The sequence below is a fragment of the Thermotoga sp. Cell2 genome, from assembly GCF_000789375.1.
Taxonomy (GTDB): domain Bacteria; phylum Thermotogota; class Thermotogae; order Thermotogales; family Thermotogaceae; genus Thermotoga; species Thermotoga petrophila.
In genome coordinates this window covers 1,489,699-1,547,369 of record NZ_CP003409.1, presented here as the reverse complement: position 1 = coordinate 1,547,369, position 57,671 = coordinate 1,489,699, and the positions used below count along the sequence as shown (strand labels likewise).

The following is a 57,671-nucleotide window of genomic DNA, read 5'->3' as shown; positions in this document are numbered from 1 at the left end:
CAGTATAGAGGTGTTCACCTGGCTGGCTGAAAAAGTTAATCTGTCCTTTTTGAAAAGGATGGGAAGGTATTCTTTCCTTCTCTTCATGATTCACATGCCGTTTCAGTGGATGTTCTACGTGTTTCTCGACACTTTTGTTGATCTTCCCGAATGGTGCTGGGTGATCATCATGGTGGTGTTTTCCTTGATGATCATGGAAATTCTACTGAAACTGGCACGGATCCTTCCAAAACCGGTAAGAAAAATAGTCATCGGTGCTTGATATCAACCTTTTTTCAATTTTTTCATTCATTTTACCATCAAGTCCACTTGAAATTCAGGAAGGTATGTAGTACAATTATCCGTGGAGGTTCCGGCGTAGCTCAACCGGTAGAGCGCCTGGCTGTTAACCAGGTGGTTGCAGGTTCGAGTCCTGCCGCCGGAGCCATTTTTTTATTTTAACGTCCCCTTCTTAACATCCTTCATTCTGTACATCGATTCATCGACTTCCCTAAGTGTCCTTTCGAGGCTTTCTTTGAAGGGAACCACACCGTAGGAAAACTCTGGCTGGAGAGGATGGCTGTTTTTGAATTCAAGCAGTATCTTCTGGAAGATTTCCTCCGCTTTCTCTGGTTTGCATCCTCTCAATATCACAAGAAATTCATCTCCTCCCATTCTCACCACGATATCGGACTGTCTCACATTCTTTTTTATTGTTTGAACGAGGGCCTTCAAAATCTCATCACCGCTTTCGTGTCCGTAGGTATCGTTGATCTTTTTGAAATTGTCCAGATCCACGTGAACTACCCCACCTTACAGAAGATGTGGTTTCCCGCTTCAACCCGTGATAGCTCGTAGACCCCTTTCGGGTTCCGCCGCCAGAGCACTGTCCACAGGCATGAACTCGGACGGTTCCCGCCCTATTGAAAGCATCAAGCCGTACCTGACCAAATTCTTCGCAGCGTTCACGTCTCTATCGTGATGCGCTCCACATACAGGACACGTCCATTCTCTAACGCTCAGGTCTTTGACTTCTTTGTTTATGTACCCGCATTCACTGCACATCTGACTTGAGGGATAGTATCTGTTCGCTTTTATCACTTCGATCCCACAGCGCTTTGCCTTGTACTCGAGAAGTTCTAAGAATCTCCTCCACGACTGCATGTGGATGTGCCTGGCAAGTCTGTGGTTTTGAACCATACCTTTGATGTTGAGGTCTTCCACCACGATCTTTCCAGCTTGGCTTTCGCTGACAAGATCATGTGTGATCTTGTGAAGCCAGTCGTTTTTTATGTTGACTATTTTCTCGTACAGCTTTGCAAGACGCAAACGTGCTTTCTCCCAGTTCTTTGAACCTCTCTGTTTCCTGGATAATCGTCTGTGAAGTCTTTTGATCTGTCTCTCGTATTTTGAAAGGTCTGGCATTTTATATTTCTTGCCATCGCTCAATGTGATTGTGTCTTTGATTCCAAGGTCTATACCTAGAATGTCGGTGGAAGTATTTTGTACTTCAGCATCTTGGACTTCAAAGACTATCGCAGCGTAATATTTGTTCGTTGGTGTTTTGATGAACGTTGCTTGTTTTATCTTTCCGTCTTTCGGAAGCTTTCTGTGAAGCCGCACTTTTATCCCTTCTTTGAACTTGGGAACGAATATACAGCCGTATTTTGGATTGTCTTCTTTGATATACAGCTGAATGTGCTGTGGAATACGAAAGATTTGGCGGGAGAATTTCTTTTTCTTGAACTTTGGATAGCTGGCTTGCTTTTTGAAGAAATTCTTGAATGCACGTTCTAAATCTTTCAGCGACTGCTGGAGCGCTTGAGAGTTCACTTCGTTGAGCCATGAATATTTGTTTGTCTTTTTGAGTTTTACCAAAACAGATGCCCATTCGTTGTAGTATGTAGGACGTTCCATTACTCTGTAGATGATGTTGGCGTAGTTCAGAAAGAAGTTGTACACGAATCTGGTGTGACCGAAATGTTTGGCCAGTTTTTCTTCTTGTTCTCTCGTAGGGTAGATTCTGAACTTGTAGGTTCGAAGCATTTTTGTCACGTCCTTGAGATTTGATGTATTCTTTTAACACTTCCAAAGGTGATCCGCCTACTGTCAAAAGACAATCTTCTTCATTTCTCTATGATATATTAACATTTTGGCACATATTAAATTGCAAATTCATCCCCACCTTATAGAAAATGGTGTCTTCTTTGCACTTTGTTCGATAAACAAAGATCGCAGATCCCCCCGAATCTGGAAATACCAACTTCATTTTAACAAAAAAGGGAGCTCGCGCTCCCTTCAGATCTTTTGAACACCGTCTGCACTCTCTATCTCGTGGAAGGTGAGTTCTATTTTGAAACGATCCCTGTAAGCGTTTTTCAGTTTTTCTTTGATCTTCTCAAAAGCACCCTTTTTCGATAAAACGATCACACCTCCACCGAATCCACCACCGACCATTCTCGCACCCAGAATGCCCTCTCTTCCCTTCAGAAAATCCACGATGAAATCCGTCTCTTCGCAGGACACCTCGTAAAGATCTCTCAGGCTTTCATGGGAAGAGAAAAGAAGCCTTCCAAGCGTTTCGAAATCTCCCTCTTTCAACGCCTGAACGCTTTTCAGCACTCTTTCGTTTTCCTCCAGAACGTGCTGGGCACGCTTTTTCAAAACGTCCGGAAGTTTCTTCAGGTCTTCCTTTGTCACTTCACGAAAGCTTCTTTTTCCAAGAACTCTCAGAACCTCTTCACACTCCTGCCTTCTTTTGTTGTACTCGGAGGAGGAAAGTTCGTGCTTTACGTTGGAATCGACGAGGTTTATCTCGTAGCCTTCCAGTTTCAGGGGAACATACTCGTACTCGAGGGTCATCGTGTCCAGAAAGATCGCGTGGTCTTTTTTTCCGAAAGCGGAGGTGAACTGGTCCATGATGCCACACCTGACACCGACGAACTCCACTTCCGCTTCACGTGCGATCTTCACAAGTTCCAGTTTAGGCAGATGGAAACCGAAGTGCTCCGAGATCGCATAGGCGGTTGCCATCTCAAGTGCTGCAGAACTTGAAAGCCCCGCACCCATGGGAAGGTTTGACGAAACCGAGATCTTCACAGGGGAAACCTTGTAGCCTCTTTTCTCGAAGGCTTTGATAACACCGGAGATGTAGTCCGTCCACCTGTTCAGTTTTTCTATTTTTTCCATTTCCACCGTCTCGTTCATGTTCTCCGAGTGGAAGACGAACTTTCCTGAATCTTCTATCGTGAGAAAGACGAACCTGTTCACGGCGAAAGGAAGGACGTACCCGTCGTTGTAGTCGGTGTGTTCTCCGATGATGTTTATTCTTCCCGGTGCCTTCACCCTCATATCTCCACCTCCGTCTCCCTGAGCTGTCTTGCTGCCTCCTCCGGAACAACGGGATTTATGAAAGCCCATGTACCCGTCTCAACGCTTGCCATCCACTTTAACTTGTCCCTGTCTCTTTTTGGTGGATTGAACTCCACATGGAAGTGGAAAAAGTGAGAAACGTCCTCGCCGTTGAATGGTGCCTGAAAGAACATCATCATGTACGGAAACTCCTGATCGAAGAGTTTGTCGTACTTGGCGGTCACCACTTTCAATACTTTTGCGAATTCTTTCTTCTCTTCCTTAGAAAACTCAAGGAGCGTGCTCACGTGCCTTTTTGGATATATGTGCACCTCGTACGGAAAGCGCGCGTAGAAGGGAACAACCGCTACGAAGTTTTCTGTTTCGTACACCTTCCTTTCCTCTTCTTCGTTCTCGAGGATCTCGCAGATGGGACATCTTCTTTTTTCCTCGTACCACTTTCTCATCGCATCTATCTTCACCTCTATTCTTTTTGGAAGGAAAGGAAAGGCGTAGATCTGACCGTGTGGATGGGGAAGAGAGGCACCAACTTCTTTTCCACGGTTTTCGAAGATGAAGACGTACTTCACAAAATCGTGCCGAGAAAGGTCCCTGGTTCGGTCCACCCACATCTCAACGAGTTTTTCTATCTGTTTCAGAGGCATACCGGGGAGTGCGGTGTTGTGGTCGGAGGTGTAGACCACCACCTCGCATACACCGCGAGACTCTTCTTTTCTGAAAGGTCCCTTCTCCTTCCAGTCCACAGGGGGAGGGTCCTTTTTGAGAGAAGGATATCTGTTTTCGAAGGTGACCAGATCGTACTCTTCGGGAAGTTCCAGTCCTCCCACACATATGGGACACTCCGTTTTCGAAGGCTGAACCGGTCTTTTCTGTGTTGCAGCGGAGATGATCACCCATTCGTCTGTGAGCGGGTTGTACCTGAGTTCCATCATTCTCTCTCACCCTCTTCGTAGAAGTAGAAGTTTCTTCCGTCTTCTCTTTTGACAACCTTCTTTCTCAGAGAGGACTTTCCCTCTTTTTCCAGATGGTACTCTCTGTTTTTGAGATCGACAACGAGCCTGGTGTTTCCAGAGATCGTGCCAGACGAGACGATCTCGTACTTCAGATCCTCTGTCATGATGTTCAGAACACGGGGCTTTCCCCCGAGAAGATCGAGTGTCTCTCTCAGAACCTTCCTTCCGTGCTCTTTCACAAGTGACAGGTCGTCACTTTCTATGATCATGTTGTCGAGGACTCCACAGGTGTACGAGTAGAGTTCTCTCTCTTGTGGGGTCAGTTCTGTTTTTTCCTCTCTCAGGATGAGACAGTCCGGATCGTTCAGCCAGAGTCTGTCGTGCATGAAGTAGCGTGTGATGGCATTTCTCAGAGCCCATCTTGCAGCGGGTGCTCCGTTGTCTTCTATGTGATCTCCCCAGAAGGGTGTGGTGTCTGGCCCTATCCTCATGCCGTCAACGTACCCAACAGCAGGAAGAAGAGGAGAGCCACATCCGAGTATGAAAGAGTCGTCTCCAACCGCCTTTCTGATCACCTCCAGCCCCCTTCTGAACGCCTGAACGGGTGTGATGTTTTCTTTCCTCTCACCCGGAATCGCTCCTGCAAAGAGAAAGTCGATCTTGAAGTATCTGTAGCCCATCTTCCTGAGAGAGCTGAAAAGATCGAAGAGCCATCCCAGTACCTTTTCGTTTGAAAGATCAAGAGCGTAAATCTTTCTGTTCCAGTTTCTGTAAGCCATTTTGGGTCTTCCGTTTTCCTTCACAACCCAGTCCGGGTTGGTGTTGAACACGTCCGACGTCTCCGAAACGCTGAACGGTGCGGTCCATATACCAGGAACAAAGCCTTTTTCCTGTATCGCTTTTGCCATCTCGTCCACAGATGGGAAGTCTTTCTTCGTGACGAGCCAGTCTCCGATGTCCTTTTCGTACGCATCGTCTATCTGAAAGACCTCGAAGGGAAACTCCCTTGCAAGTTCCAGATTCTTCAAAGTCTCCTCCCAGGTGAGATCAAGGAAATAGTGGTACCAGCTGCACCATCCAACCGGTGTGTGTTCTGGTATCCTTGCACCGTTTTCCTTTCCAACGAGTTCAGCGTACTTTTCCAGAAGGAGAGAGGTGTTCGGATCTTCAAGAACGACGAAAGGTTCTATCGGAACGAAGTCATCGAACTTCACATCGAAGTACTCAAGATACGCAACAAGTTCTCCGTTTTCCACCGCAAAGAAAGGATGTGCGATCTTCGAACTCAAAAAGCCGTACACTCTTCCCTCCTCTGCCACGAAATAGTCGCTCTGAAGGTGGCTTTTTATCACATCCGGTACCACAGAGGCCGTGTACTGCCAGTTTGGGTCTATCTCGGGTGGTGTGAAGGATGAAAGATCCACCACCCTGCATGGTCCCCAGGACTGCCAGTTGTTCACAAGAAGTTTCTCTGGAGCACTCTCCCGAAAGATCTCGAGCCTTCCAGGGTTTCCCTTAACCCTTCCTGAGACCTTCCAGCCAAGGTGGATCTTTTCCACACTGAACTCAACGGTGTAGTCTTTTCCCTCCAGAGTGAATTTTCCTTCTCTGAACGGTCTTTTGAAGATCTCCACACAGATCACCTCACATAGATGGTTTTTCCCGTGTTCAGACTGGTGGATACGAGGTGCTCTCCCCTCTTCAGTCCGTTCACTTCGAAGACCAGCGTTTCTTCTTTGAAGGGTGGTATAACCACCTTCTTTGCCGAATGTTCTTTTCCGTCCACAAAGAGTATGATCTGCTCTTTTCTGCTCAGTGGAGAATCGTTCAGAAGAGAAAGTTTCACTTTCAGGGTGTCTCCTTCGCGTATCATGTCGTCCGAGGACACCTCAGCGTGGAGTGTTTCAGAGATCGCCGGAAGGGTCCTCCAGGATGGGATCTCCTCACTCACCCTCATTCTGAAAGAAAAGCTATACGGCTCTGGTAGAAGCCTGTACTCCAGATGAGGCAGTGCGCCCCAGCTGTCGTCTCCTCCAAGTCCCATCTGTCTGTAGTCCACGTTCACGGTGACAAAGTCCCTTTCTGGAAGTTCGTTCACGTGCTCTGCCTTCTCCAGGTCTTCCATGGAGAACGGCCAGACACTGAAGTCCACCGCCGGCATGCCCGACACGAAAAGGTTCACCCTTCCATCGGAGAGTGCGAACCATCTCACGTCCGATCTGTTTCCTGTCTCCTGTGGCCTGACGTACCTGTGTATCATATCTTGAACAGTCCTTCTGTATCGAGCAAAAAGTCCGCTTTCTTTTCTGTCCCAGTAGGTCTCGTGCGGACCCCTTCCGTACCACTCAACGAACCTGAAATCTCCAGGAACGGCAAACTGAAGACCGATCCTTGGAATCTCCGGTACACCTTCTGCGGGAATCAGGGAAAGATCCACGAGGATATCACCGTTTCCAAAGATAGTGTAGGTGAGGTACACCCAGCTGTTTCCGGGTACCTGATAGACACTCTGAACGGATACGCTGTTTTCTTCTTTCTTCCAGAAGAACATCTTGAAGAGTTTTCTTTCTTTTGATGCCCTCTTCCAGATGGATAGCCTCTCTGGCATTTTGTTTCCGACGTCGTTGTCCGTTGGAACCCTCCAGAAATTTGGAACGATCGATCCTGTCAGGATATTTCTTCCCCTGTACACGATGCGCTTCAGAAGGCCGGTGAATTTAGAGAACACAAGTTCTGTGTCCTTTGACCTCACAAAAAGATGTCTTCCATCTTCTGAGAGATCCACACTTTCTCGAACAACAGTCTTCTCAAAGGAAGGAGGTTTTATGAGGAACTGTTCCCACGCCACAACGTGTCCTTTCTTCGCCCAGAGGGTATCTTCAGAAAGGGAAAAACAGATCTCAAGGAAATGCTCGGAGTCTTCCATCTCTGGAAGTGGTATCTTAAGAATTTTCTTTTCTCCTGGCCTGGCTGAGAGTTTGAACCTTTCTTCTCTCACCACTTCACCGTCTTTTCTGATCCTCCAGGTTCCATCGAACATCTCAAGATCTGTGAAGAGATACCCGTTCTCCACTTCGTAGGTGTCTTTTGCGATCTGGCGCACTTTGATGTTCTGATAGAATTTCTTCACCTCGTAAAGCTCTGGCTCGGGTGTTCTGTCGGGAAGGACCACTCCGTTGCAGCAGAAATTCTTGTCGTTTGGTTCATCGCCGAAATCTCCGCCGTACGCCCAGAATTCCTTTCCGTTTTCATCCTTTTTCCTGATTCCCTGGTCCACCCAGTCCCAGATGCACCCTCCGTGAAGATACGGATACTTTTCTATCACATCCCAGTAGTCCTTCAGGTTCCCCACACTGTTTCCCATCGCGTGGGCATACTCACACATGATGAAGGGCTTTTCCCTCTTTCTTGAGGCGTACTCAAGAAGAACATCTATCTTCGGGTACATGAGAGAGAAGACATCCACGTAGTACGATTCTCCTCTTCTTGTTGTTCCCTCGTAGTGGACGAGTCTTGTGTTGTCCCTCTCTTTTATCCAGAGGGCGGCCTTCTCAAAGTTCACTCCGTCTCCTGCTTCGTTTCCAAGCGACCAGAAGATGATGCTGGGATGGTTCTTGTCACGCTCCACCATCCTTTTGATCCTGTCAAGGTGGGCCTTCTCCCACTCCGGTCTGTTCGCAAGTGTCACATCGAGATCCCAGCCGATACCATGTGATTCGATGTTTGCTTCGTCTATGACGTAGAGCCCATAGTAGTCACACAGGTCGTACCATTTCGTCTGGTTCGGATAGTGTGAGGTTCGAACGGTGTTTATGTTGTGCTGTTTCATGAGCTTTATGTCCTCTATCATCCTCTCCACGGTCACCGCATGGCCCCTGTCCGGATCGAACTCGTGTCTGTTCACTCCCTTTATGTAGAGAGGTTTCCCGTTGAAAAGAAGCCTTCCATCCTTTACCTCCACCTTCTTGAACCCGAAGTTGACTTTTTTCTCGTCTTCTCCAAGTTTCACCTTCAAAACGTAAAGATGAGGAGTCTCTGCTGACCATTTCTTCGGGTCTTTCACTTCGAAGACAAAAGACAGCGTTTCACTCTTTGGTCCTACCCTCTCTTCCACCAGAGTCATTTCTTTTCCCTGTGGATCTGTGAGTGTGATAATGAGATCTTTTTCTTTCTCTTCTCCAAGGTTTCTCAGTTCCACGTCCAGAAAGATCTTCCCGTCCCTGTAATCCTCATCGAGGTCTGTTCTCACGAATATGTCTCTCACATGGAACTTCGAAAGTGCGTAGAGATAGACATCCCTGTAGATTCCTGCAAACCACCACATGTCCTGATCTTCCAGGTAACTCCCATCACTCCACTTCAGAACCTCCACACAGATCAGGTTCTTTCCCGGTTTCAAAACGTCTGTGACCCTGAACTCAGCGGGTGTGCAGCTATCTTTGCTGAATCCCACTCTTTCCCCGTTCACCCAAAGATAGAAGAAGGAACGAACTCCTTCGAAGTGAAGGAAAATCTCCTTTCCAAACCACTCCTCTGGAACTTCCACCCATCTTCTGTACACCCCGGTTGGATTATCGTCCTTTGGAACAAACGGGGGATTTGGCTCAAAGGGATAGACCACGTTCGTGTAGATGGGTTTCCCGTAGCCTTTCATCTCCCAGTTGCTTGGAACTTCTATTTCGTCCCAGTTTGTGTCATCGAAACCTTCCAGGAAAAAGTTCTCCGGAACCTCGAAGGGATTTTTTGCAAAGAAGAACTTCCAGTTCCCATTGAGCAGGATGAAGTCATCGGGATACTCCCACTCTCCTGTGAACGGATTGAGGTAGGGTATGAAAGAGGCATGAGGCTTTTCTGTTCCCTCACTCACAAGCTGAGGGTTTTCCCATTCGTAGACCATCTTCTCATCCTCCCAGCAGAAAACAGGCTGCTCTGTGTCCTGGGTTTACTTCCAGAAAAACCGGCTCTTCTTCCTCACACCTTTGTGTTGCGTGTGGGCATCTTGGATGAAACCTGCAACCTGAAGGAGGTGAAACAAGAGATGGAGGAGAACCAGGGATTCCCTCTCTCAACTGCTTGTCCCCCACTCTGGGAAGTGATTGTATGAGATATCTCGTGTAGGGATGGAGAGGTTCTTTAAAGATCTCAAGCGTTGGACCCTCTTCCACGATCTTTCCCGCGTACATGATTGCCATTCTTGTTGTGACCTGAGCATGGATACCCATATCGTGCGTCACCAGAACAATGGTGTTCTTCAGCTCTTTTTGAATTTTCTTTATAAGCTGTATGACCGCACGCTGTGCTACCACGTCCAGGGCAGTTGTTGGTTCGTCAGCGAGAATGATACGAGGTTTCAAGAGAGTGGCAAGTGCTATGGTAACGCGCTGCCTCATTCCACCAGAAAGCTGATGGGGAAACATGTCCAGTACCCTGGAAGGAAGGCCCAGGGCTTTTAAGTGTTCAATGGCCATTTCGAGAAACGTTTCTTTTTGCCTTCTCACGTGGCTTTTCAGGATTTCCATGAACGTGTCCCTTATACGCTTCACTGGGTTCAAAACGTGCATTGAGCCTTGAGGAATGTAGGAGATGAAACGCCATTTCAGGCGTCTTCTTTCTTCTTCTTTCAGTGACACAACGTTTACAGGTTTGCTGTCGAGCCAATAATTCAGTTCACCGCCAAACAATCTCAGAGGAGGCTCGAGGTTCGCAAGAAGAGTCTTCAAGAGTGTAGATTTTCCACAACCGGATTCACCTGCAATACCATAGATCTCGCCTGAAAAGATCTTCAAACTCACGTTGTCCACGGCTCTTATCGTTCTTTTTTTGCCCCAGAATTCCAGAACATAGTAGGCTTTCAGATTTTTACCCTCTACCAGCGTCTCCATCCACTCGCCTCCTCATACTTCTTCCCAGACAACCAGACTGTAAGGTTCTACTTTTCGATCGCCCAGAACGATCCGGGCATCATCCGGTATCTCCACTTCTGTTTCATGAGGTGAAAAGTTGAAAGCAAACGTGTACTTTCCTCTCTTTTGAATGCGCACACCCTCTGGAAGTCTTCTCACCGTGTACCCTATCTCCTTCATCAGTTTTTCGAAGAAATCCAGAAGAAATTCTCTGTCCGGCCAGAAGGCAAGATAGTACACGTTTTCTTTACGAAAGATCGCTCCGGGACCGTCTTCAAATCTTGCCACCACTTCCGCGATGGTGGGATCCACATCCTCTCTCCAGATCGTCACAGGGTACTTTTTCCCATCCCACAGAAGAACTTCAACGTTTCCTGTTCCAAGACTTTCAACCCTTTTTACCTCCACAGGTATGATCTCCTTCAGAAGACCGGGAGGCATCTCTTCTGGAATCTGGAAGGTTTCTGTTTTGCTACCGCTTCTTGGACCAATCACAAGAACACCGCTGTATTTTTTGAAGTTCTCCAGGGCCTCTTCCCTCACGATTGCAAGGCTTGGAACAACCACCATTCTGTAACCATCTAGAGGAGAATCAGCCGACACGATATCCACATTGAGGCCAAGCCCTCTGAGGGCACTGTAGAACCTGAGGACAAGATCAAGGTAATTAACACCTTCGCCGTGTGGCTGGATGGAAAACACCCACGCCGTCTCGTAATCGAAAACGAGGGCAACTTCACTCTTTACCGGTTCGCTCAGATCAACACCTTTCAGTTCTTCAAAGACCTGCTTTACCTCCTGATATCCCTGAGATGGAGATGAGTCCGGAGCAAGAAGGCCAGAGTGCATCTGCTCCTGTGCAAAGGGTGCCTGCCTCCACCTGAAGTAAGAAACCACTTCTGCTCCGTGTGCAAAAGCCTGCCAGGTCCAGAGCCTCACCGCACCCTCTGCCGGCCAGAGATTGTAGGGAGCCCAGTTCACAGGCCCTGCCTGCTGTTCCATCACCCAGAACCTTCCCCTACCCACACCACGATAAAGATCGTGTGAGAAGGAGATTATGTCGGGGTGCCCCACCCTGTCGAACGGGTTTTTGCTTTCTCCCTTTGCTCTCAGAAAGACGAGGGTGTGACCGAGCGGATAGTTGTCCCAGCTGGCAAAATCCAGTTTTTTTTGAGAGTTTGTAGTGATCAAAGTCTGTAAAGCCAGCCATGAAGTTGTGCGTGATGAACCTTCCCGGAGAAAGTTCTCTTATGATCTCCACCTGGAGCCTGTTGAACTCTACCACCTGGTCTGAGGCGAATCTGTAGTAATCGAGAAGATGCGAAGGATTTGGACCTGCAGGTGTGAGGTTGGGAAGTTCTATCTCCTCGAAGGACCTGTATTCCTGACTCCAGAACACCGTTCCCCAGGCCCTGTTCAGTTTATCTATGTCTCCTTCGTATCTTCTCTCAAGCCATTTCTGGAAGGCTTTCTTACACCTTGGACAGTAACACCTCACCGTGTCGTGACAGCCGTACTCGTTGTCGGTCTGCCAGCCCACAACAGCCGGATGCTTTCCGTACCTTCCTGCAACAATGGAGACGATTCTCTTTGCTTCTTCCCGATACACAGGGCTGGAGAAACAGTAATGTCTTCTGGAGCCAAAGTTCTTCACTCTTCCTTCTCTGTCGACAGGAAGGATCTCTGAATGCTCGTCCACAAGCCACTTTGGAGGTGTGGCTGTGGGTGTTCCCAGGATGATCTTCAAACCCATCCTCTCGGCCGCTTCCAGCGTTCTGTCCAGCCATTCCCAGTTGAATTTTCCTCGCTCCGGCTCTATTCTGCTCCAAGCAAACTCTCCGATTCTCACGTACTCTATCCCGAGTTCTTTCATCCTTCTGAAGTCTTCTTCTACCTTTTCAACACCCCAGTGTTCTGGGTAATAACAAACTCCAAGCATGACAGATCCTCCCCATATAGTTTTTAACCCTTCACACTTCCAAGCGTCAGCCCTTCTATGAAATACCTCTGGAAGATCAGAAAAACAACTATTGGTACTAACGCAGCAAGGTTTGCTCCAGCAGCTATCACATTCCAGCTCGTGACCCACTGTCCTTGGAGAGTTGTCAAACCAAGGGTTACTGGTTTTAAACTATCACTCTGTATGAGAACCAGCGACCAGAGATAATCGTTCCATATCCAGGTGAACTCAAGGATACCAAGAGCGGCCAGGGCCGGCAGTATCAATGGCATCATGATCTTTCTGTAGATCAAGAAGTCACCGGCTCCATCGATTTTCGCTGCTTCAAAAAGACTTCTTGGTATGGTAACCATGAAATTTCTCAGGAAAAAAGTACAAAAACCAGTCTGAAATGCAATATGAAAGAGTATTACCCCCCAGTAAGTATCGCAAAGTCCTGTCCTAACTGAAAATCTGTAAACGGGTATCATCAACATTTGGAAAGGTATCAGCATTCCAGAAACGAACATTATCAAAAGAGGTTTTTTCAACTTGAAGTTATACCAGGATAACGCAAAAGCACTTAAACTGGATACAAACAATGCTCCTAACACGGACAAACTCGTTATTATAAATGTATTGATGAAGTACCTCTTCATATTGGCTTCTCTCCAGGCTATAACATAATTTTCAAAAGTTGGTTTCTTCGGAGGTTCCCACCATCTTATTCCCAATATAACCTCATCCATTGTTTTAAGCGATGTGAATATCGATATAATGAAGGGAAGCATCCACATAATTACCAGAACAACAGACAGGGAATAAAAAATAATGGCTTTCAACACTTTCTTTCTGTTCATATGGATTCTTCCTCCCTTTTTAGCGTATAGAAAAGGTACACAATGATGAAACCAAGCGTTATAAGGAACTGTATCACAGCAATGGCAGATCCATAACCCATTCGATAGTTATGGAATGATTGGATGTACATGTAGTTTGCCAGAACACTGGATGAATAGAAAGGTCCTCCGCGAGTCATAACGTAGACAATGTCAAATGCTCTCAGAGAATCTATAATATTCACCGTTATGGCTATTACCATAGCTGGTCTAAGAGCGGGTAGAATCACATACCAGAATCTCTGCCATGCATTGGCACCATCGACGTACGCTGCTTCGACTAATTCAGTAGAAACATTCTTCAAACCGGCAAGGAAAAGTACCATAGCGTAGGCGATCTGCCTCCACAGTGCAGCCATTATAAGGGCATATGTTACAATTTTCGGGTCACTCAACCAGGGTTTCGCGAGACTACCAAGACCTATGGCTCTTAAAAACTCATTCAAAACACCACTTCTAGGTTCAAGAATCCATGACCATATTTGTCCTATGACGACAAAAGACAAAGTCATTGGAAGATATATGAGGGTTTTAAAAATTTTGTTTCCAGGAAATTTTTGGTCCAAGAGCATCGCCATTCCCAATCCTGCAGGAATGGCGACAATAACAAAAAACACAAGCCATTTTATGTTGTTTTTAAGGGAAAGCCAGAAGTAAGGATCAGAGAAAAGTCTGGTGTAGTTCTTCCACCCTATAAAATCAAATTTTGTGCTGACTCCATCCCAATTTGTGAAACTCAAAATTATTGTCTGCGCTATGGGAGAAATCACCCAGATAAAATAAAGCGTCAATGGAACAGCCAAGAAGACATACGGGACCCACCATCTCTTTGTCAACACAGGGATATTCCTCCTTTGTGGACACATTTTGTCGGGAGAAGAAGAGGGAGGCGGACCGCCTCCCCGGAATTATTTCCCAAAAATCCTCTGTCTTTCTCTTTCAAGATTTTCGAGAATTTGATCGAGTCTTTCAGGATAAATCATGAATTCAACAAAGCCGTTCATACCAGCTGTTGCCATTTCTGGATTTGTATCTCTGTCGTAGAACTGGGCGACGCCATCAGATTCGAGTATCATCTTCAATCCCTTTGCTGCATGTTCGTCTGCTGGTTCTACATTCTTGTTTGCTGCAAGTCTCCCGAGTTTTTTAGCAAAGTATTCCTGAACTTCCTTTTCAGCAATGAACTTGAGGAACACTTTGGCACCTTCCTTGTTCTTAGCTCTTGCTGGTATCATGAATCCATCTATTGGTGTTTCTTCGTAAAGGCCTATCTCCGGCTTTATTATGGGGAATCTGAAGAAGTCCAGATCATCTTTTACAGATTCAGGAGCAACATCTTTTATGAACTGTCCTATAAGATACATTCCTGCTTCTCCTCTGAAGAGGAATGCGGCTGCTTCCTGCCAGGTATAGGAGGAATGGTTCTCAAGGAAGAAACCTTTTTCGACCAATTCCTTCCAGTATTGGAAAACTTCTTTGACTCTTGGATCAGTATATGGAATTTCCCCAGCGGTAAGCTTCATATGGAAGTCCAGCCCATTTACCCTGAGATCGAGATAGTCAAACCATCCCGCTGCTGGCCAGAGGTATTTGGTTCCGATGGTTATTGGAGTTATTCCATTTTCCTTCAGGGTCTCACAAACCTTTATGAACTCTTCCCAAGTTTTTGGAGGAGTTATACCGTACTTTTCGAAGACAGACTTCCTATAATAAACACCCCACCAGTACCAACTCTGAGGAACAAAATAGATCCTTCCATCATACTCACAGGCACTTCTGAAAGAAGTCGGGAAATAATCTTCAAAATTTTTGGGAGCAAAGATATCATCCACAGGTTCGAGAAGTCCTTTGCTAGCAAAATACCTCATTCTTTCACCAGTGAACCACGTAACGACATCGGGAGCCTCATCAGAATTCAACCAGGTTCTGAGAAGAGTTTTGAAATCTTCGTGTGGGAACGTGTTCACTACTACGTCATATTCCGGGTATTTTTCCTCAAACATCTTCACTAACTCCGCAAAAACGATCCTTGGTGCTGGATCAGAAATGTAGGAGTTCACGACAATCTTTTCTTTGGCAACAGCGAAAACGCTCAGGATAACAAGTACCAGAACCATCCAAAATCGGAATTTCATAGTACCACCCTCCCCAACAAAAGATTGGTATTACCATGTAAATGATACCGTGAACGTTCACAGAGGATCAAGGAAAGAAAAACCGAGAATTTTGATTCTAAACGCTCATAAATGAATATATTTGTCTCTAACGACCAGAAATCAACAATATCAACTACTCTCTCTCACAACGAGTTCCACGTCGAGTATCACACGCTTTCTCTTCTTTCTTCTTCCCTTCATCCTCTGAAGAAGCATCCTGAACGCCTCAAAGCCCATCTCGAACTTCTTTATCCTTACCGTCGTCAGAGGAGGACACACAAAGGAGGAATAGACGATATCATCGTAGCCAACCACAGCAACGTCTTCTGGAATCCTGTATCCGTGCTCTTTCAGCGCCTTCATAGCACCGAAGGCAAGAAGATCGTTATAGCAGAAAACCGCATCGAAATGAAGCCCCTTTTCGATCGCTTCGTTCATCGCCTGATAACCGCTTTCTATGTCGATGTCCGTTTCAATGATCAGTTCCTCTCTGAATGGTATTCCGTACTCTTTCAAAGCTTTTTTGTATCCTTCAAGTCGCATGTAAGCAGCGGACTTAAAAAGGTATCCACTGATCATCAGTATGTTTCTTCTTCCACGATCGATGAGGTGTTTTGTTGCCAGATATCCTCCTTTCACCTCATCACTGTGGATCTCATCCACTTCCAGCCCTTCAAAGTGCCTTCCTACCACGACGAAGGGAACTTTTCTTTCTATCAAAAACTCTATATCGTCCGATCTGTCCTGAACTGGTGTTATGAGAAGGCCGTCGACTCTTCGCTGAAGGAGAACATCGATCGCTTTTTCTTCGTTTTCGTAGATTCTCTCTGTGTTCATGAGGATGATCTGATAGCCGTACTTTCTCGAAGCGGCTTCTATTCCCTTCAAGACCTCCGCGTAGAACGGGTTGGCACTGTCGGCTATGATGACCCCCACGATGTTCGTTTGCTTGCTCCTCAAAGAGGAAGCGGTGGCATTTTTCACGTATCCCAGTTCTTGTGCAATTTTCAGTATCTTTCTTCTGGTTTCTTCGCTGATGTCGGGCTTGTTGTTGAGTGCCCTTGAAACTGTGTTTATGGAAACACCTGCCCTTTCTGCTATGTCTCTGATTGTCACATACTTTTTTCTCATGACTATAAACCCCCAGAAATCTGAACCATTTCTACGTAAACGTTACCGCGAAAGTTACCGTGATGTCAAGCGACATCCCGAGGAGATTTTCAACGTTATTTCCAAATAATTTCCTGGAATCGACTTTTACAACCAGAAAACGAATATTTCTGTGTTTCGTTTACATAATCTGGACTCTTTTGGTCTAAATTTCCCTCTTCGTTCTCTTCGAAACTGTTTTTTATCTCTACTAATTAGGTTTACATTATTGATTCAGAAGAGTAAAATTACTCTTGTGTTGTGATTGTGAAAACTTTCTCTTTCAATCCCGAGGAGGTGTGATGAGTGAGCGTTTTTCTGACGAGTTTGATATTGTGGCTCGTGATCACCAGGTTTTCCTACTCGGAACTACTCGCAGGAATCGTGGTTTCTCTAGCCGTGTCTTTGATTTTTCGAAAGTACCACGGTATCAGATTCGATGCGAAACTACCACTGAGGATCGTCCGGTACGCGGTGATGTTCCTTCCCATCTTTATCATAGAGATGGTGAAAGCCAACATCGATGTTGCATTGAGGGTCTTGAATCCACGCCTTCCGCTCAAACCGGGCTTCGTTGAATTAAAAACGAATCTGAAAAAAGATGCTTCCCGCCTCTTTCTTGCCAACAGCATAACCCTCACCCCTGGAACGCTCAGTGTAGATGTGAAAGACGACAGGATTTTCGTCCACTGGATCGAAGTGAAATCCACCGAAGAGAAAGAAAGATACATTTCCGGAAAATTCGAAAGACTCATCAAGGGGGTGTTCGAATGAGTTTGCTGTTCTTCGTTCTCGTTGGAGCCGGTGTTCTGCTTTCATTCATCAGGGTAATAATAGGTCCCACCTCCTCTGACAGAGTAGCGGCTCTCGATACGATGAACGTTATGCTGACAGGACTCATAGTCTTCCTCGCCTACGTCTTCGACAGAGCAATTTATCTGGATATCGCCCTTGTTTACGCCCTTCTTTCTTTTCTGGAGACGATCATCGTATCCCGCTATCTGGAGGGGAGAAAATGAACGAGGTTATCGGAGAGGTGCTGATAGCGATAGGAGCGTTTTTCTACTTTCTCGGAGGTCTCGGTGTTTTCAGAATGCCGGACGTTTACAACAGACTCCAGGCGGGTACCAAGGCCACGACTCTTGGAACCTTCTCAACCGTGTTGGGAATCGGCATCGCAAAACCGGAATTTCTTCTGAAAGCCATCGTTATCATTGCGTTCATTGCTCTTACAAATCCTGTTGGAAGTTCTGTGCTGGCTCGAGCTTCTTACCTTTCTGGTGTGAAACCGTGTGAGTGCACGGTCATCGACGAATACAAAGGTGGTGATGAAGGATGAATCTGCTGATATGGCTGACTGGAGGTATGATGCTGATCGCTGCTTTCTTTGCAGTTGAAGCGAGAAAAATTCTGGACAGCGTCATAGCCTTCTCATCGCTCAGTCTCCTTTCGGTGTTTCTTTTCATCATCATGAAAGCTCCCGATGTTGCCATAACGGAAGCATCGGTTGGCGCGGGTCTCACAACGGCTGTTCTTCTCATCACACTCTTCAAAATGGGAAAGGATGATGAAAGATGAGAAGATTCTTCGCCATTCTTATATCGGCCGCGTTCGTCTACGTGATGCTTTCGTTCATCACCACTTTGGAACCATTTGGAAAGATCGATCTCTCCAGAAGAGTCTCCGTTCATTACCTGGCGAAGGATGTAAACACCGTTGATTCCAGAAAATGGATCGAGGGAAACTTGCAAGTACCTTCTGAAAGAAGAATATACGGCGAATCGAATTTAGAAGACGGAAGTGCCAACGTGGTGACATCAATTGTCGTCAACTACAGATCTTTCGACACTCTGGGAGAAGTGACTGTGCTTCTTGCCGCTGCCATCGGTGTGGGAACGATCCTTCGAGGAAGCAGGAGGATGAAATACAGAAGAGAGCCGAATTTCATTCTCAAGGTGAGCACAGGAATCCTTCTGCCTTTGATCCTGATGTTCGGTGTTTACATATTCGTTCACGGCCACCTCTCACCCGGTGGTGGATTTCCCGGAGGTACCGTCATAGCCGCAGCGATTCTGCTTTTATATCTCTCGAACGAAGAATTCACATTGAACGAAGGAAGAGCAAAGCTTCTCGAAGGATCGATGGGTGCTCTCTACGTTCTCGTGGGACTGATCGGTCTGCTCACCGGCGGTGCTTTCCTTTACAACTTTCTGTCTACGGGAAGAGTAGGAGATCTCTTCAGTGCCGGTGTGGTTCCCGTTGTTTACATCATCATCGGTCTCAAAGTCGGATCGGAACTCTCCGGAGTTATATCAGAGATACACCGGAAGGGAGAGTGATTCGAGATGATCTATGTGATATCCATTCTCCTTGCGGGAATAGGAATTTACGGCTTGCTCACGCAGAAAAATCTCTTCAAGCATCTCGTCTCACTCACAATCATCGATACGGCTGTTAACCTGTTCATAATAGCGCTTGGTTACAGAGAAGGAGACGCACCCATATACACAGACAGAGTCATGAACTTCTCGCTGAACTTCGTTGACCCTCTACCACAGGCTCTCGTTCTCACAGCGATCGTCATAGGTGTTGGTGTGCTGGCACTCGGAGCTTCTCTTCTCGTTCGGATCAAAGAAAAACACTCCTCACTTGATCTCGAAGAGATGAAGGGAGTGAAAGAATGATCAGCCTGCTCGTGGCTGTGCCACTCCTCGCGGCTTTCGTTTCGCTTTTCTGGAAAAAGGCGTCAGATGTTCTGTTTTCGCTGGTGGCTCTGTTCAACGTGATCGTAGTTCTCAGCAAGTGGTTTCCGGGCGTCGTGGAGATTCATGCCATGGGAAACTGGAAACCGCCGTTTGGTATAAACCTCGTTCTGGACGATGCCAGTTTTTACGCTGCTTTGATCGTGAATCTCATCTTTTTAATGGTTTCGTTTCTTCCGGTGGAGACAAAGAAAGGATACGAAACCTCTCTCATGCTCCTTCTGGGGGCCACGAACGGATTCGTTCTGACGGGAGATCTCTTCAACTCGTTCGTCTTCATGGAAATAATCACGATAACGGCGGTCACGATAGCCGCGAAGAGAGAAAATTTCTACAACGCTTACAAATACCTGATACTCGGTGGCATTGCTGGATCGTTCTATCTTCTGGCAACGATCTTCGCCTACGGCGCAACGGGAAGTTTGAATATGGCGCACATCGCAATGGTTGGACTTTCTGGAAGCTCTCTACTTGCGGTGACCATGCTTTACACGATCGGTCTTGGAGTTGAGGCGAAACTGTTCCCGTTGAACGGATGGGTCCCCGGAGTTTATGGTGGAAACGAGGTCTCTCCGATCGTTCTCGGAACGGCCGTTTCGTTCGCTGCTCTTTATATGCTCGGAAGACTCTTTGGAACGGTATTCCATGGCAGTGGATTGAACACTCTGTACGTTCTCTCCCTCGTTACGATCCTGACCGGTGAAATGGCGGCTCTCAGAGAGTCCAGACTGTTGAGAACTTTCGCTTATTCGAGTGTTGCACAAGCCGGAGTTGTGGCTGCGATGATATCTAAGGGAACGGAAAATGCCTTGAATCTTGCGTATTTTCATCTCACGAACGATGTTATAGCGAAGTTCGTGATCTTTCTCGTGGCAGGTTTTCTGGTTTACAGTTACAGAGATCTGAATGGAGTTTTCAGAAAACACAAATTGCTTGGAATTTCTTTCAGCATGGCCACGTTTTCTCTGGTAGGGTTTCCAATGTTCGCAGGCTTTCAGAGCAAGATCAGGATGATCATGGAAGCTTTCTCAACGAAAGATTTCCTGTTTCCGGCTGTGCTTCTCATAGCTACAGCCATTGAGGTTGGATACGTGATCAGATGGAACGTGAGACTCTGGTTCGAAGAAGAAACCTTTGAGGAAAGATCGAAAGTACCTCTCACGATCGGGTTTTTCTCTTTTGCCCTCGCGATCCTTCTCGTTGTCGTCTTTCTGCAGCCCGATGTGTTTCTTGAAGGAACACAAAAGATGGCAAAAGCCCTTCTGGACACAGAAAGTTATGTGAACGGTGTCTTTTCTGCGGTGAAGGGAGGGATGTGACGTGGCACTGGGTCTTCTCCCATTAGTTCTCCTCACACTTTCCATTTTCATCTACCTCGTCTCGAAGATGAGCTGGAAAATGGGAGCGCTTCTGAATTTTCTGGCAGGGCTCTTCACTATTCTGTACGTCTTCACATTGAAGGTGGGCACTTTTGAGAAGCTGGACCTGTTCGGTTTAAATATCCAGTTTGAATGGACAAACGTATCTTTCTATTTCTCTTTTGTCAGTCTTCTGGTGATTGTGTCCGTGATGCTCTTTTCCACGAAGTGGCTTGAGACTCAAAAGTATCGAGCAAGCTACAATATGTTCCTGCTCATGGTAACGGCGGGATCACTCGGTGTCTTCATGGCTGCTGATCTCATCACGCTCTACGTTTTCTGGGAGATAGCAGTTCTCTCTTCGCTACTGATCGTTCCCATGGAAAAGAAAGAGGCACGAAAAGCAGTCGTTGTGTACGCGGTCATGAGTGCTGTGGGAACGTACGCTTTCCTCTACGGAACGTTTCTCGCGTATCAGAGATATGGAACGTTGAACATACACGGCATAGCACAGGGTATGCTCAACGACACTTCGATAGGGTTCAAAATGGCTGTGTTTTTGCTCTTGAGCGCGGCCGGTATAGCAAAAAGTGGAATATTTCCATTACACATCTGGCTTAGAGAGACTCATGGTCTTGCACCAAATGCGTTTTCTTCAGTACTTTCCGGACAGTTCATCAAACTCGGAAACTACATCTTTTTACTCGTTCTCTCCGTTATACCTTCCTTGAAAGTCTTCTCAGAAGTCACCGTTTATTCGGGAATCCCTCTTCCAAATTACATCCTCATCGCTCTTGGAAACGTGTCGATCGTGATAGGAACACTCATGGCAATAAAGCAGGACGATATGAAGATGCTCATGGCTTATTCCTCGGTTGCGAACGGTGGTTACATCCTGATAGGAATCGGCACCATGGATCCACTGGGCTTCGAAGGAGGAATGTTCCACATCTTCAACCACGCAGTCGCTTCTGCGGTTATATTCATGGCTTTCGCTGCGGTCATTTACAGAACGAAAACACAGAAGATCAGCGAAATGGGTGGTCTGATCCACAAAATGCCCGTTACTTTCCTGGTTTATCTCTTCTCCATCATCTCTCTTGCCGGAATTCCTCCGATGAGTGGCTTCATCTCGAAGTGGATGATCTACCAGGCACTGGTCAGAAAGGGTATGTTCATAACCGCTTTCTTGGCATTCTTTGGATCGATAGGATCTTTCCTATACGTCTTCAGGCCACTTGCAGGGGTGTTCCTGGGACAGCTTCCCAGAAAGTACAGGGACGTGAAAGAAGCCCCCGCTGTGATGCTGACACCCATGGTTCTTCTTGTTCTCATCAGTTTCTTTCTGGGTGTATGGCCTTTCCCCATTCTCCAGGCGATCGAAAAAATCAGGGTGGATCTGGATGTCGCACCTTCATTCAAAATATCTGATCCGGAGAACTGGCTTGTGAAGGGATTCGCGGGAAGCTGGAATCCCGTGCTCGTCTTCGGTCTATTTCTTGTGGGCTTCATCGTTGCTTACATCCTTTACTCTCTCTTTCCAAGGCCAAAGAAAGTGGACCTTCTGGCACCTCACAGGGAGGAGGGAACGCCCATCAACATCTACACGGGCGGAGAGTTCATATACAATCCAGATCTCTACCACTACAACACGAAATTCTACGCAGGTTTTGAAAGAATGTACGAAAAACATCCATCGTGGGAGAAACTCCTCAAAATGTTCGGGAAGCTGTTCCACGACGCTGGAGAATGGATACACAGCTGGTTCTTCGAACCTTCCTCCTCGGCTTACACTTTCTGGGTTGTTGTGACTCTACTTCTCGTATTCTGGGTGAGGTGGTGAGAGGATGATAAAAGCACTGTTCAACCTCGTTCTTGCCTTCTTTCTCGTTCTATCTCTTGAGGGAATCGCAAGGAAAATAGTCGCGAGGGTCCAGAGGAGAATAGGACCTCCCTGGTACCAGAACTTCATAGATGTCTTCAAGGCGCTGTCGAAACATCCCTTCAGCAACGGTTGGGTCTTCGATTTTGGAGTCCTGATGGCACTCGGAGGATCCGTCGCAACGGCCATGCTCATGCCTCTCGGCTCCTTGAAATGGACTCCGTTCCCAAACACAGATAACTTCTTCGTGATCACGTACCTGTTCACCGTTGGTGCCCTCGGCATGGCGATGGGAATGGTGGGAAGCGGAAACCCCTGGGCTTCCATAAGTATAAGCAGGGCGCTCACACAGATGCTCGGCTACGAACTACCGTTCCTGGTTGTTATGGCATCCGTCATATTCAACTATAAAACCGCGTCGATACACCAGTTGATAACCTTTCAAGGAGAGAAATGGAACCTGTTCAGTATGCCTCTTGGTGCAATTGTGGCGTTCATCTCACTCATCGGAATGATGGGAAAGAAACCCTTCGACATCGCTATCGCTCCCGCTGAAATAGCCTCCGGTCCCATGGTGGAACTGTCTGGAAAGTATCTCGGTCTTCTTCAGATCATGCATGACTTCTCACTGTTCGTGGAAATCTCCCTCTTTGTGAACGTGTTTCTCGGTGGTGGGAGCCTCGGCTGGTTCCTCGTGAAATTCGTGACCGTCTGGGTCGTAGCAGTTCTCATCTCTTCTGTTCTTCCGAGGTTCAGAATAGAACAGATGCTGAAGTTCTACTGGAGTGTTCCTCTTGGACTTGCCTTTTTGAACGCGCTCTTTGTGGTGCTCGGTTTGACACTCTGAGGAGGTGATCCGATGAAAGAAAGAAGCATCTGGGAAAGAATAGCAGACAATCTAAGATCGCGTTCCATATGGATGCTCCATTACTGTACCGGATGTGGTGCCGTCGAGCTACCACCTTCCATGACCTCGAGATTCGACATGGAAAGGTTCGGCATAGCTCCCATGGCAACGCCGAGGCAGGCCGATATCCTTCTCATCACAGGATACCTGAACACGAAGACCCTCAGGAGAGTGATATACACGTACGAACAGATGCCCGATCCAAAGTACGTCGTGGGCTTTGGAAGCTGCACCATAAACGGTGGTATATACTTCGACTCCTACGCAACGGTGAACAGGCTCGATTACTACATACCCGTCGATGTGTATATAGCCGGCTGCATGCCAAGGCCAGAAGCAATTCTTGAGGCCTTCAACTACCTGATGGAAAAGATCAGAAAAGGTGAAGCGGACGGCTGGAAAAGGTACAGGGAGAACTACGAGTGGTACAAACAGAATCAGATCCGCTCCCTCGGGGAGGTGTATGTGCATGACGAATTCCATGAGTGATGCGTTGAAAACTCTGGAAGTTTTCCGGCCAGAGGTCGAAGAAATAGACGAAAGGGAAGTGAAGCTGTCCGTCGCACCGGATAGAGTTATTGCCGTGCTGGAAACGTTGAAATCTCTTGGATACTCTCACCTTTCGTTGATGACCTGCATAGACTGGATCGAGGACAGTCAGTTCGAGCTGGTGTACATCCTCTTCTCGTGGAAAGACGGCGGGAAATTCATCGTTACAACGAGGATAGACAGAAACAATCCGCAGTTCGTAACAGTAAAGGAAATATGGCCTGTTGCGAGGTTCTACGAGAGAGAAATCCACGAGTTCTTCGGCGTGAAGTTCTCTGGAAACGAGGATATGAAACCGCTTTTCCTGGAACTCTGGGACGACAAACCACCCCTCAGAAAGGACTTCGATCCTCTCGAGTACTCCAGAAGAAAATTCCCCGGAAGGGAGTACCAGAAAGACGTGATAGACGAGGCGAAAAAGATATTCAGAGGTGAGATCAATGGGTGAAACGAAACTCTTTTTCGGGCCGAATCACCCGGGAATGCACGGAAATTTCTCCGTTCACATGTACGTGGAGGGAGACATCGTAAAGAAGGCAAGACCTGTACCTGGTTTTCTTCACAGAGGATTTGAAAAACTCATGGAAAGGCGTTACTGGTATTCCAACATCTCACTCATACCGAGAATCTGTGTTCCCGAGCCGGACATCAACGAAATATGCTACGCTATGGCAATCGAGAAGATAGCAAAGGTCGAAGTTCCAGAAAGGGCCCAGTGGATACGGATGATCGTTCTGGAACTTGCAAGGATAGCGAATCACATCTGGACCGTTGGAGGAATAGGAGGTCCCCTCGGACTGTACACGGCGTCTCACTGGGGAGTAGCTGATAGAGACAGAATTCTCGATATATTCGAGGCACTGAGCGGTGCGAGAGTGTACCATATGTACATCATTCCCGGCGGTGTGAGAAAGAACATGACACCAAAAATTGAAGAAATGATCTGGAAGACACTCGACTACATAGAGTCAAGACTGCCCGATTATGAAAACCTGATCTTCAAAAACAGGATCGTCCATTCGAGGCTCAGGGGAAGACTCATTCTCACAAGAGAACAGGCTGTGGAGATGGGGGTCACCGGCGTTGGTTTGAGAGCCACTGGCGTGGAGTACGACATAAGGAAGGTGGATCCTTACCTGTTCTACGACAGGGTGGAGTTTGAGGTTCCAACGGCAACAGACGGAGACGCTTTCAGCAGGGTCTATCTGAAGTTCAAAGAGATACCTCAGAGTATAAAAATCATCAGACAGGCTCTGGAGAAGATGCCACAGGCTGACAGAGTTAACGTTCCTATCGGTCGTGGGAACGGTCTCAGAAGAATCGTTCCAAAGGGTATGGCTTACGCGCATGTGGAATCGACGAGAGGCGAATACGGATTCTTCGTCGTCTCCGATGGAAAAAACAAACCCTACAGAGTGGCGGTGAGGGGAGCTTCTTATCCTCAGGGACTCTACGGAATAGAAAAGTACCTTCCAGGAACGAGAATAGAAGACGTCCCCATCTGGCTCGCTACGATGGACGTCTGCGCACCTGAAATAGACAGGTGAGGGGTGAGAAAAATGGCAGTCCAGAAGCTACCAGAAAAGGATTTCTTTGCTCCTCTGAAGGCATGGAAATTTCTTGTCAGAAAACCGGTTACAATAGAGGTTCCAAACAAAATCAGGAGAGAAGCTTCGGAAAGATACAGAGGATTCCACGTGAACGACTGGGGAAAGTGCATAGGGTGCGGTACATGCGCAAAGATCTGCCCAACCGATGCCATAACCATGGTGGAGGTCCCGGATCTCACTCAAGAAGATGGAAAACTTCCGCAAAGACCCGTCATAGATTACGGCAGGTGTTCTTTCTGTGCGCTCTGCGTTGACATCTGCACAACGGGTTCACTCAAGATGACGAGGGAATACATCCACATCTCGGAAGATCCGGAAGACTTCATCTTCATGCCAACGGATAAGGGATTGAACGCGAAAAAAGGTCTCTACGAATTTGGAAAGGCACCCCTCGGCTGGGTGAGGGATGAGAACTCTGAGCTGCTCGATCTCGAAAGAATAGAAATGCCCGTGGAACCACCGGAAGTCAGGATCAAATCTTTCATAGAAATCGTGAAAGGGTACAGTAGAGAACAGGCCATGCAGGAGGCCGCCAGGTGTGTGGAGTGCGGTGTGTGTACCTACACCTGTCCCGAACACATGGACATACCCCAGTACATAAAATCCGTGTACGAGGACAATCTGGAAGAAGGACTGAGATGGCTCTACAGAACGAATCCTCTCTCAATGGTCTGTGGAAGGGTCTGTACTCACAGGTGTGAAACCGCCTGTTCTGTGGGAGTCAGAGGAGAACCCGTTGCGATTCAGTGGTTGAAAAGGTACATAGTGGACAGCATTCCTCTCGAGAGATACGGAGAGATCCTGGACATAAAACCGGAGAGAAAAGGAAAGAGTGTGGGAATCATAGGATCGGGTCCCGCTGGGCTCGCCGCAGCCTACTTTCTTGCCACCATGGGATACGATGTTACCATATACGAATCGGAATCAAAACCTGGTGGTGTGATGAGGTACGGTATTCCAAAATACCGACTTCCCGATGAAGCGCTGGACAAGGATATCGCATTCATCGAGGCGCTCGGGGTGAAAATTCTACTCAACACGAGAGTCGTCCAGGATGTGTCTTTCGAAGATGTCAGAAAGAGACACGATGTTGTCTTTCTTGCAACAGGCTTCGGTCTTGGAAGGTCAACGGGTGTTCCGGGGACCGATCACCCAGATGTGAAACAGGCACTCCCCTTGCTCAAGATGATAAGGGACTACCTGAGGGGAGATGGTCCAAAGCCACCGGTCCCAGAGAGACTCGTTGTCATCGGTGGAGGAAACGTCGCGATGGATATCTCCAGGTCGATGGCAAGACTTCAGTTCATGGAGTACGGAAGGGTGAACGTTCAGGTGCTTTCACTTGAAGGATGCTTCGAGGACATGCCGGCCGACATGGAAGAAATAGAAGAGGCTCTCGAAGAGGGTATTGTCATAAATCCGGGATGGGGACCGATGGAAGTCGTGATAGAGAACGACAGGATAAAAGGTGTGAAATTCAAAAAATGCGTCAAGGTGTTCGACGGCGAAGGACGGTTCAATCCACATTTTGACGAAAAAGAACAAATCTTTGTAGAAGCGGACATGGTCGTAGAAGCGATTGGACAGGCACCGGATTATTCCTACTTACCCGAAGAAATACGAAGCAAACTCGAATTTTTCAGAGGAAGAATCAAAACAAACGAGTACAATCAGACCTCTGTGGAATGGTTGTTCGCAGGAGGGGACATCGTTCACGGACCAGATATCATTCACGGTATTGCAGATGGATACGCCGCGGCAAAAGGGATAGACATGTACCTGAGAAAGGAAAAATGAAAAAGCCCCTCTCCGGAGGGGCTTTTATAACTGTTTAACGGATTCTCTCTCAACGATCTCAACGGGTAGAACGACTCTTCGTGCAACGCCTTTTTTCCAGAAAGTCTCTCGTAAAGAATCTCAAAGGCCACTCTTCCCATCTCTTCCCTCGGTTGCCTCACCGTGGAGAGTGGAGGAATGGTGTAGCTCGATATTGGATCGTCGTCGAATCCCATGATAGAAACTTCATCGGGAACGAGTACACCGAGATCGTGTAGTGCCTTGAGCGCGCCGAAAGCCGAAAGATCGTTTATTGCAAAGATCGCAGTGAAATCCCTACCGTGTTTTTTCAGGTACCTTTCCACCGCGTGGTAGCCGTGTTCGGCAAAATAACCGCACGGTGTGACTTTCACGTCTATTCCGTGTCTTGTGCTGTAATCTATGAAACCTCTTTCTCTGTCGGAAAAAGAATAAATGTCTTTTCTACCCTTCAAAAGGAGAACCTTTCTGTGACCCTTTTCCAGAAGGTACTTCGCACACATCCTTCCAGCGGCGTAGTTGTCGATGCCAACGTTGTCGAGCCTGATCTCCGGTTCTTCCCTGTCCACCACAACGACTGGAATTGCGCTCTTTATCAATCTTTCGAGTTGTTCCTCGTCCTTTTTCGACGAACAGACTATGATACCATCCACTCTCTTTGCAAAGAAAACCTCCAATCTTTCCAGCTCCACAGAGGTCCTGTGAAGTGTTGTTGAAATCATGAGGGTGAAGTCTCTCTTTATCGCTTCTTTTTCTATGCCCGTCAATATCTCGTTGTAGTGAAAGCCCCCAAAGTTGGGGACGAGAACTCCTATAGTTCTCTTTAAAACAGCCCCCTTCACAGCGTACACGGGGTGATAGTTGAGCTTTCTGATGGCATCGATTACCTTCTTTCTCGTCTCTTCCGAGACGTTGTTGTAGCCGTTTATCACACGTGAGACGGTTGCTATAGAAACACCTGCGAGTTTTGCCACATCCTTGATGGAGGCCATTTCAATCCCCTGCCTTCAAACAGAGTACCTTATGATTCTCCTCTACCTCTACCATCTCCGGCTTTTGAACAAGACACCTTTCATCTCTTATAGGACACCTGTCGTAGTACTTGCACGGTGCGTTAGACGAAGAGACGAGTTCCGGGATGAATCTCTTGCTGAGATCCCACTTTCTGTCTATCTCCGGAACGGATTCAAGGAGCATCTTAGTATAAGGATGAATCGGGTTGTGAAAAACCTTCTCGGTGTCTCCCATTTCCACTATGTTTCCCCTGTACATGATGAAGGTCTCATCGCTGATGTAATAGCCAAGAGAGAGGTCGTGGGTGATAAAGATAACGGACATTCCTCTCTCACGCAGATCACCTAGAAGGTTCAGTATGTCCACCCTCGTGGAAGCGTCGAGCATGCTGATGATCTCATCGGCTATCAGAAGTTCCACGTTGAGAAGGAGCGTTCTCGCAATGAGTATTCTCTGAAGTTGTCCTCCACTGAGCTGATGCGGGTATTTTCCTAAGATTTCACGTGGGTTCATTCCAACCGAAGCGATCACTTCTTCCATCCTGGCTCTTCTTTCAGAAGCGGGGGTGTCCGGGAAGAATTCCTCAAACACCATGTTCAGAACTCTGTCTATTTTGTATATGGGGTTGAAAGATGAGAACGGATCCTGAAAGACTCCCTGTACTTTTCTGTAGTACTCTCTGAGTTCTCTTCCTTTTATTTGAGTTATGTCTCTTCCGTTGAACAGTATCTGACCAGATGAAGGTCTTATGAGTTTCAGGATGAGCTTACCCACGGTGGTCTTTCCGCTTCCACTCTCTCCTATGAGAGATACGATCCTGGATCGCTCTATTTCAAAAGAAACGTCATCAACCGCTTTGAGTCTTTCCTTACCGAAGAAACCCAGAGGGAACTCCTTCGTCAAATTTTGAACCTTCAGAAGACTCAATTTGCATCACCTCTTTCGAAAAGCCAGCATGAGACCTTTCTCCCATCAACGTCGAACACTGGTGGATCCTGTTCACACTTCTCGAACGCGTAAGGACACCTGTCTCTGAATCTACATCCCGGTCCTATGTTGAGAAGACTGGGTGGATACCCCGGAATTCCCTTGAGCTTCGTCTGGGAATATCTGACACCTATCTTTGGAAGTGAAGAAAGAAGCATCTTGGTGTAAGGGTGAAGGGGTTCCTGGATGATGTCTTCCATTGGAGAGATTTCCGCTACTCTTCCCGCGTAGAGCACCATCACCTTGTCTGCGATCTGATAAAGGACCGAGAGATCGTGTGTTATGAACGCGAGTGATCCCATGATTTCCTTTTCTCTCATCTCATAAAGCATCTGTATAACCGATCTTTGAGAACTCACATCCAGGGCCGACGTAATCTCATCGGCTATGAGGACATCGGGGTTCATCAATGTAGAGATCACCATCACCATTCTCTGCTTCATTCCTCCAGAGAGTTCGATCGGATACATGTTGAGAACTTTCTTTCCAAGGTTGACGATCTCAAGTCTCTCTTCGATAACGTCTTTTTTTCTTTCAAAACTTTCTCCGTGTTCGTGCAGAAGATCGTCTATGATCTGTTTTATCTTCTTCGTCGGGTTCATAGCATCCATGGCGTACTGTGGTATGATGGAGATCTTCTCGTACCTTACCTTCCTGAGCTCTCTTGGAGATAGTGTCATGATGTTCTTTCCATCGAGGATCGCTTCTCCTCCCATGTACTTCATGGGAGGTTTCAAAAGGATCAAACCGTTTCCGAGAGTGGACTTTCCACAGCCAGATTCACCCGCGATTCCAAGGATTTCTCCTCTCTTTATATCGAAACTCACCCCATCAACGGCCTTCACGTAGCCGTAGAGGGTTCTGTAATAAATTCTCAGATCTTTGACATCCAGTACCACTTCAGCCACGCCTATCACATCTCCCTGAGCTTAGGATTGAAGACTTCATCAAGGCCAGCATTCATAACGTAAAGAGTTGCAACCATGAGAGTGATCACCGCACCGGGAGTGATCGCCCACCACCACATGCCAAGCTGTATTGCATTCCAGAGAGTAGCCTGCTGCATCATGATTCCGAGGGAGATACCCCTTGTCGGACCAAGACCGATGAAGTCGAGCCCTGTAGCTGCAAGAATAGCACCGCCGAACTGGAGAATGAACACCATGAAAACGTAGGACATCATGTTGGGCATGATCTCACCGAAAATTATTTTCATAGGTTTCCTCGCGGTGATTCTTGCAAGATCTACGAACTCTCTTGTTTTCAAGGAGAGAGTCTGCGCCCTGACAGCTCTCGCGGTCCAGGGCCAGGCGGTGAGACCGATTATGATACTCTCGATGAACACTCCCCTGTAGGGAAGGTACGCCGCTATGATGATGAGGAGCGCAAGCGTTGGTATCACCATGAGTATGTTGGTGAACATCATCAGAAGTTCGTCGAACCATCCACCTTTGTATCCCGCAACAAAACCAATGAGAAGCCCAATAACCGTCGCCAGAGTTCCTCCAAGGACTCCCACGAACAAGGAGCTTCTGAGACCGTAGACGAGCTGTGTGAAAATGTCCTGGCCGAAGGTGTTGGTCCCGAGCCAGTGCTCTTTGCTCGGAGGTTGATATCCAGGTCCCACAAAAGCAAGGGGATCCTTATAAGGTGAAAGATAAGGTCCTACCAGAGCCAGGATGATCAACCCGGCGTACACACATATGGCAAAAATGACCTTTTTATTTTTCAAGAAGAAATGGACGAATTCTTTTCTCGTCATGGCTATCAAACCTCTCCCGAATAGGATTTTCTGATTCTGGGATCTATGATCACGTAGAAGATATCAACGAGGAAATTGGCAAGAAGCACTCCAAGGATGATGAACAAAAAGCACCCCTGAATCAGGAAATAATCCTGGTTCAAAATTCCCTGCATGAGGATGTATCCTATACCGGGGTAAGAAAAGACGATTTCCGTTGTGAGAGCACCTGCAACCACCGTTCCGAGCTGGATGGCAAGACCGGTGATCTGCGGGAGGATGGCGTTTCTGTAAGCGTATTTCCTTATGAGTCTCTGAGACGATCCGAGCGCCTCGAGATATCTGGAATAGTTCGCTTCCAGTTCGTAGATGATCATGTTCCTCATACCTATTGCCCAGCCCCCGAGCATCACAAGGAACAGAGAACCAAATGGAAGTACCCAGTGGTGCAGAAAATCGAGTATGAAATCCCAGGAGAATGAAGGTGTTATTCCAAAGCTGTAAGCACCTGCGAGGGGAAACAGAGGTATAACCACACCGAATATCCAGGCAAGAAGAATACCAAACCAGAAATAAGGAGATGCTGTCAGAGTGTAAAAAAACAGGCAGCGCAAAGTTATCGAGTCTCTTTTTCCTTGCAACAAAAGCTCCAAATCTGTTTCCTATCGCAAAACTCAGAAGAACGGCTGGAAGAAGCACTATCAGCGAGTAAGGCAAGGCACGAGCTATCACTTTTGCAACTGGTTGAGGATACATGTAGATGCTTATACCAAGGTCACCTCTGAAAAGCGCTTTCCAGAAATTGATGTACTGCTCCCAGAGGGGTTTGTCGAGACCAAAAGCCTGAGTGAAGTAGCTTTGAAGAACCTTGACAGATTCTGGAAGTCCGGCGAACCTTGAGATCAGAAAATTTATAGGGTTTCCTGGCATAAATCGAGGAATAGCCCAGTCAATTGTGACGGCAAAAAAGAAGGTCAGAATGTAGATCAGGATCTTCTTTGTAAGATACTTTCTCAAGACTCCTACCTCCTTCTTTTTTAAAACCCCGCCCCGAGGGGCGGGGTCATCATTTTACTTTGCTTCAATACCAAAGAGCGTCTTGATTCCTGTGAACTGCCACCAGCCGTTCCAGCCTATCGGGACAGCGTACGGATTCTTCTCCGTTGGCCAGTTGGTCCACACAGCTTCAGAAGCCTGGAACCATGCACCGTTGTACCACAGAGGAATGAACGGCAGATCCTTGAGCAGTATCTCTGACAGCTTGGCTACTACTTCTTTAATTTTAGCATCATCATTGCTTCTGTTGAGTTCGTCGAGAAGAGTCTCAACTTCAGGATTGGCGTACTTTCCAAAGTTTCCGGAGTAGGAGTACTCGGATTCTACTGCATCCGGATAGAACACACCGTTGAAATAGGACCAGATGGTAGCGGAAACACCGGTTGTAAAGTTGTTGAGTATGAGATCGAACTTTCCACCGTAGAGGTCGTCTGCGTATTTGGAGTAGTCGGGGTATTTAGGTTCGACGTTGATTCCGACTTTCACGAGATCTTCTGCAATGGACTGGATAGAAACCATCCAGTCGGTCCATCCGTACGGACACTCAATCGTGAGCTTGAACGGCTTTCCGTTCGGATCTTCTCTGAATCCATCCTTGTTCACATCTTTGAATCCAAGCTCGTCGAGGATCTTCTTTGCCATCTCCGGATCGTACTTGAATCCGTACTTATCGACGACTTCTTTCGGATAGTACTTCATGTAACCGGGAAGCGGCAGGATTCCAGCGGGATTGGCAGCCGTCACCATGTTCTCGTAAGCTCTGGTAACGATCTTCTCGGGATTGATAGCGTAAGCCATTGCTCTTCTGAACTCAGGTATGCTGAGAGGATACTTGCTCACGTTGATGTAGATTCCTGCGGTGTTGGCCGGGAGCATGTAAGGAGCGTTTTCATACCAGGTGACGATTCCGTATGCTTTCTTCAAAACCGGAACACCCGGCAGGAAGAAGTTGCTCCAGTCGAGTTCTCCTTTCATGAGCATTCCTACTGCGACATTGTTGCTGAGCACTCTCAGTTCCACGATCCTTTCAGGTTTGGGATCGTAACCGAGTTCTCTGATGCCCCACCAGTTCCCGTTCTTCTTGAATACACATCTGTCGTCTGCCCAGCTTTCAACGTAGTACGGACCGGATCCAACTGGATTTTCATTGGCCGCCTGAAGAACTTCTTCCTCTGTTTTGTTTTCCCAGATGTGTTTTGGTACGATCGGTGTGTTGATGAGCATCTGTTTCCATTCCTGGTACCTCGGGTCGGAGAAGACGAACTTCAGCGTTCGTTCATCGACCCTTTCGATCCTGTCGAGCCAGTTCCACACAGGACTGTAGCTGATACCAGTGTACTTCTTGGCGATTTCAAAGGTGAAAACCACGTCGTCTGCCGTGAGAGGAACTCCGTCCTGCCATCTGAGACCCTTTCTGAGCGTGAGTACGTATTCGTTGTTGCTGACCCATTCTCCTTTTTCTGCAAGCCACGGCTCGAACTTGTCGTTCAGAGGATCGTAGAGGAACAGAGGTTCATAGACAAGACCGATGGTTCCCGCAACCGCGTTCCATGGTGTGAACGGGTTCCAGTTGGATGGAGGAGACCACAGCGCTCCACCCCAGTAGAGCGTTTTGTTTCTCTCAAAAGTCTGTCCGAAAACCGAAACCAGTGCCAGGACCAGAACGAGAACGACTAAAAACCTTTTCATAAGAACACCCCCTTAAAAGAGTATGAGATCGCTATCTCCACGTGTAAATGTACAGTGAAAATGTTTACATTCCAAATCCAGTCTCCCGGGATTATCAAGATTTATTTCTGATTATTTGCAACAACTTTTCTTTAACTCGTTGTTACTCTCTCGAGATAATTTTCCAGTGCGTGTACGGCTGCTCCAAAGGCGATCACCGGTTCCTGCACTTTCGAAAAACTCATGTCCACACTGTGTTTGTAAAGAAGGTGTGTTTCCACTTCGATTTTGATCTTTTTCAGAAAATTCTCACCAAGTTCTTTGAAAAACCCTCCTATGACGATCTTCGATATCCCAAAAAGATGTATCAAATTCAAAAGACCTATACTGAAATACCTCGCTATGTCATCAAAGTACTCTTTCACGCGAACATCACCAGAATCTCTTGCTTCAGCCAGAGAGCTGAATCCCATAGAAAGAACGTGTTTCAGAACAACATTTTCGTTGCACACATCTTCCAGGAAGACGTACTCGTTTCCATTGAAAACCCTGGTGTATCCGATCTCTCCTGCGTATCCGTTTTCTCCCCGGTAGAGTTCTCCATCGATGATGATGCCAGCTCCTATTCCCTTTCCTGTCAGGATCCAGGCGAAAGAGTCATCCCGCTTTGTATACCACTTTTCTCCCACGGCTCCCATGTCCGCGTCGTTCTCCACCCAGACCTCGATGCCGTACTTCTCTTTCAAAAGGTTCGCCAGAGGAATCTGTGAAAGTGGAAAGTTTCTCGGATCTATGATGATGCCTCTTTCAGTATCTATCGGTCCAGGAGCTGCCACTGTCAACGCTGAAAGTTTACTGCCGAGTTTTTCCATCATATCTTTTGCGCGGTCTATAATTCTGTACATGACATTCAACGTTTCCTCTCTATCGCTCTGAGATGGAAGAGGATGTGCTTCGTGTGCGAGAATGTTCATACTGGCATCTATGAGACAGGCAGCTATTTCGTCCCTCGTCACCTCTATACCGAGAACATAAGCACAATTCGGTGAGATTTTCAAAGATTTTGTGGGTCTTCCCACCCCCTTCGGAGAATCTTTCTCTTCAACGACGATCCCCTTCTCCAGGAATATCTTTGCGATCTCACCAACTGTGGTCTTGGTGAGACCGAGTTCCTCCGCGAGTTCTACACGCGACACGGGTGATTTCATTATTCGTTTCAGAATCCTCGATATGTTTTCTGCTCTCACCGATTTCGGCAAGTTCTCACTTCCTTCACATAGAATTTCTTTTCACAAAATCCACGATCTCGTCGATGTATCCAAATGCAAGGGCCACGTGAGTGTCCGCCGCACCGTAGTATATTGCAACTCTTCCTGTGTCGGCGTCGCAGAGCGCGGCACACGGAAAGACAACGTTTGGAACGAAGCCCACCGTTTCGTACTCTTCTTCCGGCGTCAGAAGATAGTACCTCGACCTGTAGAGAACCTTGCTGGGATCGTCGAGATCGAGGAGAGCTGCTCCAAAACTGTACACGTAGCCGTTGCAGGTGAGTGTCACACCGTGGTATATGAGCAGCCATCCTTCGCTGGTTTCTATTGGATACGGTCCCGCTCCTATTTTGAGGTTCTCCCACCAGTTGTAACTGCTTCTTCCCAAGACGAACCTGTGGTTACCCCAGTGTATCATATCGGGGCTTTCACTGAGAAATATGTCTCCAAACGGGGTGTGACCGTTGTCGCTCGGTCTGTTGAGCATCACATATTTCCCATTTATCTTCCTTGGGAAGAGAACTCCGTTTCTGTTGAATGGAACGTAAGCGTTCGGAAGTCGAACGAACGTTTTGAAATCCTTGGTCATGCCCACTCCAATCGTGGGGCCGTGGTCGTCTGTACAGAAGGTTATGTAGTAAGTATCCTCTATCTTCACTACCCTTGGATCGTAAGCGTAACTCGGCTGGAACGGTTCTCCATTCACATCCACCCACTGTATCTCTTCTGGCTCTATTTCCCAGTTTATTCCGTCTTTACTCCTTCCGAAGTGAAGGAAGGGCCTTGTGTTCTTGTGATCGATCCTGAACACCCCCACAAACTCTCCGTTGTACGGTACAACTGCGGAGTTGAAGACTCTTGCTCCCTTTGGAACCGGGTTTCTTCCAATTATCGGGTTTTTGCTGTATCTCCACACAGGACCAGTGTAGCCTTCCGGCCTTTCTTCCCAGGGAATGTTTGGAATTTTCTCCGTAAACACTTTCATCCATGCTTCCCTCCTTAGATTTAGAGCCCCACCCAAGAGGGTGGGGGAAAATTTATTTTGCCGGTTTGAGATTAAATAGAATTTTCAAGGCACCAGTTTGCCACCAGTTGGCCCAACCACATGGCCAGGCATATGGATTATGTTCGTTGGGCCAGTTAGTCCACACGTTATCTTGTGTTATAAACGCCATCGCTCCATACCAGAGAGGGATGAAAGGTAGATCTTTTAAAAGGATCTCTCCAAGTTTTCCACAGAGTTCGGTGACTTTCTCAACATTGTCAAGTGGTGTCCTGTTGAGTTCTTCAAGTAAACTTTCCACCTCGGGATTCTGGTATCTTCCATAATTTCCTGTGTAAGAGAATTCAGATTCTAAAGCATCAGGATAGAAAATAGTATTGAAATATGTCCAGGGAGTGCTGCTTATACCTGTTCCATTGGCATTCATTTCTATATCGAATTCTCCTTTGTACATGTTTTCATAGTATTTGGAAGAATCCGGGAAGTATGGTTCAGCGTTTATTCCAACCACCTTGAGTTGATCTACTATCACCTGAATTGCCTGCATCCAGTCGGTCCATCCATACGGACACTCGATGGTGAGCTTAATGGGTTTTCCATCTGGGGTTTCTCTGAAACCATCTCCATTTACATCCCTGAATCCAAGCTTATCAAGAATACTTTTCGCCTCTTCAGGATCGTATTTGAAACCATGCTTTTCTACAACTTCTTTTGGATAGTACTTCATCCAAACAGAATTCGGAAGAAAACCAAGGGGATCTGCTTTTAAGACGGCTCCTTCATAGACTCTTTGAACTATTGGATCTGCATTTATCGACATAGCAATTGCTCTTCTGAACTCGGGAAGGCTAAGAGGATATTTTCGTGCATTGAGGAAAAGACCAACAACCGTTGATGAGAGGTGATACGGTGGTTCGTCGTACCATGTATTGAGATTATAAACTTTTTTCAAAATGGGAACACCTGGGAGCATGAAATTACTGAAGTCCTGTTCTCCTTTCATCAACATGCCGAGCGCCACGTTGTTACTGAGGACTCTCACTATAACAACGTATTTCGGAGCAGGTTTCACACCCATAACTTTTGTTCCCCACCAATTCTCAAAACGCTCGAAAATCATTTTATTCTGGTCCCACGAGTGAGCAACATATGGGCCTGATCCCAATGGATACTCATTTGATGATTGAAGTATAGTGGTTTCATCTTTTTCTTCCCAAATATGTTTTGGAACAATTGGAAGTGTATAGAGGAGTTCATTCCATTCATGATATCGAGGATCTTTGAACACAAAAATGACGGTTCTGTTGTCGGGTGTTTCAATATGATCAAGCCATTCCCAAACACTACTGTAATGTATTCCCTTGTACTTCTTAGCTATTTCGAAAGTAAATCGAACGTCTTCTGATGTCAATGGAACATTATCATGCCAGTATATACCCTCTCTCAATACAACCCTGTAAGTCTTACTGTCTAACCATTCACCTTTTTCTGCAAGCCATGGATCAAAATTTCCAGTGAGTGGATCGTAAAAGAACATTGTTTCATAGACAAGTCCAGTTGTTCCTGGTACCGCATTCCACGGAGTGAACGGATTCCAATTAGAAGGAGGAGACCACAGAGAACCTCCATAGTACATAGTTTCGTTTCGTTCTAAAACTTGGGAGAACAGACTTGAGAAAAGAAAAACAACCACGAATACCAGTAAAAATCTTTTCATATTCACATACCTCCTGTTCTTTTATAAAGTCTCACATTATCGATGAAAATCGGTCCATCGTACCTCAGATGATCACCGACAACTCCTATGTGAAGTTCTTTCACCCCCGCTGTTCTGTCGAACTCAATTCTTACATGGAATCTTCTGTACTCTTTTCCGCCGAAAGTGATGATCTCCGCACTTTCCACGTTCGCGTTGTTCATGTCGAGGCCTATCTTCACCCAGCCGGGGTTCAGAACCGCGTACGGCCTCAACCTTCCCTTGAGTCCCTCGACGTTTGGAATGTAGATGTCGTACTCGAGGATCTCACATTCTGAGAGTCTTTCGAACTTCCTTGCTACTCTCACTTCTTCCCAGTCGCTCTTTCCGGGCAGTTTCACGTTCAGCTGCAGTGCTCCATTTCCCACCTCACCGTTTCATTCAATGTCAGGTGACCCGAACTCTGCCTGCCAGGTTCCGCTGTTCCACCAGTTTTTCACCTCTTCTGGAGAGGAAAAATCAACTTCCTCTGCGAGCACGTACCGTGCTTCGTTCACCACTTTCGCTTTGATAGAGTCTTTCACCGTTTTTCCCTGAAAGTGGCCTTCAAGGAACATTTCATGTTCTCCATCCGGGATCCGGGTTGTGTCGAGATCAAAGCCGTAAATTCCGTATCCGAGATGCTCTATCTCATTTTCAAAAACCAGATCTTCGACTTTGACAGACAACTTTTCAAACGTGTTGCTGTAGTCGAAAACACCAGCCCTCACTTCCACGGTCTTTTTGATCTCCATGCCGTCTTTTGGAAGGATGAAAGAGCAGGTGTCTTCTCTTATGTCTTCACCTGTGTTGAACAGCTTCGCGTATTCTCTTATCAGTTCCGCTTCTGGACTGTCGTCGTTCACTATTCTGAAACCGTCGTAGTCCGGATAGTACCCCCTTTCATCCTTGTCCCAGCCTTCCCCGATTCCCGCGAGCATCCAAAACATCGCTCCATCTCCACCGAGATCGTAGACCAGATCGTTCCAGAGTCTGTAGATGGCCGTTCTGTTAACTGGCGCACTCTTTGGAATTCCATATTCTTCCAGAACAACGGGTTTTCCGATCTCTTTTGCGATCTTTATGTGGTCTTCTATCCACTTCGCTCCCCACTGGGCATAGTTCTCTGGACTGACACCCCAGTGGGACGGATAGAGGTGGAACGTGCCGAAGTCCACCGTCTCTATCGAAAGGAGCTTCTTCCAGTCAACACCGGACCAGCCGTTGTAGGCCCACTCGGCTTCTCCACCGTAAGGTTTGAATCCTTCGTAGTTGCTGAAGAATCCTTCGTCCCCCACAGCCACGAGGTGGTTGGGATCCAGACTCTTTATGTAGGAGCTCATCTCCTTCACCCACTCAACGAGCGTGTTCCCCGATTTGTCCGTCTCACAGCGCAGTTCGTTTGCAAGCTCCCAGGCCATGATGGTGGGCTCTTCCCTGTAAGGAACTCCCGTGTAGGTATTGACATGGTTTACGAGAAAGGAGACGTACTTTTTGTACTCTTCTTTGATCTTCTCATCTCTGTAGAAATCGTCGTGATGGGTTCCTCCAAACCATCTCACGTACTGGTTCATTCCACCGAAGTCGTCCCAGTTGTTCACAAGAACAATGACAAGTTTTATACCGAGTTCTTTCGCTTTCGCAATCGTATAGTCGAGTCTTTCGAAACCGCTCTGGGCGTTCGATATTCCTTCTGGCACCCCGAAAACACCGGGCTCAGGATGCATGTAGGTGTTCTTGTCTCTGCAGTAACTCTCCCCGTCGAGGAAACCCCAGATTCTGAGGACCTTTATACCCATGTCTCTGGCACTCTCCAGAACACTGTCTATCATTCTGTTGCTCTTGTAGTGCATGTAGTAGTTGTTGCTTCCAATGAATCTGAATTCTTTTCCGTTCAGAGCGAATTTTCCGTTTTCCACTTTCACGAACTCGTCACTTGCAAAGAGAACGAAAGAGAGCTCAACGATCAATAAAATGAACATAAATCTACGCATACCGACACCTCCCGTTAATTAGTAAACTTTACTTATTTATCAGGGTCATCGAGAAAAAATGTACCATTCGGACTTCTGCAAAGTCAAGTCCTATTTTTCGTGATTTTCGAGTTTTATTTGTGAAAGTGAGCAATTATTTCCGATTAGAATCTAAAATCTCAAAATCTCTTCGGTTTGAACACTCCTTCCAGGTTTTCGAAGTGTTTCTTCCTCTCCCGGTATATTCTTTGGAACGTTTCCTTGAAGAGCACATCCACAACGGCGATCTCTCCGATGTTCTCCCTGAGGAATTCGTAGGTGTCGTACTTCACGGGCGGGCTTTGAAGCACCAGATGAACCACCTTGGCGAGTTCTGACTGTCTGTTCGTTGTGATTGCGATCGTCTTCGCTCCCATGTCTTTTGCCACCTGGGTGGATTTCACCGTGTCTCTGATGTTTCCCGTGTGACTGATCGAGATCACCAGGTCTTCACCGGTCAGATTCACGGCCTCTATCACCTGAACGTGCGGGTCGTTGGAAAAGAACGTGTGGAAGCCAAGAAGAGAGAACTTCAGGCTCGCGTACTCAGAAACCATTCCCGAGAGTCCCACACCGAAGAAAAGAATGCGGTGGGCGGAGAGTATCCACTCCACCGCCTTTTCCACGTTCTTCATATCGAGGGTGTCCTTGAGCCTTCTGAGGATGTCTATCTCCTCGTCTATGAAATCTCTTCTTTCTATGGTTTCTTCGATCCCGCTGAGTTCTCTTGCAAGTGCGATCTTGAAGGCCTGGTAACCTTCGAAATCGAGCTTTTTGATCATCCTGTGAATCGTGGTTTCGCTCACACCCACGATCTTTGCGAACTCTGTGATCGAGTAGTGGATGACATCGTCCGGCCTTTCGAGCACGTAATCCGCGACTTTGCGCTCTGCAGGACTGAACTGTGTGTAGACGTTCAGAATTTTATCTCTTATCTTCAACTTTCCATTCCTCCCTGAGCGAGTGTTTCTTCTCCAGAAACACATCGAGCTGTTCGTACACGTACCTTTCTGCCTCTTCATCCGATAGAGATTTTACCTCTTCCGCAAAGCGTGCGGTTCTCGCGAAGTAGAACGGCAGAAGATTTTCCACCACTTTTTTGTCCCTTGTTTTCCTGTACTGAACAGCGCTCCTGTAGAGGGTGTCGACCCAGGAAGAGAGGCTCAGTGTACCGCTCTCTTTCACTTCCGACAGGATACCGCGATCTATGTATTCCACTTCTTCAAGGGTTTCTCTTGCGAGTTTTTTGAGGTTTCCAATGTCTATACTCATAGAAGGAACTTCCTCTTGAGGAGTTTCACCATAGATGGGAACGTCTTCTATTTTCCATATTTCTTTCCAGACGTTTTCGTAGGTGATCACAAGTTCAAAAAGCGTTCCCACGACCTGAAGGAACATTCCTTTAAGGTGTTTTCCCGGGTCCTTCACGTCGTGCACCTTGGTTCCAAGAGCTGCCTGAACAACCCTTCCAGATTCGTTTATGGCGGTTGTGGTCATCCATATGTCGATCCCGAACCTTGCAACGTCCGTGTTCCAGATCTCTTTTGGCTTTCCCAGGTAAATCTCGAGGAGCTTTCTTCCCACACCGAAATCCCCACCGATGGGCTGGCGCACCTTTTTGCCGTAGAGAACGGCCGTCAGAGGAAAACACACGTTGTTCGTGATCGTGCCGTCGAACCTGTGCCTCAGGTAGAAGGGAGTGACGTAATCTGCCTCTCCTTTCAAAACAGGTCCTGCGAGTCTTTCCACCCACCAGGGTTTGACACTCCGAAGATCCGCGTCGAGAAAGACAACCGCTTCCGCATCCTGTTTCAGGGCAAACTCCATGATCGCTCTCATCGCGCTTCCCTTTCCGGGAAGGCCTTCATAAACGAAGCTCTCTTTGGGAAGACCGAAAGTATCGGTCTCCATGAATCGCTCTCTTGTCCCATCTGCCGATCCTCCATCGGAGTTCACGATCATACCATCACCATCGAAGAAATCTACAATTCCCCGCGCCGCTGTTCTCGCAACGTGAGAAATCGTTTCGGCGTTGTTGTAACTCGGTATCCCCACAACCACTTTCATGGTAATACCTCCCTACTCAGTATGTCTTCCAGTCTCTCTAAACTGAAGTATTTCTTTCCCACTTCAAAGTTGTGTTCGACAGTCTCCCTGTAAAGAGACGGATCGAAGAGGAGACGAGAAATTTCCTCGACGGCCTTTTTCAAAATCCTCTCGTCCACCTTTACAAGGTCGTTCTCTCTGAAGCATCGATCTCCAAGACTGACGTATTTCAGGCCGGCTGGTTTTATATCTGATTTGAAGACTTCGTACTCGAAAAGCACCACGGGCTTTTTGGCTGCGATCGCTTCCAGAAGCTGATTCCCCCATCCTTCGAGTATCGATGGATACGTGACAAAATCAGCGACGTTGTAGAGCTTCCAGAACAAAGAGGTGTTTTTTCTCACTTCCTCGCTCAGGACAAGAAGCGATACTCCTTTTGAAGAAGCGTATTCTTTGAGTTCTTTCAGATACTCTTCGTCTTCGCAGATACCGGAAAAGAGAAGGATCACTTCTCCGCTGTATCTCTCTCCGTTGTAGAGATCAGCTTCTTTTTTCGATGTCAGTGTTTCCTTCAGAAGTGACACCACATCTATCGAAAGTTCGATCGCTTTTCTTCTATCGATTCTGGTTGCCTGGAGGGCCACAATCGTGCCAGGCGCTATCTGAAGTTCTTCTCTCACCCTGTGGTACATCTCTTCAGAAGTGATGGGAGAGCTGAAATCCATGACGTTTGGCACCACGACAGAATCGATGTTTCTGCGTCTTTTAAGCTCCCTTTGAGCGATCGTGTTTATGACAACGTGTTTCACGTTTGGAAGATCTGGAGGGAAGTGTTTCTCAAGGATCTCCCTGAATCTTCTGTTTTCCGGAATCAGATGTTTCCTCTCCCACCAAAAATCGTGGTGATGCGCGACGAAGTTCTTTTCCAATCTCGAAAGGGCAAGGCCCAGGGGCGGAAAGAGTCCAAGGGACCAGATGTTGTTGGGAACGATGAGATCGTAATCTTTCAAGGCTTCGTTCAGGATGTGGAAGAGCTCTTCCTCTTTTTCTTTCAAGAAATCGAGAAACTCTTTTTCACTGAGGAAATCTTTTATTCCTCCGAAGAAGTTCCTGTTCACCCTTTCAAAATCTGGATTTTCAAAACCGATCTCCTTTAGAGTGAGATCGACTCCCTCTTTCTTGTTTTCGGCAACGATGTGGACTTCGTGGCCCATCTTTGTGAGAACCTTCTTCCACTTTTCCATCTCGAGTGAGACACCATCCATGAGACCTCCCCGGTAGTGAATGAGCGCTATTTTCATTCTCTCTCCTCGCTTTCAAAGAGTTCCACCACGTAGTCGTAGGTTCTTCTCTTCATTCGAAGCTCGTTCAGCTCTCTCGCTGTTTTCTCGACATCTATCAGATACTGAAGGGAAAGTTCTATTTCCTTTTTCGTTCTCAGAAGAGAGAAGAGCCGATGCTTCGATCGAGGATCGTCCTTTCCCTCAAGATTGGTAATTTCATCTTCGAGGCTGGAGAGCGTTTCTTTCAAAAATTCGATCACTTCACCTTCCGGGTTCTTTTCCACGGAAACAACGGGAAACTCCGGGAAATTCAAAATGTTCAGTCTCGAAACAAAGCATTGTTTCTCTGAGAGAGACTCTATCGATTTCTCACCTATCTGAAGCGGTCTCAGACCTTCTATTTCTTCGAGGTACGGATTGTACACCCAGAGGTGATACCGATCCTTCACACCGGCCCAGGGGAGAGAAGAGAAGAAGAAAGTTTTCTCCTTTTCGGTGCCGTCAGCTTCAACATCTAAAAGAAGAGGAGGATTATCGAAGAGAAGGTACCATCTGAAGAACTCTTCGCTACGTGGATGAACCGGCAGTTCCATGAACGCAAGATCCACTGTGAAAACTCCTTCACACTTTGCCCCCGGAACATACATCATGGGTCCCGCGTCACCAACTCTGTTTTTAACCTCTTTTGCTATCCACTCAACGGACCTGCTCAAAGTGACGTGTACTTTTCCTTCTTCCATCCAGTACTCTCTAAGACCTCTTGCGAGAATAGTCTTTGAACTTCCTTCACTCCAGACGGACACAAACCCCTGAAATGGAAATTCCCTCACTTCACCTGTTTCTCTTGCTGCAAGCAAAATCCCTTTCAGTTCCTCAGGAGGTGTTTCAGGAAGAAGGTAGGAGTCTTTTTCTTTCCTTTTCACCACGTCAAAAGGCATCTTCGCGAAGATTTCGCCACTTCCCGTTTCATAAACCATTGAAAGCTTGTAGTTTTTCCCCTTTATCTTCAACGCGATACGCCACTTCACGAGCGGGGTTTCATCGAAGATCACGCGTTCTTTCGTCTCGATCAGGCATTGCGAGGAACGTATCGTTCTTTCCAGTTCCACCACCATCGAGTGTTTCGTCTGCAAAACTGTTCTCATCTTCTCCAGAGAAATCGAAAAATCAGTTTCTTCAACAGAGGTGGTGTAAGCGTCACCATCTTCTTTGAACAGTTTCAAAACACCCGCTTTCCTGTTATTCAGAACGAGTGTGCCGTCTCCTTCAAAATAGGCTCTGTAGTATTCGTTTTCCCAGGTGAGTTCCTTCACTTCTTTCTTCTCGTCGGCAACTTCTGTTTTGAACAGCCCTGCACCGTTTGTTTTCAACAGGAATGTCCTCTCGCCATCGCAGAAGTGATGGTTGTAGGAAAAGGGCGATAGAGAGAGTGCGTAGGTTCCCTTCTCAAGACCTAAACGCTCTACAAGGTGCCTCAGCCTGGATTCAACAGAAGATTTCACAAGGAAATACACGTTTCTGTACGTTCTCTCCATTTTTTCGTGGACGTGGTCAGCACAAACACCGCAGCTGTTGTCGTGCGCGAGAGTTTTCAGGTAATCCCTCCAGAAAAGATCACTTAACTCCTCTCCGTTCAAAACAGAGAGAAGATCGTTCATTTTCAAAAGCTTCTCTACAAGATCACTTTCAAGCTTCAGATAAGCTCTTGTGGAGAGTGTCCCTGGAAAGACGCAGGCGTACCTTCCAGAAAGGAGCTCTCCAGAGAGGGTGGGGGCATCTTCAGGGAATCTCTCGGGAAACTCTTCTGGTGAGACAATCTCAACGTTCAGATAATCTTTGGGATCCTCGGGAGAGAGATCTATATCGTATCCGTCGAGAAGAAGAATTTCTCCAGATCTCGAGAATTTTGCGAGTTTTTCCACTTCGTGTTTCAGTCTCTTCTCCGCGATATCCCGCGTTTCCTTCAAATTGTAGAGGTTCCTGTATCCTCCCACGAGGAAAACACCCTGGACAGCTGTTCCATCGCTTCCTTTCCAGAAAAACTCCTGGGAGATCCCGTCGTTTTCGAAGGAAATTCCCCTCCACAGAAAGACCTTTTCTATTCCAAAGATTCTGTGCAGTTGAGGTTCCTGTGATATGTGACCGAAACTGTCGAGAAGCCATCCGGCGTTCATGCGTCGTCCAAAACGATTCGTGTCTTTTTCTCCTATCTCGAAGTTTTTCAAAATGGAAGCTTCACCCGGAATTCTCCAGTCTATCTGGATGTAATACGGACCAACAAGGAGTCTTCCAGATCTCACAAGCTCTTTGAGATCTTCTTCGAGGTCCGGATGGTAAACGAGGAGATCTTCAACCGCAGCTGTTTGGCCATCCAGAACGTACACGAATTCTGGATTCTTCTGAACAAGCTCTTTCACTCTGAAAAAAACTTCTTTCAGCCATTTAGAGGTCACTTCAGAAGAGGTGAACCACTCTCTGTCCCAGTGGTTGTGAACAACCACCTTCACTTTCATGAGATTCTCTCTCCCGTCTCAGGGTGAAAGAGATGGATCTTTTCAACGTCCAGGAAAAACGTGATCTTCTCACCGCTTCTGAAATCCACATCCCCTGGAATTTTTGCGACGATCTTCTCACTTCCAACGTTGAGATGGAGAATCGTATCCGACATGAGTTTCTCGGCGAAATAAACCTCTCCTTCCAGCTTCAAAGTGTTCGGCTTTTCCTCCAGATAGACGTTCTCCGGTCGAATACCAAGGATCACCTTTTTTGCACCTGGATCGGTCTTCGCGGGAATCTTTATCTCACCGTTTTGGAGGACAACGCTATTTCCTTCCGATCTCACTTCCATCTCTAAGAAGTTCATCTGCGGTGATCCCACAAAACCAGCGACGAAGATGTTCACCGGATGGTGATAGATCTCAGAGGGCGTTCCAACCTGCTGAAGCTTTCCCTGGTTCATCACCGCGATTCTGTCTCCCATCGTCATGGCCTCTGTCTGGTCATGAGTCACATAGATGGTGGTGACTCCAATTCTTTCCTGAAGCTTTTTCAGCTCGCTTCTCATCTTCACCCTCAAAAGTGCGTCCAGATTGGAAAGAGGCTCGTCCATCAGGAGTACTTCGGGTTCGTGAACGATCGCTCGGGCAACGGCAACCCTCTGTCTCTGACCTCCGGAGAGCTGTGCGGGGTACCTGTCGAGGAGTTCGGAGATGTGAAGGAGATCCGCTGCCCACTTTACCCTCTTTTCTATCTCCTCTTTCGGGACTTTTTTCAGTTTCAGAGGATACGCGATGTTGTCGTACACCTTCATGTGGGGCCACACCGCGTAGCTCTGGAAGACCATCGAAATGTTCCTGTCCTTTGGAGGAAGGTTCGTCACGTCGCGATCGTTGAAAAAGATCTTTCCCCCGGTCACCTGTTCGAGACCCGCTATACACCTCAGAAGGGTCGTCTTTCCACAACCAGATGGACCGAGAAGAACGAGGAACTCCCCTTCGTTCACGACAAGGTCGATTCCATCGAGAGCCCTCACATTCCCGAAATATTTCTTCACTCCGTCTATTTTCACCTGCGCCAAGATCGATCACCTCTCATTTCAGGGTGATACCCCACATGCTTACAAGATATTTCCTTATGAAGAATATGAAGACCATCGCAGGAACGGCCATGATCGTTCCCGCAGCGAACTTGAAGTAGTCCGGTGATGCCATGGCGGTGTTCAGAATGTGTGCTGGAAGTGTTCTGTTCGTGAGTGTGAGGATCGAAGAAGCGAAGACTTCGTTCCAGGACATGATGAAGGCGAATATGGCAGATGCGGCGAGGCCAGGAAGAGCAAGAGGCAGCGTGATCCTTATAAACGCCTGGAATCTGCTGAGACCGAAGACCATCCCCGCTTCTTCGTATTCGACAGAGATTCCGGAGAAAACACTGGATGTGATGAGAACGACGAACGGAAGTATCATGGAAGCGTGAGCCAGTGCCACACCAAGCGTGGTATCCGCGAGGTTAAACCTCATGTAAAGAACCACAAGAGGTACCGCCACCACAATCAACGGAATCGATCTTGTCATAAGCATGGAAAGTCTGATGATGTTTTTTCCCGGAAACACGTACCTTGTGAGGGCGTATCCGGCTGGAAGCCCCAGCAGGAAAGAGATTCCTATCGAGATGAGCGCCACCTGCACACTGACCAGAGTGGCTTTCCCACCTCCGAGGGTGACGAACAGCTTGTAGAGATGTTCCAGTGTGAGACTACTCGGAAAGATCCTGCTGGGATTGTAGTAATCCGAGGACGGTGTTAGAGACGCAAGAACAATGAAGAACACCGGTGTCAGAAACCACAGGGAAATGATCACCGAAAGAAAAATTATGAAAAACTTCTTCATCATCGAGCCCCCTCTAAATGTTTTGCACTGAGGAAGGTGATGTAAAACCAGCTAACCACGATGGTGACAAGAGCGATCACGAGAGCGTACGCACTGGCCATCTTTGGGTCGTTCATGAAGGTGTACCAGTAGTAGGTCTCACCAGCGAGAACGGGAATGTCTCTTCCCGCAAGAAGCCACACCACACCGAATATCTGAAACGCGAAGAGAGTCCTCAGAAGGAGAGCCGACATGATCGATGGTTTCAAGAGCGGGAGTATGATCTTTGTGAATTTCTTCCATCTTGAAAAACCGAAGAGATCTGCAGCTTCGAGATACTCTTTGTTTATCGACTGAAGACCCGCCAGGAGGATGATGAAAACAAGGGGAGTAGCCCTCCACACCTCCGTGAGAACGATCACCCAGAATTCCCTCGCTTTGAACATGTATCCAAAGAAATAAATGGGTCTTTCTATCAGATGCAAATTCATGAGAATTTTGTTGAGATAGCCGTTCGGCGAAAATATAGTGTAACTCATGAGTGCTGCTGTCACATCACTCAGAGCCAGTGGGATCGCTATAAAGTAAAGTACCGTCGTGTAACCTTTGAACTTCTGATTGACGAAAAGAGCGAGTCCCAGTGCGAATATGAGCTGAAGGGGAACGATCACTGCTGTGAGAAGAATGGTGTTTTTCATGGCGTTCCAGAAACCACCATTCTCCACAAGGCGCTTGAAATTTCCAAGAAAACCTTCATCGCTTGTAAAAGCGAGTCTGAACGTTTCGAAGAGAGGATATCCCATCAACAAAACGAGATAAAGAACAGCTGGAAGGATCAAAAGAAAAGAAATCCATTTCCCTCTCATGGTGCACCCCCGGAAAAGGGGTGGGGATCCCCACCCCGGGTATCAGAAGAGACTTGCGTCGGGTTCTGGAAGTTCCGCTCCGGATTCTTTGAACAGCTGTCTGATTCGCTCACCGAGTTCCTTCACTACCTTCGCTGGGTCTTCACCCTGGAAGACGATCCTCGTGAAGGCCATTCTGTAGGTTTCGGTGAACTCTCCGCTCTTTGGTCCAAGACTCGGTATGAAGGAAACGATAGAATCCTTCGTGGCGGACTGATTTATCACACCTTCTGCGAGCACTTTGAGGGCACCTTCTGGCACGGCACCAACGGCTTCCTGAACCACTGGGAAGAAACCGACGTTCTTGAGGATTTCAACCTGCATCTCTGGAGAAGTGAGGAAGTCTATCACTTTCGCGGGTTCTTCGAAGTCCGCATCCTTCGGTATGGCAAGGCCCACGAGCACTATGATGTACCCTCTACCCATCGGCCCTCTTGGGACCGGTACAACAACGAAATCGTTAGGCTTTTCAACGATCGCGGGTTTGAGTCTTGCAGTGTGATCCCAGGCGATCCAGACTTCTTCTCTCAGGAGAGGATCGGCCATCCCGTCCCAGGTGGAGCTTGCCGGATGTACGTATTTGAAGAGCTCCTTCAGATAGTTCCACATTTCAACGGCCCTCACACTGTCGAACTTCAGAGCCTGCGCTCCCGTGAAGGATGGATAGATGTAGCCGTGGAGGAACCTGTGCCAGAGTCCCTTCGGTCCGATCGGGAAGCCAAGAAGGGGTTGTTTCGTCTTCTCATAGATGTTCTTTGCCCACTCGAGCAGAGCGTCGTAAGTCCACTTCTCCGTCCCCCTGATGACGTCTTCTTTCGAAAGACCGCGCGGCAGGTAGTCAAACGCCTTTTTGTTAACGGCCATCACGTAAGTTGCCTGGAGCCAGGGAATGAACACCTTTTCACCTTTCACATAAGCGAACTTCTCAAGCGTCTCGATGAAGGTTTTTCCTTCGAATTTGAGATCCTTGAGATCGCTCAGAAATCCTTCGGAAGCCATTATGTAGAGGTTTCCCTGGAGGTCTGCAATCAGGTTCAGCGTATTTTTACCGGCTCTGATCTCCGCCTGGAGCCTGCTGTAGAGCTGTGGATACTCGAAGTTGAGGAACTCCACATCGATACCGCTCTTCTTCGAAAATTCCGCGAGTTTGTTGAGCATGAACTCCCTTTCAGCAGCGGGTGTCATCTGTGTGGACGCGAAGTTCACCTTTCCGAACATGAGACCCGCAACGATCAGAAGAACCATGAAAAACAACCACTTTCTCACCTTGAACACCCCCTTGAAAAGATTTTTCAAAATTGGATATGTGATAGAAAATTTTCTACATCCATATCATAATAAAAAATTGCTCCCTTTGTCAAGAGGTGTTAACATAAAAGGGATATTCGTCCTTTTGAACACTCTATGGAGGGTTTTTCAAGATGGGAGTCTGCAGGATTTGTGGTCTTTCACTTGATGAGATCAGCGATTCGATAGGTGTCTGCCTGGAGTGCCTGAGAAAGGGGAATCTGGATTTTGCAAGGAAGGCCCACAGAAAATGGAGGGAAGAGATCGGTCTTCCCGTTGAAAGGTGGGCTCGTGAAGAAGGAAAGGTGTGTTTCCTCTGCGTCAATTCGTGCGTGATACCGGAAGGGAAAACAGGATTTTGCGGCGTTCTCAGAAACGAAGGAGGCAGGCTCTCCTATATAACAGGCTCTCACAGGAAGGCCTTCCTTCACTGGTACTACGATCCCCATCCAACGAACTGCGTCGCACTACCTATCTGTCCGGAAAGAGAACACAGGGGCTTTTACAATTTCGCAGTCTTCTTCGCAGGATGCAACCTCGACTGCCTCTTCTGTCAGAACATAGATCACAAGTACATGGTGAAAGACGGAAGGATATCCGAAGGAAAGATCGTGGACATCGACGAACTCGTTGAGATAGCTATGAAACCACGCGTCTCCTGTGTGTGCTTTTTCGGGGGAGATCCCACTCCCTGGACTGTGTTCGCACTGGAGTTTGCCGTGAAGCTGGGAAATCGCCGAAGGATCTGCTGGGAAACGAATGGTCTTGCTCATCCCAGGATCATGGAGAGGATGGCCAGAGTCAGTCTCGAAAGTGGTGGCATAGTCAAGATAGACTGGAAGGCCTTTTCACCGGAGGTTTATGAAGCGCTGACCGGAGTTGACGGGAAGAGTGCCGTTAGAAGAATCATGGAGAACGTGCAGCTGGTTTCCTCCATGGGTAAGGGAAGAGAAATACCACTTCTTGTTATCAGTGTTCTTGTAATACCTCACTACATCGACGAAAAGGAAATAGAAGGAATCGCAGGGTTCATTTCATCGGTGGATCCAGAAATTCCCCTTGTTCTCCTTGCGTTCGCTCCTCAGCACCTGATGAGCGATCTTCCAACCACCAGAAAACATCACATGGAGAGAGTGAAACAGAAGGCACTCGAAAAGGGTCTGAAGAGGGTGTTCGTGGAGAACGTTTGGCTTCTGAGCTAAAGTCTCATTTCACTTCCCAAAACTCGACGAGTTCAAGCGGTATTCTGTCAATGAAATTCTCTCCGCTTCTCATGATGAACCTGTTTCCGCGGTATGGGTAGGAGGTTCCGGTGACCTGGTAGGAAATATACAGCTGTTCCTTTGCTCTTGTTATGGCAACGTAGAAGATCCTCTCTTCCTCATCGAGATTCCCTTCGGATATCGCGAAATAATTCGGAAAGTCTCCGGGATTCACAGAGATGACAAAAACGACTCTCCACTCGAGCCCTTTTGCCTGATGAACGGTGGTGAGAGTGACCTTTCCCTCTTTTTGAGAGATTTCTCTTTCTATTTCAACGTTTTCCGTCACAGCAAGATCCGTCAGGAAGGATTCGAGACTTGTGTAGCGAGACGCTATTTCAACGAGCCTTTCCAGATCCATCTCCCTTTCACGGAAATCAGGATACCTCGCTTCCAGATATTCGGAATAAAAAGAAGACAGGACGCGCTCTATCATTTCCCCAGGAGAATCGAGCTTTCTGATCTGATCGAGAATATCGATAAACCTGCTGTACTCACCACTGAAACTCACTTTCTTCAGTTCCTGGAAGGGATCCAGACCTTCTTCCACGTAAGCGCTGGCGAGATCCGCTATCTTCGAAGCCGTTCTGTCACCGATCCCGTAGAAGAGCTTTGCAGTCCTCAACCATGCGGATTTGTCCCTTGGATTTTGAACGATTCTGAGAAAAGAAAGAACGTCCTTCACGTGGGCGCTCTCGGTGAATCTGGGACCAGACAACACACGGAAATCTATTCTACTTCGAACGAGTTCCATCTGAAGCTCCAGAGAGTGCGAATGTGATCTGTAGAGAACTGCGATTTCTTCTGGTTTGAACCCTTCTTCTATTAACTCGAGAATCCTCTGAGACACGAACCGCGCTTCTTCGTATCTATTCCAGGTCTTGACAACAACAGGTTTCATACCATCCTTCTTTACCGGCTTCAGTTCTTTTGGAACGGATTTTTTCGGAAGCATGGCGTTTATGAATTTCACAATACTTTCCGTGCTTCTGTAGTTCGTCTGGATCTTGAAGATTTTTGTTCCGGATACCTTTATGAAATCTTCAACGTTTTCGTACCTTGCCCCTCGAAAGGAGTAAATACTCTGGGCATCGTCTCCAACCGCCAGGACGTTGCCGTGTTTCGACGATAGGTGTTCCACTATCCTGTACTGAACGTAGTTGGTATCCTGGAACTCATCAACGAGTACCCAAAGGAATCTTTCCGCCTCTCGATCTCTTATTTCTTTGTTCTCTTCTAAGAGTCTGTAAGCGTAGAAGAGAAGGTCTTCGTAGTCCACCACATTTTGAGAGCGTTTTTCCTGTTCGTAGAGATCGAAGATCTCCGAGATTTCTTCTTTCAAGTCCAGAAACTTTGGATTCTTCACTACGATACTTTCCCTCAAAGATTTGAGAGTATTTTTCATATAAGAATATATAGCCATCAAAACAGAAGGCTGGGGGAAGTTTTTTCTCTCTTCTTTACTCTTTCTTTCGAGGTACTTGCTTCTTGCATGCCTCATGAGGCTCTCCGCGTCTTCTCTGTCCAGGATAGAGTAATTTCGTTCCAAACCCACGTAAGGTGCGTACTTTCTCAAAAAGTAGTTGCACACATGGTGGAACGTTCCGGCGAGCATCTCAGAAAGCTCTCTTCCGGTCACCGTCTTCGCTCTCTCTACCATTTCCCGCGCCGCTGCTCTGGTGAACGTGACCAGAAGAATCCTGGAAGGATCCACACCGTTCGCCAGAAGATAGGCGATCTTGTACGTGATAACCCGGGTTTTCCCAGACCCCGGGCCTGCTATTACAATGCATCTTCCCTCTGATTCAACGACTGCTTTTCTCTGTTCCTCATCCAGATCTTCCAGAAAAGAAAGATTCGCTTCCTTGGGCCTTATCCGGTATTCTTTCATCTCTTCACCTCACCAAAGATGGAGCCGCGCGGGGAAAATGTGGGCGATGAGCATTCCGAGTCCAAGGCCAGCGAGCGCCTCCAGAAAGTTGTGCCCCAGATCCTTCTTCACAGCCGGTCTCAGAACGATGGCATCCATGAATATGATTACAAGGAGAATGGCAGCGATGGAAGTGTAGGGAGAGTCGAATCCCGTGCTTCGGGCGAGTGACCACGCAAGGCCAGAGACGGTGGCCACATGACCGCTGGGCATACCACCGTAGCTCTTCAGCATCTTCACGTCTCTTTTGATCAGAAACTTTATGAACTGAGCCGTCAGGAAAGAAATAACAGCCGTGGTGAACGGCGTGCTCCGAAAAATCTTCCAGACGTCAAGCACGGAATAGGAAATGGATCACATCCCCCTCTCTTACAATGTAATCTTTTCCATGTGTTTCCACAGCTCCGGCTTCACGTGCTTTTTTCAGAGAACCAAATTCCACGTATCTTTCGAAAGGAATAACTTCGGCCTTTATGAACCCTTTCTGTATATCTGAATGAATCAAACCCGCCGCTTCATAGGCAGTGGATCCTTTCTTTATAGTCCAGCTTCTCGCCTCATTCTGCGTCGCTGTCAAAAATCTTATAAGGTTCAGAAGTTTCAAAACCTTCTCGAAAAACTCCCTCCTTTTGTTACCGAAAAGATTGTACTCTCTCCTGAAAACTTCCGCCTCTTTTTCCGGGAGAAATTTCAATTCTTCTTCGAGCTTCACGTTTATTATAATGTATTCCTCGTCCTTTTCTTTGACGATTTCTTCTATCAGTTTTCTTTTTCTTCGTCCAATTCATCGACGTTGAAAACCAGTATCTGAGGTTTATCTGTGAGGAGGAAGAGGGATTCGATCACCTCTTCCTCGAATCTGTCGTGCCTTGGAAATTTCGAGGCCTTTTTACCCTGAGAGAGAAACTCCCGAAGATTCTGGAGGAGTTCTACCTCTCTCTTTGCTTCCTTGTCTCCCGTTCTTGCAACTTTCATCCGCTTTTCGAGACGCTTTTGAACGGTTTCGAGATCCTTGAGTATGAGCTCGGTTTCGACTATTTCTATGTCTCTTTTTGGATCCACGTTCTGATACGGATGAGAAACTCTTCCGTCTTCAAAAAGACGGACGATATGGGCTATAACATCCACCTTGCTTATGTGGTCAAGGAACTGGTTTCCAAGTCCTTCTCCTTTGCTGGCTCCCTTGACGAGTCCCGCTATGTCCACAACCTCCACGAAAGGATGAACCACCTTTTTCGATCCTTCGTTCTTCGCGAGGAGCTCTATCCTTTCATCCGGCACAACGAAAATCCCCACGTTCGGTTCAATCGTGCAAAAAGGAAAACTTTCCGCAGGTACGCTGTTGTCGGTCAGGAAGTTGAAAAAGGAAGATTTCCCCGCGTTGGGAAGACCTACTATTCCCACCCTCTCCAAAGTATCACCTCAGTATTCATCTTCTTCGTCAAAGAAATCTTCTTCTTCCTCGTCGAAGAAATCCTCTTCGTTGAAAAGGTCAAAATCTTCATCCTCGTCGTATTCATCTTCTTCTTCCTCGAACTCCTGTTCAGTTTCCGTCTGATGAATGGACAGAGGCTTTCTTGGATCAAGCATGCCGTCGAACACTTTCCTCTCCTTGCCGTTGACTACAAGGTATCCTTCCGCTTTGGCAGGTTTTCCATAGGCAGTGATCACCATCATGATGAGATCTTCATCCACATCGTAACCCGGTTCTGACTCGATCACCAGAGCGTTGTCGTAGTAGAGTTTGTTCTTTACCTCGCTGGCTTACTTTTGGATTTTACCGTTGTTGAGAATCTCCTTTGCAGCCTCTTCACTGATATGGATCCTGAGGATATACCTGAAGTCCACGCTCTTCACTCCCCTGAGAAATTTTTTTACGCTCTTCGAATTATACAGGAGAAGTTTTAAAAGTCAAGGGTTCGATCGGTAAACGATTGCCCGGTGCAAAATCATATGTTATAATACCAGAGGCTACGGGGAGTAGCTCAGACGGCCAGAGCGCCAGAATCGGGATCTGGAGGTCGCGGGTTCAAGTCCCGCCTCCCCGACCAGGGACGGGAGCAAGGGCTCCCGCTTTTCTGTTTTTTTCAAAGTGTTTACCTCCGATGTAATTTTCATTCATGATTGAAGTATAGAATTTTCAAAAAGGGCGGGGAGGCGAGCGTGTGAATTACGAAGGAAAGACAAAAATTGTTAAGGTCACCGGCGATTATGCCCTGCTCGAGTTCAAAGATGATATAACCGCTGGTGACGGATTGAAGCACGATGTTCTAACGGGTAAAGGATCCATCTGCGCAGAAACGACCGCCATCCTCATGAAATATCTCTCCGAGAAAGACATCAAAACCCACCTCGTTGAATACATTCCCCCTCGAACGCTGAAAGTCATTCCTTTGAAAATGTTCCCCCTCGAAGTGGTTGTGAGATTGAAAAAGGCAGGATCTTTCGTGAGAAGGTATGGTGGAGCTGAAGGGGAAGACCTTCCAGTTCCCCTCGTTGAGTTCTTCATAAAAGACGACGAAAGACACGATCCAATGGTCTGTGTCGATCATCTCGAAATACTCGGCATCGCAACAAAAAAGCAGGCAGAAAAGATGAAAGAAGCGGCGGTGAAAATAACTCTTGCTCTCAAAGAGTTTTTTGAAAGGGCGAACTTCGAACTCTGGGACATAAAGTACGAGTTTGGACTCGACAAAGACGGAAACGTCGTTCTCGGTGACGAAATCTCTCCCGACACGTTCAGATTGAGAAATAAGGGTGAAATCTTCGATAAAGATGTGTACAGAAGGGATCTTGGTGATCCCTTAAAAAAGTACAGGGAGGTGCTGGAACTTTGCCGCTCTTTAAATTCGCAATAGACGTTCAGTACAGGAGCAACGTGAGGGATCCGCGCGGAGAAACGATCGAACGTGTTCTGAGGGAAGAAAAAGGTCTTCCCGTGAAAAAGTTGAGACTTGGGAAGTCCATCCACCTCGAAGTAGAAGCAGAAAACAAAGAAAAAGCGTACGAAATCGTAAAGAAAGCCTGCGAAGAACTCCTGGTGAACCCGGTTGTTGAGGAATATGAGGTGAGGGAGCTGTGAAGCCCAGAGCTTGTGTAGTGGTCTATCCTGGTTCCAACTGTGACAGAGACGCGTACCACGCTCTGGAAATAAACGGCTTCGAGCCCAGTTACGTCGGGCTGGACGACAAGCTGGACGACTACGAACTGATCATTCTACCTGGAGGGTTTTCCTACGGAGACTATCTGAGACCCGGTGCCGTTGCCGCAAGAGAAAAAATCGCCTTTGAAATAGCAAAAGCCGCTGAAAGAGGAAAGCTGATAATGGGAATATGCAACGGATTTCAGATCCTCATAGAGATGGGACTCCTGAAAGGAGCCCTTCTTCAAAATTCGTCTGGAAAGTTCATCTGCAAATGGGTGGATCTGATCGTGGAAAACAACGACACACCGTTCACGAACGCTTTCGAAAAGGGAGAAAAGATAAGAATACCGATAGCACACGGCTTTGGAAGATACGTGAAGATAGATGACGTGAACGTGGTTCTCAGATACGTCAAAGACGTGAACGGCTCAGACGAACGAATAGCGGGTGTTCTGAACGAGAGCGGAAACGTCTTCGGTCTCATGCCCCACCCGGAAAGGGCGGTTGAAGAACTCATAGGCGGAGAAGACGGAAAGAAAGTGTTCCAGTCCATCCTCAACTACTTGAAGAGGTGATGAAGTTGAGATATCTGAACATTCTCAAGGAGAAGCTTGGAAGAGAACCCACCTTCGTCGAGCTTCAGGCTTTTTCAGTCATGTGGAGCGAACACTGTGGATACTCCCACACGAAGAAATACATAAGAAGATTACCGAAAACGGGTTTTGAGGGAAACGCGGGTGTGGTGAACCTGGATGATTACTATTCCGTTGCTTTCAAGATAGAGAGCCACAATCACCCGAGTGCGATAGAACCTTACAACGGTGCAGCAACGGGTGTCGGTGGAATCATCAGAGACGTCCTCGCGATGGGAGCCCGCCCAACGGCCATATTCGATTCACTCCACATGTCCCGAATCATAGACGGTATCATAGAGGGAATAGCCGATTACGGTAATTCCATAGGCGTTCCAACGGTCGGTGGAGAACTCAGGATCTCCTCACTATACGCGCACAACCCCCTCGTGAACGTGCTCGCAGCGGGTGTTGTGAGAAACGACATGCTGGTCGATTCGAAAGCATCGAGACCGGGACAGGTCATAGTGATCTTCGGAGGAGCCACAGGAAGGGACGGAATCCACGGGGCGTCTTTCGCTTCGGAGGATCTCACGGGTGATAAGGCAACCAAGCTTTCAATTCAGGTTGGTGACCCGTTCGCTGAAAAGATGCTCATAGAAGCGTTCCTGGAGATGGTGGAAGAGGGACTCGTGGAAGGAGCTCAGGATCTGGGAGCGGGCGGTGTGCTGTCCGCAACTTCGGAACTCGTAGCGAAGGGGAATCTCGGAGCGATCGTTCATCTGGACCGTGTTCCCCTGAGAGAACCGGATATGGAGCCCTGGGAAATCCTCATAAGCGAAAGCCAAGAAAGAATGGCGGTCGTCACATCACCTCAGAAGGCGAGCCGCATTCTGGAAATAGCCAGGAAGCACCTTCTTTTCGGCGATGTCGTTGCCGAAGTGATAGAAGAACCAGTTTACAGGGTGATGTACAGAAACGATCTCGTCATGGAAGTTCCCGTCCAGCTCCTCGCAAACGCCCCAGAAGAGGACATAGTCGAATACATACCCGGAAAGATCCCAGAGTTCAAAAGGGTGGAATTCGAAGAGGTGAACGCGAGGGAAGTCTTCGAGCAGTACGATCACATGGTCGGAACGGATACCGTGGTTCCACCCGGA

Annotated in this window: 52 protein-coding genes, 2 tRNA genes and 2 pseudogenes (2 of these 56 only partly in view); 21 read left to right on the top strand and 35 right to left on the bottom strand. The window is 47.3% G+C overall.

The window, feature by feature from the left end:
• Both CELL2_RS08010 and CELL2_RS08005 read left to right on the top strand, forming a co-directional pair.
• On the top strand, window positions 1–262 hold the end of the coding sequence (locus tag CELL2_RS08010) for an acyltransferase family protein (protein WP_011943985.1). Its footprint begins 749 nt before the window's first position; 262 of the gene's 1,011 nt are visible here — the last part of the coding sequence; its start codon lies beyond the left edge, outside the window; its stop codon occupies window positions 260–262.
• Between the two features lie 89 nt (window positions 263–351).
• Window positions 352–427, top strand: a tRNA-Asn gene (locus CELL2_RS08005).
• Window positions 428–432: 5 nt separating this feature from the next.
• Here the strand turns inward: CELL2_RS08005 and CELL2_RS08000 are convergent.
• The 12 genes and pseudogenes from CELL2_RS08000 to CELL2_RS07945 all read right to left on the bottom strand — a co-directional run bounded on the left by CELL2_RS08000 (window position 433) and on the right by CELL2_RS07945 (window position 16,332).
• Window positions 433–777, bottom strand: a complete 345-nt coding sequence (locus tag CELL2_RS08000; RefSeq protein ID WP_235231220.1) for a GGDEF domain-containing protein — start codon at window positions 775–777, stop codon at window positions 433–435.
• 39 nt (window positions 778–816) lie between these two features.
• Window positions 817–2,025: an RNA-guided endonuclease TnpB family protein gene (locus CELL2_RS07995; RefSeq protein ID WP_038034301.1), complete on the bottom strand. Its 1,209-nt coding sequence runs from the start codon at window positions 2,023–2,025 to the stop codon at window positions 817–819.
• A 252-nt stretch (window positions 2,026–2,277) separates the two neighbouring features.
• The gene (locus tag CELL2_RS07990; RefSeq protein ID WP_038034303.1) at window positions 2,278–3,330 is read right to left on the bottom strand and encodes a galactokinase; all 1,053 of its coding nucleotides are present in this window, start codon (window positions 3,328–3,330) and stop codon (window positions 2,278–2,280) included.
• Window positions 3,327–4,283, bottom strand: coding sequence for a galactose-1-phosphate uridylyltransferase (gene galT, locus CELL2_RS07985; protein WP_038034311.1), 957 nt, complete (start codon window positions 4,281–4,283; stop codon window positions 3,327–3,329). The genes CELL2_RS07990 and galT overlap by 4 nt, the downstream gene beginning before the upstream one ends.
• Window positions 4,280–5,938 carry an alpha-galactosidase gene (galA, locus tag CELL2_RS07980; RefSeq protein WP_038034314.1) on the bottom strand — a complete coding sequence of 553 codons (1,659 nt, stop codon included), beginning with the start codon at window positions 5,936–5,938 and terminating at the stop codon, window positions 4,280–4,282. The genes galT and galA overlap by 4 nt, the downstream gene beginning before the upstream one ends.
• 5 nt (window positions 5,939–5,943) lie before the next feature.
• Entirely contained in the window at window positions 5,944–9,201 is a 3,258-nt protein-coding gene (gene lacZ, locus CELL2_RS07975; protein ID WP_038034316.1) for a beta-galactosidase LacZ, read from the bottom strand.
• Window positions 9,202–9,205: 4 nt separating this feature from the next.
• The gene (locus CELL2_RS07970; protein WP_015919850.1) at window positions 9,206–10,186 is read right to left on the bottom strand and encodes an ABC transporter ATP-binding protein; all 981 of its coding nucleotides are present in this window, start codon (window positions 10,184–10,186) and stop codon (window positions 9,206–9,208) included.
• 12 nt (window positions 10,187–10,198) lie between these two features.
• Window positions 10,199–12,146, bottom strand: a pseudogene (locus CELL2_RS09920) (beta-galactosidase).
• Between the two features lie 23 nt (window positions 12,147–12,169).
• Window positions 12,170–13,006 (bottom strand): carbohydrate ABC transporter permease, encoded by an 837-nt coding sequence (locus CELL2_RS07960; RefSeq protein ID WP_039446234.1) that lies wholly within the window; start codon window positions 13,004–13,006, stop codon window positions 12,170–12,172.
• A complete protein-coding gene (locus CELL2_RS07955; protein ID WP_235231219.1) occupies window positions 13,003–13,884 on the bottom strand; it encodes a carbohydrate ABC transporter permease in 882 nt (293 codons plus the stop codon). The genes CELL2_RS07960 and CELL2_RS07955 overlap by 4 nt, the downstream gene beginning before the upstream one ends.
• 69 nt (window positions 13,885–13,953) lie before the next feature.
• Window positions 13,954–15,180 (bottom strand): ABC transporter substrate-binding protein, encoded by a 1,227-nt coding sequence (locus tag CELL2_RS07950; protein ID WP_038034319.1) that lies wholly within the window; start codon window positions 15,178–15,180, stop codon window positions 13,954–13,956.
• Between the two features lie 150 nt (window positions 15,181–15,330).
• Complete coding sequence (locus tag CELL2_RS07945) at window positions 15,331–16,332, bottom strand: LacI family DNA-binding transcriptional regulator (protein ID WP_038034321.1); 1,002 nt, start codon at window positions 16,330–16,332, stop codon at window positions 15,331–15,333.
• A gap of 324 nt (window positions 16,333–16,656) precedes the next feature.
• Here CELL2_RS07945 and CELL2_RS07940 point away from each other — a divergent pair, with 324 nt between their 5' ends.
• Genes CELL2_RS07940 through CELL2_RS07880 form a run of 13 tightly spaced genes read left to right on the top strand, consistent with a single transcriptional unit; the run spans window position 16,657 to window position 27,215 of the window.
• On the top strand, window positions 16,657–17,124 hold the full coding sequence (locus tag CELL2_RS07940; protein ID WP_004080108.1) for a Na+/H+ antiporter subunit E: 468 nt from the start codon (window positions 16,657–16,659) through the stop codon (window positions 17,122–17,124).
• On the top strand, window positions 17,121–17,369 hold the full coding sequence (locus CELL2_RS07935; RefSeq protein WP_004080106.1) for a cation:proton antiporter: 249 nt from the start codon (window positions 17,121–17,123) through the stop codon (window positions 17,367–17,369). Before CELL2_RS07940 ends, CELL2_RS07935 begins: the two co-directional genes overlap by 4 nt.
• The gene (mnhG, locus tag CELL2_RS07930) at window positions 17,366–17,689 is read left to right on the top strand and encodes a monovalent cation/H(+) antiporter subunit G (protein ID WP_004080104.1); all 324 of its coding nucleotides are present in this window, start codon (window positions 17,366–17,368) and stop codon (window positions 17,687–17,689) included. The genes CELL2_RS07935 and mnhG overlap by 4 nt, the downstream gene beginning before the upstream one ends.
• The gene (locus tag CELL2_RS07925; protein ID WP_004080102.1) at window positions 17,686–17,928 is read left to right on the top strand and encodes a Na(+)/H(+) antiporter subunit B; all 243 of its coding nucleotides are present in this window, start codon (window positions 17,686–17,688) and stop codon (window positions 17,926–17,928) included. The genes mnhG and CELL2_RS07925 overlap by 4 nt, the downstream gene beginning before the upstream one ends.
• Window positions 17,925–18,689 carry a Na(+)/H(+) antiporter subunit B gene (locus tag CELL2_RS07920; RefSeq protein ID WP_004080100.1) on the top strand — a complete coding sequence of 255 codons (765 nt, stop codon included), beginning with the start codon at window positions 17,925–17,927 and terminating at the stop codon, window positions 18,687–18,689. The genes CELL2_RS07925 and CELL2_RS07920 overlap by 4 nt, the downstream gene beginning before the upstream one ends.
• A gap of 6 nt (window positions 18,690–18,695) precedes the next feature.
• Complete coding sequence (locus CELL2_RS07915) at window positions 18,696–19,034, top strand: sodium:proton antiporter (RefSeq protein WP_004080098.1); 339 nt, start codon at window positions 18,696–18,698, stop codon at window positions 19,032–19,034.
• Window positions 19,031–20,431 (top strand): complex I subunit 5 family protein, encoded by a 1,401-nt coding sequence (locus CELL2_RS07910; protein ID WP_038034324.1) that lies wholly within the window; start codon window positions 19,031–19,033, stop codon window positions 20,429–20,431. The genes CELL2_RS07915 and CELL2_RS07910 overlap by 4 nt, the downstream gene beginning before the upstream one ends.
• Window position 20,432: 1 nt before the next feature.
• A complete protein-coding gene (locus CELL2_RS07905; RefSeq protein WP_004080094.1) occupies window positions 20,433–22,313 on the top strand; it encodes a proton-conducting transporter membrane subunit in 1,881 nt (626 codons plus the stop codon).
• A 4-nt stretch (window positions 22,314–22,317) separates the two neighbouring features.
• Window positions 22,318–23,199: a respiratory chain complex I subunit 1 family protein gene (locus CELL2_RS07900; RefSeq protein ID WP_038034325.1), complete on the top strand. Its 882-nt coding sequence runs from the start codon at window positions 22,318–22,320 to the stop codon at window positions 23,197–23,199.
• A 12-nt stretch (window positions 23,200–23,211) separates the two neighbouring features.
• The gene (locus CELL2_RS07895) at window positions 23,212–23,748 is read left to right on the top strand and encodes an NADH-quinone oxidoreductase subunit B family protein (protein WP_004080086.1); all 537 of its coding nucleotides are present in this window, start codon (window positions 23,212–23,214) and stop codon (window positions 23,746–23,748) included.
• A complete protein-coding gene (locus tag CELL2_RS07890) occupies window positions 23,729–24,256 on the top strand; it encodes an NADH-quinone oxidoreductase subunit C (protein ID WP_004080084.1) in 528 nt (175 codons plus the stop codon). The genes CELL2_RS07895 and CELL2_RS07890 overlap by 20 nt, the downstream gene beginning before the upstream one ends.
• Window positions 24,249–25,355 carry an NADH-quinone oxidoreductase subunit D gene (locus CELL2_RS07885; RefSeq protein WP_004080082.1) on the top strand — a complete coding sequence of 369 codons (1,107 nt, stop codon included), beginning with the start codon at window positions 24,249–24,251 and terminating at the stop codon, window positions 25,353–25,355. The genes CELL2_RS07890 and CELL2_RS07885 overlap by 8 nt, the downstream gene beginning before the upstream one ends.
• A 12-nt stretch (window positions 25,356–25,367) precedes the next feature.
• Complete coding sequence (locus tag CELL2_RS07880) at window positions 25,368–27,215, top strand: FAD-dependent oxidoreductase (protein WP_038034326.1); 1,848 nt, start codon at window positions 25,368–25,370, stop codon at window positions 27,213–27,215.
• Here CELL2_RS07880 and CELL2_RS07875 read toward each other — a convergent pair.
• The 18 genes and pseudogenes from CELL2_RS07875 to CELL2_RS07790 form a co-directional block, all read right to left on the bottom strand.
• Window positions 27,149–28,225 (bottom strand): LacI family DNA-binding transcriptional regulator, encoded by a 1,077-nt coding sequence (locus tag CELL2_RS07875; protein ID WP_241208652.1) that lies wholly within the window; start codon window positions 28,223–28,225, stop codon window positions 27,149–27,151. The genes CELL2_RS07880 and CELL2_RS07875 overlap by 67 nt on opposite strands.
• A 1-nt stretch (window position 28,226) precedes the next feature.
• Window positions 28,227–29,174 (bottom strand): ABC transporter ATP-binding protein, encoded by a 948-nt coding sequence (locus tag CELL2_RS07870; RefSeq protein ID WP_012311208.1) that lies wholly within the window; start codon window positions 29,172–29,174, stop codon window positions 28,227–28,229.
• A complete protein-coding gene (locus tag CELL2_RS07865; RefSeq protein WP_038034328.1) occupies window positions 29,171–30,151 on the bottom strand; it encodes an ABC transporter ATP-binding protein in 981 nt (326 codons plus the stop codon). Before CELL2_RS07865 ends, CELL2_RS07870 begins: the two co-directional genes overlap by 4 nt.
• Window positions 30,148–30,996 (bottom strand): ABC transporter permease, encoded by an 849-nt coding sequence (locus tag CELL2_RS07860; RefSeq protein ID WP_004080070.1) that lies wholly within the window; start codon window positions 30,994–30,996, stop codon window positions 30,148–30,150. Before CELL2_RS07860 ends, CELL2_RS07865 begins: the two co-directional genes overlap by 4 nt.
• Before the next feature lie 5 nt (window positions 30,997–31,001).
• Entirely contained in the window at window positions 31,002–31,589 is a 588-nt protein-coding gene (locus CELL2_RS09690; RefSeq protein ID WP_235231217.1) for an ABC transporter permease, read from the bottom strand.
• Between the two features lie 457 nt (window positions 31,590–32,046).
• Complete coding sequence (locus CELL2_RS07850) at window positions 32,047–33,720, bottom strand: ABC transporter substrate-binding protein (protein WP_038034329.1); 1,674 nt, start codon at window positions 33,718–33,720, stop codon at window positions 32,047–32,049.
• A gap of 131 nt (window positions 33,721–33,851) precedes the next feature.
• Window positions 33,852–34,958, bottom strand: coding sequence for an ROK family transcriptional regulator (locus CELL2_RS07845; RefSeq protein WP_004080064.1), 1,107 nt, complete (start codon window positions 34,956–34,958; stop codon window positions 33,852–33,854).
• 13 nt (window positions 34,959–34,971) lie between these two features.
• Complete coding sequence (locus CELL2_RS07840; RefSeq protein ID WP_004080062.1) at window positions 34,972–35,952, bottom strand: glycoside hydrolase family 130 protein; 981 nt, start codon at window positions 35,950–35,952, stop codon at window positions 34,972–34,974.
• A 52-nt stretch (window positions 35,953–36,004) separates the two neighbouring features.
• A complete protein-coding gene (locus tag CELL2_RS07835) occupies window positions 36,005–37,687 on the bottom strand; it encodes an ABC transporter substrate-binding protein (protein WP_012896539.1) in 1,683 nt (560 codons plus the stop codon).
• 2 nt (window positions 37,688–37,689) lie between these two features.
• A pseudogene (locus CELL2_RS07830) lies at window positions 37,690–39,687 on the bottom strand (cellulase family glycosylhydrolase).
• 170 nt (window positions 39,688–39,857) lie between these two features.
• Window positions 39,858–40,658 carry a MurR/RpiR family transcriptional regulator gene (locus CELL2_RS07825; protein ID WP_012896537.1) on the bottom strand — a complete coding sequence of 267 codons (801 nt, stop codon included), beginning with the start codon at window positions 40,656–40,658 and terminating at the stop codon, window positions 39,858–39,860.
• Window positions 40,642–41,784: a glycosyltransferase gene (locus tag CELL2_RS07820; protein WP_038034332.1), complete on the bottom strand. Its 1,143-nt coding sequence runs from the start codon at window positions 41,782–41,784 to the stop codon at window positions 40,642–40,644. Before CELL2_RS07820 ends, CELL2_RS07825 begins: the two co-directional genes overlap by 17 nt.
• Window positions 41,781–43,064, bottom strand: a complete 1,284-nt coding sequence (mggS, locus tag CELL2_RS07815) for a mannosylglucosylglycerate synthase (RefSeq protein WP_038034334.1) — start codon at window positions 43,062–43,064, stop codon at window positions 41,781–41,783. Before mggS ends, CELL2_RS07820 begins: the two co-directional genes overlap by 4 nt.
• Window positions 43,061–45,559, bottom strand: a complete 2,499-nt coding sequence (locus CELL2_RS07810; protein WP_038034336.1) for an alpha-mannosidase — start codon at window positions 45,557–45,559, stop codon at window positions 43,061–43,063. The genes mggS and CELL2_RS07810 overlap by 4 nt, the downstream gene beginning before the upstream one ends.
• Window positions 45,556–46,623: an ABC transporter ATP-binding protein gene (locus tag CELL2_RS07805; RefSeq protein WP_004080048.1), complete on the bottom strand. Its 1,068-nt coding sequence runs from the start codon at window positions 46,621–46,623 to the stop codon at window positions 45,556–45,558. Before CELL2_RS07805 ends, CELL2_RS07810 begins: the two co-directional genes overlap by 4 nt.
• 13 nt (window positions 46,624–46,636) lie before the next feature.
• On the bottom strand, window positions 46,637–47,434 hold the full coding sequence (locus tag CELL2_RS07800; protein ID WP_010865285.1) for a carbohydrate ABC transporter permease: 798 nt from the start codon (window positions 47,432–47,434) through the stop codon (window positions 46,637–46,639).
• Window positions 47,431–48,276, bottom strand: a complete 846-nt coding sequence (locus CELL2_RS07795) for a carbohydrate ABC transporter permease (RefSeq protein WP_038034339.1) — start codon at window positions 48,274–48,276, stop codon at window positions 47,431–47,433. The genes CELL2_RS07800 and CELL2_RS07795 overlap by 4 nt, the downstream gene beginning before the upstream one ends.
• Before the next feature lie 42 nt (window positions 48,277–48,318).
• On the bottom strand, window positions 48,319–49,581 hold the full coding sequence (locus CELL2_RS07790; RefSeq protein WP_004080042.1) for an ABC transporter substrate-binding protein: 1,263 nt from the start codon (window positions 49,579–49,581) through the stop codon (window positions 48,319–48,321).
• A gap of 155 nt (window positions 49,582–49,736) precedes the next feature.
• Here CELL2_RS07790 and CELL2_RS07785 point away from each other — a divergent pair, with 155 nt between their 5' ends.
• Complete coding sequence (locus tag CELL2_RS07785; RefSeq protein WP_004080040.1) at window positions 49,737–50,804, top strand: radical SAM protein; 1,068 nt, start codon at window positions 49,737–49,739, stop codon at window positions 50,802–50,804.
• A gap of 4 nt (window positions 50,805–50,808) precedes the next feature.
• Here CELL2_RS07785 and CELL2_RS07780 read toward each other — a convergent pair whose 3' ends face one another.
• The 5 genes from CELL2_RS07780 to CELL2_RS07765 are packed head-to-tail and all read right to left on the bottom strand — an operon-like array spanning window position 50,809 to window position 54,516.
• A complete protein-coding gene (locus CELL2_RS07780) occupies window positions 50,809–52,755 on the bottom strand; it encodes an ATP-dependent helicase (RefSeq protein WP_038034342.1) in 1,947 nt (648 codons plus the stop codon).
• Between the two features lie 9 nt (window positions 52,756–52,764).
• Window positions 52,765–53,133, bottom strand: coding sequence for a divergent PAP2 family protein (locus CELL2_RS07775; RefSeq protein WP_011943956.1), 369 nt, complete (start codon window positions 53,131–53,133; stop codon window positions 52,765–52,767).
• Window positions 53,126–53,506 (bottom strand): DUF933 domain-containing protein, encoded by a 381-nt coding sequence (locus CELL2_RS09685; protein ID WP_241208651.1) that lies wholly within the window; start codon window positions 53,504–53,506, stop codon window positions 53,126–53,128. Before CELL2_RS09685 ends, CELL2_RS07775 begins: the two co-directional genes overlap by 8 nt.
• A 47-nt stretch (window positions 53,507–53,553) precedes the next feature.
• On the bottom strand, window positions 53,554–54,198 hold the full coding sequence (locus CELL2_RS09680) for a GTPase (RefSeq protein ID WP_241208701.1): 645 nt from the start codon (window positions 54,196–54,198) through the stop codon (window positions 53,554–53,556).
• A gap of 18 nt (window positions 54,199–54,216) precedes the next feature.
• On the bottom strand, window positions 54,217–54,516 hold the full coding sequence (locus CELL2_RS07765) for a hypothetical protein (RefSeq protein WP_241208650.1): 300 nt from the start codon (window positions 54,514–54,516) through the stop codon (window positions 54,217–54,219).
• Window positions 54,517–54,768: 252 nt separating this feature from the next.
• Here CELL2_RS07765 and CELL2_RS07760 point away from each other — a divergent pair.
• From CELL2_RS07760 to purL, 5 genes are all read left to right on the top strand, one after another.
• A tRNA-Pro gene (locus tag CELL2_RS07760) sits at window positions 54,769–54,845 on the top strand.
• A 114-nt stretch (window positions 54,846–54,959) separates the two neighbouring features.
• Window positions 54,960–55,652, top strand: a complete 693-nt coding sequence (locus tag CELL2_RS07755) for a phosphoribosylaminoimidazolesuccinocarboxamide synthase (protein ID WP_012311199.1) — start codon at window positions 54,960–54,962, stop codon at window positions 55,650–55,652.
• The gene (purS, locus tag CELL2_RS07750; RefSeq protein WP_004080026.1) at window positions 55,628–55,876 is read left to right on the top strand and encodes a phosphoribosylformylglycinamidine synthase subunit PurS; all 249 of its coding nucleotides are present in this window, start codon (window positions 55,628–55,630) and stop codon (window positions 55,874–55,876) included. Before CELL2_RS07755 ends, purS begins: the two co-directional genes overlap by 25 nt.
• On the top strand, window positions 55,873–56,514 hold the full coding sequence (purQ, locus tag CELL2_RS07745; protein WP_004080023.1) for a phosphoribosylformylglycinamidine synthase subunit PurQ: 642 nt from the start codon (window positions 55,873–55,875) through the stop codon (window positions 56,512–56,514). The genes purS and purQ overlap by 4 nt, the downstream gene beginning before the upstream one ends.
• Window positions 56,514–57,671, top strand: the 5' portion of a protein-coding gene (gene purL / locus CELL2_RS07740; RefSeq protein ID WP_128080980.1) for a phosphoribosylformylglycinamidine synthase subunit PurL. It continues 654 nt past the right edge of the window; only the first 1,158 of its 1,812 coding nucleotides appear in the window; it begins with the start codon at window positions 56,514–56,516; its stop codon lies beyond the right edge, outside the window. The genes purQ and purL overlap by 1 nt, the downstream gene beginning before the upstream one ends.

Coding starts and splice junctions, on each gene's coding strand:
- CELL2_RS07995 (WP_038034301.1), bottom strand. CDS start 2,025: ATGCTTCGAACCTACAAGTTCAGAATCTACCCTACGAGAGAACAAGAA.
- CELL2_RS07990 (WP_038034303.1), bottom strand. CDS start 3,330: ATGAGGGTGAAGGCACCGGGAAGAATAAACATCATCGGAGAACACACC.
- galT (WP_038034311.1), bottom strand. CDS start 4,283: ATGATGGAACTCAGGTACAACCCGCTCACAGACGAATGGGTGATCATC.
- lacZ (WP_038034316.1), bottom strand. CDS start 9,201: ATGGTCTACGAATGGGAAAACCCTCAGCTTGTGAGTGAGGGAACAGAA.
- CELL2_RS07970 (WP_015919850.1), bottom strand. CDS start 10,186: ATGGAGACGCTGGTAGAGGGTAAAAATCTGAAAGCCTACTATGTTCTG.
- CELL2_RS07960 (WP_039446234.1), bottom strand. CDS start 13,006: ATGAACAGAAAGAAAGTGTTGAAAGCCATTATTTTTTATTCCCTGTCT.
- CELL2_RS07950 (WP_038034319.1), bottom strand. CDS start 15,180: ATGAAATTCCGATTTTGGATGGTTCTGGTACTTGTTATCCTGAGCGTT.
- CELL2_RS07945 (WP_038034321.1), bottom strand. CDS start 16,332: ATGAGAAAAAAGTATGTGACAATCAGAGACATAGCAGAAAGGGCAGGT.
- CELL2_RS07935 (WP_004080106.1), top strand. CDS start 17,121: ATGAGTTTGCTGTTCTTCGTTCTCGTTGGAGCCGGTGTTCTGCTTTCA.
- mnhG (WP_004080104.1), top strand. CDS start 17,366: ATGAACGAGGTTATCGGAGAGGTGCTGATAGCGATAGGAGCGTTTTTC.
- CELL2_RS07925 (WP_004080102.1), top strand. CDS start 17,686: ATGAATCTGCTGATATGGCTGACTGGAGGTATGATGCTGATCGCTGCT.
- CELL2_RS07920 (WP_004080100.1), top strand. CDS start 17,925: ATGAGAAGATTCTTCGCCATTCTTATATCGGCCGCGTTCGTCTACGTG.
- CELL2_RS07915 (WP_004080098.1), top strand. CDS start 18,696: ATGATCTATGTGATATCCATTCTCCTTGCGGGAATAGGAATTTACGGC.
- CELL2_RS07910 (WP_038034324.1), top strand. CDS start 19,031: ATGATCAGCCTGCTCGTGGCTGTGCCACTCCTCGCGGCTTTCGTTTCG.
- CELL2_RS07900 (WP_038034325.1), top strand. CDS start 22,318: ATGATAAAAGCACTGTTCAACCTCGTTCTTGCCTTCTTTCTCGTTCTA.
- CELL2_RS07895 (WP_004080086.1), top strand. CDS start 23,212: ATGAAAGAAAGAAGCATCTGGGAAAGAATAGCAGACAATCTAAGATCG.
- CELL2_RS07890 (WP_004080084.1), top strand. CDS start 23,729: ATGACGAATTCCATGAGTGATGCGTTGAAAACTCTGGAAGTTTTCCGG.
- CELL2_RS07885 (WP_004080082.1), top strand. CDS start 24,249: ATGGGTGAAACGAAACTCTTTTTCGGGCCGAATCACCCGGGAATGCAC.
- CELL2_RS07880 (WP_038034326.1), top strand. CDS start 25,368: ATGGCAGTCCAGAAGCTACCAGAAAAGGATTTCTTTGCTCCTCTGAAG.
- CELL2_RS07875 (WP_241208652.1), bottom strand. CDS start 28,225: ATGGCCTCCATCAAGGATGTGGCAAAACTCGCAGGTGTTTCTATAGCA.
- CELL2_RS07860 (WP_004080070.1), bottom strand. CDS start 30,996: ATGACGAGAAAAGAATTCGTCCATTTCTTCTTGAAAAATAAAAAGGTC.
- CELL2_RS07850 (WP_038034329.1), bottom strand. CDS start 33,720: ATGAAAAGGTTTTTAGTCGTTCTCGTTCTGGTCCTGGCACTGGTTTCG.
- CELL2_RS07840 (WP_004080062.1), bottom strand. CDS start 35,952: ATGAAAGTGTTTACGGAGAAAATTCCAAACATTCCCTGGGAAGAAAGG.
- CELL2_RS07835 (WP_012896539.1), bottom strand. CDS start 37,687: ATGAAAAGATTTTTACTGGTATTCGTGGTTGTTTTTCTTTTCTCAAGT.
- CELL2_RS07820 (WP_038034332.1), bottom strand. CDS start 41,784: ATGAAAGTGGTTGTGGGGATACCGAGTTACAACAACGCCGAAACGATT.
- mggS (WP_038034334.1), bottom strand. CDS start 43,064: ATGAAAATAGCGCTCATTCACTACCGGGGAGGTCTCATGGATGGTGTC.
- CELL2_RS07810 (WP_038034336.1), bottom strand. CDS start 45,559: ATGAAAGTGAAGGTGGTTGTTCACAACCACTGGGACAGAGAGTGGTTC.
- CELL2_RS07800 (WP_010865285.1), bottom strand. CDS start 47,434: ATGATGAAGAAGTTTTTCATAATTTTTCTTTCGGTGATCATTTCCCTG.
- CELL2_RS07795 (WP_038034339.1), bottom strand. CDS start 48,276: ATGAGAGGGAAATGGATTTCTTTTCTTTTGATCCTTCCAGCTGTTCTT.
- CELL2_RS07785 (WP_004080040.1), top strand. CDS start 49,737: ATGGGAGTCTGCAGGATTTGTGGTCTTTCACTTGATGAGATCAGCGAT.
- CELL2_RS07780 (WP_038034342.1), bottom strand. CDS start 52,755: ATGAAAGAATACCGGATAAGGCCCAAGGAAGCGAATCTTTCTTTTCTG.